Consider the following 53,074-nt stretch of genomic DNA (forward strand, 5'->3'; position numbering starts at 1 on the left):
GTTGACGGTGGTCTCGTTCGCCGCCAGCAGGACCACCCGCAGGTGCTCCAGCACCTCCTCGTCGGTGAGCCCGGCCCCGTGCCGCAGCAGCCGGGTGCACAGGTCGGCGCCGGGGTCGTCGTGCTTGCGCTCGACGGTGCGGCGTAGCGCGGCCACCACGTGCTCGTTGCTGGCGATGGCCGTCTCGGTGCCCTTCATGAGGTCGCGCGCGGCCTGGACCAGGCGCGGCCCGTACTCCTCGGGCATGCCGACCAGCTGGGTCATCACCAGCATCGGCAGGTGCTCGGCGAACCGGCTCACCAGGTCGGCCCGGCCGGTGGCGCCGAACTCCTCGACCAGTTCGGCGGTGTAGCGGGTGACGAAGCGGCGCACCCCGCGCCGGTCGGTGCCGTTCAGGCCGTCGGTGACGGCGCCGCGCAGCCGGCGGTGCTCGGCGCCGTCGGCGAAGACGCAGAGCGGCTGCCAGGCGATGACCGGCATCAGCGGGGAGTCCGTCGCCACCCGGCCCTCCCGGAACGCCGTCCAGCGGCGGGAGTCCCGGGAGAAGCGCGAGGGCGTGCGCATCACGGTGAGGTTCGCGGAGTGGCCGAGGACCAGCCAGGCCGGGAGGTCGCCGTGCAGCAGGACGGGCGCGACCTCGCCGTAGTCGGTGCGCAGTTGCTCGTACAGGCCCGCCGGGTCCGCCTCGGCCGCGGGCCCGTAGAGCCGCCGGAGCTCCGCGACGGGCAGCTCGTCGAGGGCGGGCTCGTCGGGACCGGGGTCGTCGAGCGCGTCGAGGATGGCCTGGTCCCGGTGGCCGGGGTCGCCGGCCCGGTGGGCGGGGCAGCCGGCGGGCGGGGCGAGGGCGGCGTCGTCACGGAACGGGGAGGTCACGGTGTCTCCGGAGATGGTCGGCGGGCGTGGGGGGGTGATGCGTGGTGGGGGGCGGGTCTCACGGTGCCGGGGCCGGGCCCGCGAGGTCGTGGAGGTAGTGCATGAGCGCGAGCAGCACGTCCCGCCCGGACTCGCGGACCCGCGCGTCGCACGCCACGATCGGGACCTCGGGCGGCAGGTCGAGGGCCAGCCGCAGCTCCTCGTCCGGGCAGTCGGGGGAGTCGGGGAAGCGGTTCGCGGCGACGACGAACGGCACGCCCCGGTCCTCCAGCCGGCCGATCACGTCGAAGCTGATCTCCAGTCGACGGGTGTCGACCAGGACGACCGCGCCCAGCGCCCCCTCGAACAGGCCGTTCCACAGGAACCAGAACCGTTCCTGGCCCGGTGTGCCGAACAGGTAGAGCACCAGCTCGTCGCTGATGCTGATCCGGCCGAAGTCCATCGCGACGGTCGTCTCGGACTTCCGCTCGATCCCGGCCAGGTCGTCGACCTCCGCCCCGGCCTGGGTCATCGTCTCCTCGGTGGTCAGCGGGCGGATCTCGCTCACCGAGCCGACCAGGGTCGTCTTGCCGACGCCGAAGCCGCCGACGATCACCACCTTGACGGCCGCGGCGGCCGAGTCCGGCAGCAGATCCTCGTCCGCCGGCCCGAGCACCGTGTCAGAGCCGTTGAAGTCCATGCATCACCGCCTCCAGGAGGGCACGGTCGGGGAGAAGCGCGGCCGGGACGGAGGCGCGCGCCTCGACCCGTTCCTCGGCCAGGAGCTCCGCCACCAGCAGGGCGACCGCGCTGACGGGGAGCCGCAGGTAGGCGGAGATCTCGGCCACCGAGAGCGGCGACCCGCACAGGTGCAGGATCGCCGCGTGCTCCGGCGGCATCGAGGGGGCGGGCTCCGCACGGGACACGACCAGTGTGACCAGGTCCAGCGCGGCCCGGTCGTCCGGCTGGGTGTGGCCGCGCGTGATCACGTAGAAGCGTTCCGGGGGCTCCTCGCCCCAGTCCCGGCCGGTGGTGCTCATACGACAGGTTCGCTCCTTCGCGGCGGCGTGGTGAGGTGCTCGCCGATCCGGGCGACCAGGTCGCGCATCCGCTGGCCCATCAGCCCGGCGTCGACGCCCTCGTCGGCGAGCACCGCGAGGTAGGCGCGGGCGCCGGCCGCCATCAGGTAGAAGAACCCGCCGCCCATCTCGATCACCACCAGCCGCATCCGGCCGTCCCCGAACGGGAACTCGTGGCCGACGGCGGCGGCGAGGCTCTGCAGCCCGGCGCAGGCGGCGGCGAGCCGGTCGGCGGTGTCGGGTTCGGTGCCGTGCTGGGCGATCCGCAGTCCGTCGGCGGAGAGCACGACGACGTTGCGGACGAGCGGGACCTCGTCCGCCAGCTGCTTGAGCAGCCAGTCCAGGTTGGTCCGTGGCTGAGTCACCGCTCGTCCCTCCGTGTCCCCGTCGCGTCCTCGGTGCCGTGGTCGGTCGGCCCGGTGCCGTTGATGCCCTCGGTGAAGGCGGCCAGCCAGAGGCCGGGCTGCACCGGCTCCGCCGGGTTCCCGCGCGCACCGGCACCCGCACCCGCACCGGTCCCGGGCGCCGGCCTGCCACCGGCCTGCGTGCCGCCGATGGGCGTGCCGTTGGGGGGCGTGCCTCCACCGGGAGTGCCGAACCGGACGGCCGGAGCGGCGTGCCGGCGGCGCCGGGGCAGGCCGTTGGGGGTGCGCTCGGTCACCAGCGGGACCTCGTCCCCACCCGTCGGGGACCCGCCGCGCCGCGGTCCGCCGAGCGTCATCCCGCGGGCGCTGCCGAGCGGTCCGGGCGGCGGTCCCGTGCGCGGGCGGCGCGGCGGTGGCGAGGTGTGCGACCGGCGGTCGTCCACCGGCTCCGGCCCGGCCGAGCCGGTGACGCCGATGCCGTGGGCGCGCCCGGTCGCGGGGGTCGTGGTGATCAGCTCCTGCGGGAAGACCAGCACCGCCCGCACCCCGCCGTAGGCCGAGGGCCGCAGCGAGACCTGGAAGCCGTACGCCCGGCAGAGCCGGCCGACGACCGCGAGGCCGAGCCGCGGCGTCTCGCCGAGGTTGTTGAGCTCGATGCCGGCCTGGGCCTCCGCCAGCATCCGCTCGGCCCGGGCCCGGCCCTCCTCGCTGAGGCTCAGGCCGCCGTCCTCGATCTCGATCGCGATGCCGCTCTGCACCTCGACCGCGGTCAGGTGCACCAGGGTGTGCGGCGGGGAGTAGCGGGTGGCGTTGTCCAGGAGTTCGGCCACCGCGTGGATGAGCGGCTCGACGGCCGGTCCGACGACGGCGACGTCCGAGACCGGGTGCAGCTCGATCCGCTCGAAGTCCAGGATCCGGGACATGCCGCCGCGCAGCACGCTGTACAGCGGCACCGCCTTGTTCCACTGGCGGCCCGGCCGGGCGCCGCCGAGCACCGCGACGCTGTCGGCGAGGCGGCCGATGAGGGCGTTGCCGTGGTCGAGCAGCAGCAGGTCGGCGAAGACCGCGGGCTGGCTGCCGTGCGCGTGCTCCATGCTGCGCAGCTCGGCGGCCTGCCGGTGGACGATCGCCTGGACCCGGCGGGCGATGTTGACGAAGGACCGCTGCGCGGACTCGCGCGCCGTCTCCGAGGTGTCGACCGTCTCCAGCACGGCGCGCAGCAGGGTCTGCTGCGCCGCCCGGAACTCGGCGCCGACCGAGACGTCCTGCAGGGTGTACGCGGCGGCGACGCTCTCCAGGCCCTCGCCCCTGGAGAGCCTGGCGATCGCGGCGGGCAGGACGGACCTGGCCAGCCGGATGTACTCGGTCTCCTGCCGGGTCAGCCGGCGGACCAACTCGCCCTCGCGCCGGGCCGCCTGGGCGCGCAGCTCCTCGGCGGCCCGGCCCCGGCGGGCGGCCTCGGCGGCGACCAGGACCACCGCCAGGGTGCCCACCACCGCGCACAGGGCGACCCCGGTCCGGGCGGCGGGGGAGGCCGCGGCCACCGTCACGGCGGCGACGGCGGCCGTCGCGAGGGTGGGCAGGAGCCAGACGAGCACGGGGGCGGAGCGCCGGCGTCCGGGCGACGAACCAGCACCAAGCATTCGGCAACCTCAAAATGGTCGAAGAGTGGGGGGACGGGACGGGCCGGGCGGTCGGCCCGTGATGGTGCGGGGTGGGTCTGGGCGTGTGCGGTCGGGGCGGGGCGGACGGCACCGGAACCCGCCGTGGCCGGGCGCTGCGCGCCCCTGCGGGAGCGGTCCGGCGCCGGACTCCCGGTACTCGCGACCGGGCCGGTGTCGGCCTCAGGTTTACCGTGCGCCGCCCGCCGTGCACGGGCACCCACGCCCAGTTCGCCAATGCGAGCGGACTCCCGGTGAACTTGCCGCGAGCACGCGCCGTTTCGTGCTAAGGCACGCCGTCGTGCGCCCCGGCGCGACGCCAGGACCGGCGCTCCGGCACAGCTCCCGTCAGCCGAAATGACGATCCGCCGGACGGGTCACGGGTGGGCGGCCGGGGAACCATGGCCCAACACGCCCGACTCCGGGGGGACGGATGCCGAACGGATCCCGGCCGGCGACCGGTCCGGCCGCCCTGCTGGTCGACCTGGTCGCCACCGCGGTGGGCCTCGCCGTGGCCGCCGCCGTGGTGGCGGGCTTCGACCTGGGCGGTCCGCCCGCGAACCGGTGCGCCGCCGTCCTCGGCGCGGCGGTGCTCCTGGTGGCCGTGCACGCGGCCGGCGGCGCGCTCGTCCGCCGCCTCCGGGCGGACCGCTCGCACGTGCCCTGCCTCCGGGCGCTGCTGCTCGTCCCGCTGCTGCCGCTGCTGCTCGCGGCGGAGCCGGCGGCGCTCTGGCTGGCCGTCCGGCTGGCCGGCTGGCTCGGCCTGTCCACCGGGCGGGCGGGAGCGGGCGCGACGGTGGTCGCCGCCGTGGTCGTCATGCTGGTCGGGGTGACGGTGCACCACCTCTGGTCCGTCCTCGCCGACCGCGACGGGGACGGCTCGGCGCTGCGCGGCGTCGCGCGGCATCTGCTCGCGGTGGCCGGTCTCGCGGTCGTGGTGGCCGTGCTCGACGGCGCGGCCCTGGCGAACGGCCCGGGCTGGCGGCAGCTGCTCACCCTGGTCGCGCTGGGGGCCGTGCTCGGCCCCAAGTTCAGCCGGCTGTCGCTGCCGGGGCGCGGGGTGCGGCTGCGCTCGGCGGCCGGTCTGGCGGTCGCCACCGCGGGCAACCTGCTGAAGCTGTGGCTGGTGACCTGGCTCAGCACCTGGATGGAACTGCCGCTGAGCATCGCGGGGTTCGGCGCCTTCGCCGCCGCGGCGCTGATCGTCGGGGTGGCGATGCTGCCCACCTCGGTGGCCGGGCGGCGGGCGGCCGACCCCGGAAGGGTGTTCCTGCCGGGCGCGCCGGCCGAGCTGCACGGGCGGCTGCCGCCGGGGGCGTGAACCCCCGGCGCCGGGGTCAGCCGGGGCGGACGGTGCGCGGGCCCGCCACGGCGGCGCCCAGGGCGGAGACCCGGGCGCGCAGTCCGCGATCGGCCGTGACGACCAGGCACTCCCGCCCGGGCCGGGCCGCCAGTGCCGCCGCGACCAGGTCGACGATCAGATCGTCGCCGCTGCCGCTCGCGGCCTCCACCCGGACCTCCGGCGTCGCCGTCACACCCCGGGCGGCACCCTCGACGACGAGGACGACCTCCAGCGGTCCGCTCCGCGCCCATCCGGGCAGGTCGGGCCGGTCCCCGCCCGCCGCTCCGTCCAGCCCGCGGCCGGCGAGGGGCGCGAGCGCGTCGCGCAGCCGCTGCGCCGCGCCCCGCCGGTCGCGCCACCAGCCGTCGGGCACCGAGCCCACGACGTTGGCCCCGTCCACCACCAGCAGCGGCACGGCCCGCGCGGACTCGTCCGCCCCGCCGTGGCCCGTCCCGCTCTCGCCCGTCCCGCTCCGGTCCATGGCGCGCAAGTCTGTCACGAAGGCCCCGCCGCCCCGCCCGCGCTACCCGACCGGCCCGGTGTCGCCGGCGAGCAGCTGCCCGCGGTCCCGCCAGGCCTGTTCCCACTGGCGGGCCAGCGCCGGATAGACGATCAGATGGCGGAACGGTGCGATGAGCAGCAGGTAGCACCGCCCGAGCAGGCCGTTGGGCTTGACCAGGACGGCCATCCGCAGCTCGTGCCCGCCGTCGCCGGTCGGCGCCCAGCCGAGGTGCATGAGGGTGTGGACGGTCCGGTTGGCCAGCTCGCGGACCTCCTCGTCCGCCAGGCGGTAGACCGGGGTGAGCGGAAGGCCGCCCGGAGCCTCGTCGCCGACGGTGTCGGCCAGCTCGCGCGGCAGCCGTTCGCGCAGCGAGCGCACCCGGGTGCCCAGGCCCGCCCCGGGCCGGTCCCAGCCGAGCGGGGCGCCGAGCCTCCGGCGCACCGCGAACAGGAACCGGTTGGCCGGTGACTGCCGGGCGAAGCCGCCGCCCGCCCGCATGGCGGCGAGCATCATCCCGAAGTCGTCGGGCCCGGCGCCGGGGGTGCGGAAGGCCCAGACGTCCTCGGCGCGGACGCGTCCCGGACGGCTTGCTCGTCACGGACGTCCGCCTGGATGGGAAGCAGGCGCTCACCGTGCGCTGGCGGTAGTGCGCCGCCGACCGCGGCTTCCCACCACACCCGCCCGCTCCCGCTGTCAGAAGTCCGGCAGGCACTCCTCGGAGAAGGCGCCGCCGAACACCTGCTGCGCGTGCGTGAGCATCCGCCGGGCGTACACCGCGTCGCGGGCCAGGCAGGAGTAGCCGTCGAGTTCGACGGTGATGACGCCGGAGGTGTCCGCGAGGTAGACGTCCAGGCCCGGGTACATCAGCTCGACGGACGGGAGGTCGTCGATGTCCGGGGCGAACACCGGGTACTCGCCGTGTCCGTCGCCCGCCCCGGTGGCCAGCACCCGGCGCGAGTCCGTGCCGCCCGGGAGCAGGAAGCACTCGTCGAAGCGGTCCGACACGGTGTTGAAGCAGGACCCCCAGCCGTCGCCGAACTCCGCCCGTGCCAGCTCCCCCAGCGTTCGGGGCGTGAAGCGGCCGTCCCCGTCGAGCCAGCCGAACCGGCGCAGCAGCCCGGCGTCGAACGCCAGCCAGCGCCGCAGGCTCGGCGGCAGCGGACGCCCGCTCGGGAACACCGCCCCGGCCGGCAGGCGCTCCTCCGGCAGCGGCTCGGGCTCGCCGGTCAGCCACGGCCCGGCCCACGGGCCGTAGTCCAGGATCGGCCGGTGCGGGTCGGCCGCGACGGCGGCGATGGCGCGCTCGGTGAGCGCGACGCCGTGCGCGTCGCTCGGGGGGATCGGGTTCGCGGGGTTCATCGGGCTCGGTGTCCTGTCCGGGAATCGCTCGACTGCTGCTCGGTCCCGCCGAATCTACGGCCCGTCACCGACACTTGCCGCACCGCCCGTGCGCCGGGTGCCGGGGCGGGCCGCCCCGGCACCGACCGCGGCTCAGGCCCCGGTGGGGGTGGGCGTGGGGACTCCGGGGCCGGTCGGGGGCGTGGTCGGCCGGGGCATGCACGGCTTGGTCGAGGTCGGGGCGGGCACCCCCGGGGTGGGGGTGGGGAACTCGCACCCGCTGGGGTACATCGGCCCGATCATCGAGACGCGGTTCACCTGGTAGGGGCCCTGTCCGTACCAGCCGTGGAAGGTGATGCGCACCGAGGTGGACTTGCCGATGGTGAGGGTCGTGGCGAGGGACTTCCAGCTCGGCCCGTCCTCCCAGAGCGTCACCTCGCCGGTGCCCGTTCCGGTGCCGGAGATGGTGACGAAGGTGTAGGCGCCCGACATGGAGGCGGAGAACGTGTAGGAGGTGTCGGGCACGACCGTGACCGTCTGCGTGCAGCCGGCGTAGTCCTGCCCGCTGGGACGGCCCTCGATGACCCGGTCGGTCTGGACGAACTCGCCCTGGCAGGACCAGCCCAGGGCGAGCGGGTAGCGGAAGTCGCCGTTCGTGATCCATTCCAGGGGCGCGGGCTGGGCGGTGGCGGAGCCGTGGGCCGCGAGGGCGGCCGTTCCGGCCAGGGCGAGGGCGCTGAGGGCGGCGCCGAGCGAGCTGCCGCGGTGGGCGTGGCGGGGACGGGGGCGGGACGAGCGCATGGCGATCTCTCCGATGTGGGGGTGTCCGGACGGTGCGGGGGCGGGGCCGGCCGTCAGGGGATGTACGTGCGCTGGCAGCTGGGGGACGGCGTGGGGGACTGGGGACCGCTCGCCGTCGGCGACGGGGCGCTCGTCTCGCCGCACGGGCTCGGCTCGTACCCGGGCCCGATGAAGGACACCGACCGCACGTCGAAGGCGGCCTGCTCGTACCAGCCGTGGAAGTACACGGTGAGCTCGGTGGTGTCCGGCCCGGTGGTGACGTTCACCGACAGGTTGTTCCAGTCGCTCTCGCTCGACCAGGTGGAGGCGTTCTCCCCCTTGGCGCCGCTGACGCCGGCGAAGGCGAACGGGCCGCGCACCGTGGCGGAGAGCGTGTAGGCGGAGTTCGGCAGGACCCGCACCCGCTGGGAGCATCCCGCCGTGTTGTCGGCGGTGGGGAAGCCCGTCATGTAGTGGACGTGCGGGATGCCGCTGGTGCCGACGTGCCCGTCGCAGGCCCAGATCCACGGGTAGGAGTCGAAGTTCCCGTTGACGATCAGGTTGACGCGGGGAAGCGGTTCCGCCGTCGCCGACGCGGCCAGGCCGGCGGTGGAGACGGCGGCCGCGCTGAGCGCGGCGACCGTGAGGCCGACGGGCAGACCGCCGGGTCGGCGTCCGCGGGCAGGTCGGGAACGGGCGGCCCGGGAGCGGGTGGATCGGAAGGGGGCGGAGCGGGAGGGGGTGAGCGCACGCATGCCGTCTCCGGGTGGGGGAGTGCCGATGGGACAGCGGTGCGAGGGAGTGGGCCACACCATGGTGGATACGGCCCGCCGCCGTCAAGGGGCCGACCGCCAGGACGGTTCCGTCGGGTCCGCCAAGTCAAGCCCCCTGACGATGAGCTGATGGATCATCACCCCCGCCGATCGGTGCTCCGGCCGGTCCTCACGGGCCATGGCCGATGACCTCCGGAGGACGACGCGCAGGGGGCGGGGCGGATGCGAGGGTGATAACGGCGGCCCTGTGTCGGGCCGGAAGGGGCGGACACCATGACCATCGTTCAGGTTCGGACACCACACCGGCGCGGCCGGCTGGGGATGCGGCTGGCGGCCGTCGCCCTGGCCGGTGCCACCGTCGTCACGCTCGCCCCGACGGCGGCGGTGGCGGCGGGAGCGGCGGGCCGGTCCGCGGAGGAGCGACGCTCCCGGGTCGACGGGCGCCAGGAGCTGCGGGACCTCGTGGAGCACGGAGGCATGACCGCCGCGCTCGCGGAGATCCGCCTCCCCGGCCGCTCCCCGTGGCGGGGCGCCGCGGGCACCGCCGACCTGGCCACCGGGCAGCCGGCCAGGTCGGACGGCCGGTTCCGGATCGGCAGCGTGACCAAGACCTTCGTGTCGGCGGTCGTCCTGCAACTCGTCGGGGAGGGCCGGATCCGGCTGGACGACCCGGTCGAGCGGTACCTGCCGGGGGTCGTCCCGAACGGTGCGGCGATCACCGTGCGGCAGCTGCTGAACCACACCAGCGGCCTGTTCAACTTCACCGAGGACGAGCGGTTCCTGGTCCGGAGCGAGGCCGACCTCCAGGAGTACGCGTACGGGCGGTGGCGCTACCGGGACTACCGGCCGCAGCAGCTGGCCGCGGTCTCCGCCGAGCACCCGCCGTACTTCGCGCCCGGGCAGGGCTGGAAGTACTCGAACACCAACTACGTCCTCGCCGGGATGATCATCGGGAAGGTCACCGGGCACACCTGGCAGCGCGAGGTCGACCGCCGGATCGTCCGGCCGCTGCACCTGGAGGACACGGTGTTCCCGGGCTCCGAGACCGGCCTCGGCGGCCCGCACGCCCACGCGTACCTCGACATGCCGGCCGGGCCGGCCGACATCACCCGCTTCAACCCGAGCGTCGTGGACGCGGCCGGCAACGGCATCTCCACCACCACCGACCTCAACCGCTTCCACGCGGCGCTGTTCGGCGGAAAGCTGCTGCGGCCGGCCGAGATGGCCGCGCTGACGACCACCGTGTCGACCGGCGCCGAGGGCGGGCAGTACGGGCTCGGCGTGGTCCGGATCGACCTGGGCGAGGGCTGCGAGACGGCCTGGGGCCACGACGGCGGGCTCCCCGGCTGGAGCACCCTGTTGCTCGGCAGCCGCGACGGGCGGCGCCAGTTCGCCCTGTCGCAGAACCCCTTCGTCGGCAAGGACGACTCGGCGAGCGGCCCGGCGATCGGCTCACTCGTGGCCAAGACCCTGTGCGACCCGCCGACGGGCACCGGTGCGCTCGCCGCCCCGGCCCCGAAGGCGCTCCCCCTCCCCGGCCCGGACCTCCGGGTCGAGAGCGGTGCGGCCGCCCGCTGACGGCGCGAACGCCGCCCGCCGCCCCCGGCGCAGGGCCCGGAGGAGGGCCGGCCGGAGGCGGCCGGTGGCGGGGCGGCCGGCGAGGACGGCCTCGAAACGGCGGTGGTCGCGGGCCGCGCGCAGCGCCGCGGCGTCGTGGGTGCCGGGCACGGGCGGGGCCGGCTCGCCGCGGCGGGCGGCGCGGTAGCCGTCGAGGAGGTGCTGCTGCAGAGCGTTCATGCGCCCACCCTGCACACGGCCCGGCCCGCAGGTCCCGTCGATTGACAGCCCTGGTCAACTGGCGCGACAGCGCCCCCGGCGGGTCCGGCACCATGGGGGAGTGAGCGTGACCATCGACATCACCGGACTGCCGCACGAGCGGATCACCTTCTGCCCCTCGCCGCTGGCGGAGCTCGGCAACGCCCTGCACGCGCTGGCCGAGCCCGCGCACCACGCCCGGCTGCACGCGTGGACCACGGCGACCTCCGCCGCGCTCGGGCCGGAGCTGGCCGACCGACTGCTGGAGGCCGACTTCATGTGGCGCTCGACGCGCTCCGACTTCCTCATGCCGGCCCGGCCCCGGGAGACCCTCGCCGAGGAACTGGACGACCTCGACCGCCTGGACGACGAGACCTTCGTCGGCGCGGCCCTGGAGATCTCGTGCAGCACCAGCCACTACGCCAAGGGCCTGCCCTCACCGCTGGTCGACGTCCGGTCGCGGCGCCGCGCGCTCGACCTGGCGGCTGCCCGCGGCCCGCGCCAGGCGGCGTTCGTCGAGCGGATGCTCGCCGAGCCCACCGCCACCCGCGCGTGGATCCGACGCCTCCTGGAGGACTGCGACCGGGCGTTCTTCGCCGACACCTGGCGCCGCGTCCGCGTCCAGCTCGCCGCCGACGCCCAGCAGAAGACCGAGCTGCTGCGCCGCAAGGGCCTGGCGGCGGCGCTCACGGCCGCCTCCCGGGCGCTGAGCCTGGAGGAGGACGAGCAGGGCAGTCGCATCGTCGCCGACAAACTGGTGCACGGCCGCACCGAGGCCCGCGGCACCGCCGTCACCCTGCTGCCGAGCGTCTTCGGCTGGCCGCACCTCTTCGCCATCTACGCGTCCGGCTGGCAGCCCGTCATCCAGTACCCGGTCGCCACCCACGAGGTCGGCGGCACCGAGCCCGTGGAAGCGGTCACGCTGCGCCTGGAAGCGCTGACCCACCCGATGCGGATGAGGCTCTGCCGCAACCTCGCCCGCGGCGTGTACTCGACGAGCGAGCTGGCCGACGCGTACGGCATCACCGCCCCGGAGGTCTCCCGCCACCTCGCCGTCCTGCGGAAGGCCGGCCTGCTCACCACCCAGCGCCGCGGCCGCTACGTCCTCCACCAGCTCGACCTCCCGGTCGTGGCCCGGCTCGGCAGCGACTTCCTGGAGTCCGTGCTGCGCTGAGGAGGTCCGCGGTCAGGACGGGCGGGTGGCGTGGCGGTCGGCGGGTGAGCGCGGTTCGGCCAGCAGGACGGCCGCGGTGGTCAGGCCCTCGGGCGCGACCCGTGCCATGGCCGGCAGCGCGGTGTCCCAGGCGCCCGAGCTGAGCACCTCGGTCAGCAGGGCGTGTGCGGTGCGCTCGTCCGGGCAGGCACCCGCGATGTCGGCGAGCAGCCTGTCCCGCCGGCGGTGGTCGGTGACGGTCCTGGCGTGCTCGGCGGCCTCGGAGAGGTGGGTGCGGCACAGCTCGTGCCGGCCGGTGTCGGCCAGGGTGCCGGCGAGGCGGACCAGGGCCGTGACCCGGGCGTCGGGATCCCGGATGTCCCGGGCGGCCTGGACGGCCTGCCGCAGGTCCCCCTTGTCGAGCAGGGCGCGGCTCGCGCGGGCCAGGGCGATGGACCTCAGGTCCAGGTCCGGAATGCCCGCGGCGAGGGTGGCGGCCCGGACCGGCCTGTCCGCCTCGACGAGGGCGGTGACGACGGTGAAGAGGACGTCGGCCTGCTCACTGACGTGGCGGAGCGTGCGGGCCGCCGCCCTCGCCCGCGTCGCCCACTCCCTCGCCGACCGGGCCTCCCCGGCGAGGGCGAGGATGTGTGCCGCGTGCGCCAGGGCGGCGGCGTGGTTCCCGGGATCGGTCTCGTCCTCCGCGGCTTCGGCGTAGTCGACGGCGAGCTCCACCGCGTGCCGGGTGTCGCCCGCTCGCACGAGGGCCTCGCAGACCTCGGCGATCAGTCGGGGGTCCGTCCAGGGCCCGGTGAGGGTCAGCCCGACGTCGATGGCGGCGTGCGCCAGATGGCAGGATCCGTCGTGCTGCTCCTGCGGGCCGACCAGCGACCGGACGACTCGGCCGAGGGCGAGGGCCTGGCCCAACGGGTCGATGTCGTCGAAGACGACGAAGGCGGCCTGGGTGGCCAGGCGGTGGGCGAGGGGGTGGTCCAGCCTGCCCAGCACCGCGGCCGCGCGTGCCAGGGCGTCCGCCCTGGCCTCCGATCGGGGCAGCGCCGCCGCGAGGTCGAGTGCCTCGTCCGTCCTCCCCGCCTCGGCGAGAGCCTCGACGACGCCGACCAGGGCCTCGGGCGGGCGCCCGAACTCCGGGTCGACCGAGCCGAGCACCTCCCCGGCGAGTGCGACGGCGTGCTCCGGGTCCCCCGATCGCGCGAGCGCCCGGGCGACGTTGGCGAGGGCGTCGAGCCGCGCGTCGAAGAAGGTGAAGGAGGCCGCGCCGGCGGCGGGTCCCTCCGTCGTCCTGGCGGCCTCGGCCGTCAGGACGACCGCGGTGGCCAGGTCCCCGGCCTGTGCGTGGGCGTCGGCCGCGAGGGCCAGGGCGGTGGACCGCGAGGCGGGATCATCGAGGGCTCGGGCCAGTGGGGCGGCGTGCGGCAGCAGGCCCGCCTCGCACAGGCTCGTGACGAGGCGGTAGAGGGTGAGGTCCGAGGGCCGGGTGTCGGTGAGGCTCCGGGCCAGGCCGCGGGCCTCCGCCGCCACCTCGGCGGCGCGGCGCGGCTCCCCGGCGCGGGCGAACAGCCGGCCGACCTCGGCCAGCGATGCGACGGTGTCCGCGGTGGGGGCGAGGGAGCGGACGATCCCGGCGGCCTCCCCGGCCAGAGCGGCGGTGAGGCGGGGCTCCCCGGAGCCGGCCAGCGCATGGCCCGCGGTCAGCAGTACCCGGGCCTTCGTCGCGGACGCGGCCATGGCCCGGGCGACCCGGGTCGCCGCCCAGGCGCGGCCCGACCGGGTCAGGACGTCGCAGACGAGCGCCAGGACGTCCGTCTGCTGTCCCGGTCGCTCGTCCAGGACGACGGCGGCGGCCTCCAGCGCGAGCAGCGAGGCCTGCCGCCGCTGTTCCCGTCCGGCGCGCCCGCGCGGGGTCCGGGAAGCCTCGGCGAGCTCCAGCCACGCCTCCGCCACCAGCAGGAGGTGCTCGGGCCGCCGGACGGCGTCGGTGACGCCGAGGGCGAGGTCGGCGGCCGTCCGGCACAGCCCCTCCGCCCGCTCCGGCTCCCCGGCGAGCGCCAGGACCCCGGCGACCAGCGCCAGGTGATCGGCGCACGGCCCCGGGTCCCGCGGGACGCGGGCGAGCGCGGCGTCGGCCAGCTCGACGGCCCGCTCCGGCCGCCCGGCCCGCGCCAGGAGGGATGCGGCACGGGCCAGATGGCCGGGCTTGAAGGAGGGGTGCAGCGTACGGGTGATGCGCGCCGCCGTCTCCGCCAGCACCTCCGCCCGGGCCGCCAGTTCCGTGCGGAACGGGTCGGCGCCGCACGCGTCCCGTGCCCGTACCAGGAGCGTGACCGTCTCGGCCAGCGCGTCGAACTGGGGCAGCGGGGAGTCGTGCAGGACGGCGAAGTCCCGGGACTGCAGGTCGGGCCGGGTGATGGTCTCCGCGATGCCGACGGCGCGGCGCAGCAGGCCGACCACGTCCCCCTCGCCCACCCGGGCCAGGAGTCCGGCCGTACGGACCAGGAGGCCCACCTGGTCCTTCGCGCTGGACACGGTGATCGTCGCCGCTCGGGCGGCGGCGTCGAGCGCCACCTCGCGGGCCGCGGGGTCGTGCTCCTCCAGCAGGGCTTCCGCGACCGCCAGCAGCCGGCGGATCCGCTGCTCCGGATCGGGATGCGCCTTCGCGAGGGCGACGGCCCGGTCGGCCTGCCCCAGCGAGGCCCAGAGGGCGACCAGTCGCTCGGGGACGTCGACCGATCGGCGGTGGATCAGGTCACGGTGGTACGCCAGCCGCACCGCCAGCGCGAGGTCGTGGCGTTCGGCGTCGAGCAGCAGCCGGAAGGTGTCGTCGATCTCCGCGAGCGCCGCCGTGTCCGAGCCCGTCGCGTGCCAGAGCCGCTCGTGGCGCGCCCGGTCGGCGGCCAGCTCGCCCAGGCGGTCGGTGTCGCCGAGCGCGCGCAGCAGGTGCGGGTATCCGGTCAGGGCGTACTCGGGCGTCCCGGCGGGCCAGCCCTTCGTCCGCCAGTCCGCGACGAACTCGTGCACCCGCCGGCGGCACTCCGCACGTTCCCCGGTGGACAGCCGGGCGAGTGCGCCCTCCTGGAGCCGGCTGTGGGCGAAGTGGTACGGGGCCTGCGCCGGTGAGGGGTTCGCGGGGTACCGGGGCGGGCGCCTGCGGAAGGAGCGGCCGGCCGAGCCCCCGAGCACCCGCTGCACGTCGCGCTCCTCGGCCCCCGTCAGGGCGGCGAGATCGCGGGCGCTGAGGCCGCCGCCCGCGGTGGCGAGCAGCCTGGCGATGTCCTGTCCCAGCTGCTCGCCGTCGCCGTCCTTCCGGCCGTCCATCAGGGCCGACAGACCGCGCTCCATCTCCTGCCGCACGACCTGGGCCGCCGGTGAGGGCTCCAGGCGGTGACTGATCGCGGTGTCGCGCAGCGGGTGCGTGTCGGGCACGTCGCTGGGCACCGGGGGATCGGGGCGCGCGGTCACCAGGATCCGCAGGCCGGTGTAGGGGCGGGCCGGCAGGAGCCCGGAGATGCTGTGGCCGCTCGTCCCGCTGGTGACCCCGGCGTCCTCGTCCAGGCCGTCCACGACCAGGACGAGCCGGCGCCCCTGGTGCACGGCGCGCTCCGCCGCGCGTTCCAGGGCCTTGAGGAAGCGCGCCCGGGAGTCGCATTCGAGTTCGGCGTCGCCTAGGTACTCGCGCAGCTGGTCGCCCATGCTCCGCAGGAAGCCGCCGCGCTCTGAGCGCTCCGGGTCGGTCGTGGTCACGAAGAACGACAGCACGTCCGCGCCCGGCGGGGGGTCGAGGACGAACTGCGCCATGAGGGCGGTCTTGCCGGTCCAGGCCGGTGCCTGCCAGCGCCAGTACCCCGGTTCGGCCCCCTCGGGAGCCGTGCCGAACGTCCGCATCCGGGCCAGTTCCCGCTCCCGGCCGCGGAAGCCCTCCGCCGCGAACTCCCGCACGACGAGGAGGTGGCCGGACTCCGGGACGGCGGGGCCGCCGACGACGGGTTCCAGGACCGGTGCGCGGCCGGTGTGCCGCTCCAGGAGATCCGCGAACCCGGCGCGCGCGGTGAACGTGCTGGCCGGCAGCGCGTACAGCCGGCGGTTCTCGTGCTCGTGGTCGTCGCAGAACACCACGCCCACCAGCAGCCCCCGGCAGAACACCGCGGCGCCCGACACCCCGCCCCACTCGCGCGGCGCCCCGGACCGGCGGCGGACCGCGACGTCCTGGTCCAGCACCTCGCTCCACCCCGGACCGGTGCCGAGCAGCGGAAGGACCCCCCTCAGCTGGTCGACACCGCGCTCTCCCTCCGCCGGCGGAGGGGCGTGCGCGGGGAACCCGAGGCCCTCGTAGTCCAGCGGCCGCCCGCCGCGGGGCTCGCCCCAGCGCACGATCCCCGGCACGTCGACCGGCTCCGCCAGCCGCAGCAGGGCGACGTCATCGCCCTCGCCCGGCGTCCAGAGCACGGTCGCGGCGCGCTGCTCGACGGGCCCGCGCGGGTGGCCGACGCGTACGACGATCCTCGTGAACGGACCGCCGCCCGCCCGGTCGACGACCACGTGCCGGCAGGTCAGCACCAGGGAGGGGGCGACGAGGTAGCCCGACCCCAGCGAGGACGGGCGCCGTGTCGCGGCGTGGCCGGCCCGGACGTCGGCCAGCCTGCGCGTGTGCGGGGACCAGGCGTCCGTCACCACCCGACGGAGCCGGCGTCTCCGTCGGCACTGACGGTGGCGTTCCGGTCGGGGCCGAGCGCTCGGTCCCTGACCTTCAGCTTCAGTACCAGCTTGTGGGTCCGCGCCGTGGCCGACGTCCCGCCGACGCCGACGGTGGCGACGCCGAACGACAGCTTCCCCTCCGGCCGTACGTCGGAGCGCAGCTCCAGCAGGAGTTCCAGCTGCGCCTCCTCCACTTCGAAGGCGAACTGCTCCTGGGCGCCCGCGTCCTGTGCCTGGTACAGCTCCTGCCGCAGCTCCTCGATCGCCGCGGCGAGCCCGATCTCCGACATCCGTCCCCCTGACGTTCCGGCGGGCCCGACCCTCCGTCGCACGCCCCGCCCGATCAGTAGTGTGCCCGTCGGCGGGTGCCGGACTCAACCGGTTCGGTGCCGCTCCTCCGGCGGCGGCTCAGGTCCGTGCGGTGGGCGGGGCGGGGAGGTCGAGGTGGCCGTGGAGGGTGGCGGTCCGGTAGGCGGTGCGGAAGGCGTCGCGGCGCTGGAGTTCGGGGACGAGGGAGCGGGTGATCGCCAGGAGGTCCTGGGGGAGGCGGGCGGGGCGGAGGCGGAATCCGTCCAGGCGCAGGCCGGCCGCTTCGGTGGCGCGCCAGGCGAGCAGGAGGTCGGCGAGTTCGGCGGGGGTGCCGGCGAAGATCTCGGCGTCGGAGGCGAGCGGGGCTCCGGCCAGCTCGTCGAGGCGGTCCTTGTGGCGGGCGGCCTCGCCGGGGCGGTCGTCCAGGAGGACCAGGAGGTCGGCGAAGACCTTGAGGGGGCGTTCGGCGGGGCGGGCGACGGCGGTGGCGGCGGCCGCGACCTCGGTGAGGACGGCCGCCACGCCGTCGGGGGAGTGCGGGGTGACGAAGACGACGTCGCCGCCCTTGGCCGCGAGTTCGTAGGGGATGCGGGCGTGGGCGAGGACGGTGACCGGGAGGGCGGGCTGCCGGCCGTCCCAGCGCCGGCCGACGGCGGCCAGCACCTCGGCGGCGTCCTCGAAGAGCGGGGCGAGGCGGCCGGAGATCCGCTCGGGGGAGGCGAGGTCGCCCTCGCCGAGCGCCGCCGGGGCGCGGCGCCCGAAGTGGGCGGCGTCGTCGGAGCGGGCGGAGATCTGCGGGCGCCAGCCGGCCCGGCCGTGGGCGGCGTGGTCGAGGGTGGCGAGGGCCGCGGACAGGTGGAGCGGTTCGGTGTGGGTGACGTTGGTGGTGGGGACCAGCCCGATCCGGGAGGTCAGCGGTGCGACCCGGCTGGCGATCAGGACGGCGTCCAGCCGGCCGCGCACCTGGTCGGTGCGGTCGTCGGGTCCGCGCAGGCTCACGGACTGGAGGGCGAGGGCGTCCTCGAAGGTGACCAGGTCGAGCAGGCCGTGCTCGGCCTCCGTCACCAGTCCGGCCCAGTACCCGGCGGTGAACAGCTCGCCGGGGCGGGCGCCCTCGGTGCGCCAGGCGGCCGGGTGCCAGCCGGCGCCGTCCAGGGCGACGGCCAGGTGCAGCGGCGGCAGCCCGCGGGCGGGGCTGGGCGTGGCGGGGCGGGTCATGCGGAGGCCTCCCGGCTCGGTCGGCGGGCCTGGGCGAGCCCGAGGTGGTCGCGGAGGGTGGTGCCGGTGTACGCGGCGCGGTGCACGCCGTCGGCCCGGAGCAGCGGGACGACCCGGTCGACGAACGCGTCCAGCGGGTCCTCGGCCGGGTGCGGGGTGAGCAGGAAGCCGTCCGAGCCGCCGCCGCGTACGTACGCGGTCAGCGCGTCGGCGATCCGGCGCGGTGTGCCGACGAGCTGGGGTACGGGGAGGCCCGTGGCGCCCGGGGTGTCCTCCAGCGCGTACGCGACGGTGGCGAGGACCCGGAGGTCCCCGGGGGAGCGGCCGTGGTCGGCGAGCCGGTCGGCGAGGTCCTGGCGCAGTGCCCGGGCCTCGGCGAGTCCGGTGTAGGGGACGAGCACCACGTCGGCGTCGGCGGCCGCCGGAGCGAGGTCCTGCGGGGAGGCGACGGTCCGCACCACGACCGGGTGGCCCTGCGGAGCGCGCGGTGTGGTGAACCGGCCGTCGAGGTCGAAGTGGTCCCCGCGGTGGGCGAACGCGCCCGCGCCGGGCCGGACGAACACCCCGCCGGCCGGGTCGGCCGGGACGTCGTCCTCCGCCCAGCTGTCCCACAGGGTCCGGGCGGCGCGCAGGAATTCGGCGGCGTGGAGGTGCCGGTCGGCGTCCGGCGGGAGGCCGCCGTGGCGGAGCGCGCCGTCGGCGGCGGCCTCCCGCGCGGCGTCCGGGCCGACCGCCACGCTCCAGGCAGCGCGGCCGGCGCTCAGGTGGTCGAGCGAGGCCAGCCGCCGGGCCAGCTCGTAGGGCTGGTGGGCGGCCGGGCCGAGGCCGGCGGCCAGCCCCAGCCGGGTGGTGGCGGCGGACAGGGCGCCGAGGGCGGTGAGCGCCTCGGGCCCGGGCGGCGGGCCCTCGGGGAGGAGGAGGAAGTCGAACCCGCCCCGCTCGGCGGTCCGGGCGAGCCGGGTGAGCCGTTCCAGCGGGGTGCCGGTGCCGGGTCCGTCGGCCCCGGGCGGGTGGACGGCGAGGTGGAATTGCTGCACGGACACGACGACGATCGCCTCCTGTCGGCCGCCCGTCCGCCGCGCGTTGGCCCACGCGGCCGGGCCCGTTCATCCTGCGCGGCGGCGCCCGGCCCGGGCAACGGTCGCAACCAAGTGTTCACACGAAGCAATCGGAGTGCCATGAAGGGCGGTCATGCGATGGGATTCGGTCATCAGAAGGCGTGAATCAGCGTCAGGCTTCAAAAGGCAGGGTGGAATTAGGAATTCCGCCTCAATCGATGCCAGCATGTGAGGTGTGAAGCGTGAAATGTCACATGGCTTCACGCTGCCGTCCCTACCCATGAACGGGAATCACCCGATGAACCGGCTCCTCGCCATCCTCGCCACCAGTGCCGCCCTGACCGTCGCGGGTACGACCGGTGCCACCGCCGCCACCGGTACCGCCGCCAGCGGCACCGCGGCCCCGGGCGCCGCCTCCGCCGCCGCGCTCCAGTCCCCGGCCGGCCCGGGCCTCTGCGTCACCGGCTACCGGGGCGTGGTGGTCAACGAGATCTGCGCCACCGTCAGCGGCGACCAGGTCACCTTCTACGGGCAGTCCTCGCCCGGCAGCCTCGGCTGGACCGCCCGGACGGTGCCCTACCGGATGACCGCCTCGGTGGTCGGCGGCGCCGTCCTCGGCACCATCACGCCCACCGTCCTCATCGACCGGTCCGCCACCGCCGTGGGCCGGATCACCGCCACCGCGCCGTGCGGCTCGAACGTCACGGCGTCGCTGGAGACCACCGCGTGGGGCTGGCCGCCCGCCACCGCCACCATCACCGTGCCGGTCGGCTGCTGATCCAGCCGGCCCCCGGCACGGCGGAGGCCCTGCCCGCTGCCCGGGCGGGGCCTCCGTCCTTCCGTGATCCGCCGGTCCCCGGCCGCTGCCGCCCGCACGCGGCCGGGCCGGGGACCGGCGCTGCTCAGTGCGCCCAGTGCACGGGACCGGAGCGGCTCAGCCGGGCCAGCCGGACCAGGGCGAGCGGATGGTTCCCGGCCTTGCGGGGGGACGGGGAGATTCGGACCGTGGCTCCGGCCGGGGCCGGTCCGTCCGTCGCCGGGACGGCGATCGCGCTCGGCGCGTGGTGACGTGCTCTCATCTCCGGGGATCCCTCCTGGTCGGTGAGCGGCTGCCCCGCTCGCTCGCCAATGACCACCAGGGAACCGGTCCGACCGGGCCGGAACAATGCGGGTGACTACCCATCGCTGCCCGGGAACCCTGCGGGCCCGCGTCCGGATCGCCCGGGCGCCCCGCGGGAGCGGCCCGCCGGACCGGCCGGATCAGCCGGGTCCGCCGTCCGCCGCCTCCTCGGCGTCGGCCCGGGCCAGCGCCTGCGCCGTCCCGGCCCGGCTGGTGCCCAGCTTGTGCAGCACGTTCGCCACATGATGCTCCACCGTGCGCGGCGAGAGGAAGAGCGCCTGGGCGATGTCCTGGTTGGCGGTGCCCTGCGCGAGCAGCTCCGCCACCTGCCGCTCGCGCGGCGACAGCTGCTTGCCGTAGCCCCGGCGCCCGGGCGAGCCGATCCCGCCGAGGTCGAGGTCCCGGCGCAGCTTCCGGCACCGGGCGGTGTCGGTGGTCGCCCCCAGGCCGAGGTAGACCCGCTCGGCGGCCGCCATCCGCTCCGCCGCCCGGGTCCGGTCGACGGCGGCCAGCGCGGCGGCGATCCGCTCGTCGGCGCGCGCCGCCTCGTACGGGCGCCCGATGTCCTGCCAGCCGGCCCGGGCCCGGGCGAACGCCTCCACCGCGCAGGGCTCGCCGTCCGCCGCCAGCAGCAGGCCCCGGGCCTGGTCCAGTGCGGCCGACACGGCGGGCGCGTCCCGGTCGGCGATCGCCCCGGCGGCCTCCTCGGTGACGGCGCCGGCCTCGGCCCGCCCGCCCGTCGCCAGCAGCGTCTCCACCGCGACCGGCAGCAGCTCGGCGGTGCGCGCCCAGGCCTCGGCCTGCCGCGTGGTGGCCAGCGCGGGGCCGACCGTCGCGGCGGCCCCGGCGGTGTCGCCCTCCAGCAGCTGCAGGCCCCCGAGCCCGGCGGCGGCCCGCAGCGCGACGGTCACCTGCGACTCGCGCTGCCCGAACCGGGCGGCGATCTCGAACTCCTCCCGGGCCAGGGCCAGCCGGCCCCGACCCGCCGCGAGCCGCCCGAACAGCAGCGAGCGTTCGGCCCCGGCCATCGCCAGGTCGTCGAACTCCGCGCCCAGCGCGGCGAACCGCTGCTCCACCCCGTCCCAGCGCCCGGCCAGCATGTCCAGCCGGATCAGCGCCAGCCGGCTGTAGCACTCCAGGTACGGAATGCCCGTCAGCTTGGCCAGCCTCCGACTCTCCGTCAGCAGGTGCGCGGCCCGGGTGTCGTAGCCCAGCTCGATGGCGATCTCGCCGGTGTTGTACAGCGCCCGGGTGGTCTGCCGCATCACCTCGGGACTCTCGGAGGCGCGCGGCAGCTCGTCCAGCCGCCCCCAGACCTCCGGATCGCCGGCCCGGGCCTGGAAGGTCAGCGAGGTGGCCCGCACCGCGGCGGCCACGTCCTCGTCCGGATGGTCCGCCAGCAGCCGGTCCGCCCGGGCGAGCCACTCCCAGGCGTGGCGGCCCGCGCCGTCGCGCTCGTCCATGGCGATCGCCACCATGGCCCGGGCCGCCCGGACGGGACGCTCCTCCAGCTCGTCCAGGGACTCCCGGATCCGGCCGAACCCGGCCCGGTTGCCGCTGTGCACCGCCGTCAGGAGGCCCAGCGCGAGCCGGATCTCGCCGCGGTCGGCGACCGGCAGCCGGGGATCGGCGACCATGCCGCTGAGCACCTGCACGCTGGCCGCGGGGTCGACGTCGTCGGCCGCCAGGCGGGCCAGCGCCAGGGCGGCCCGGCCGCGCCGCGGCGGGTCGAGGTCGGGCTCGTCCAGCAGGCTGCGCAGCATCCGGCGGGCGCCGCCCGGGTCGCCGAGCGCGACGGCCTGGTCGGCGGCGGCCTGGGCGAGGTCCTGCCAGGCCGCGCGCTCGCCCATCGCCAGGGTGTGCTCGGCGATCCGGGCGAGCGGTCGGGGCTCGCGGGTCTCCAGCGCGGCGACGGCCCGCCGGTGCAGCACCCGGCGACGGGGCCCGGCGATCCGCCGGTGGGCGACCTGCCGGACGGCGGGGTACCGGAAGGCGTACCGGTCGGGCGAGGTCTCCTCCAGGACGGCCGCGTGCAGCGCCTCGGCCAGGCCGTCCGCGCCCGCCCCGACGTCCAGCCCGGCGACGGCGGTGAGCAGGTCCTCGTCGGCGGGCACCCCGAGCACGGCCGCCGCGGCGACGACCGCCGTGCCGTCCGGGCCCAGCCGGACGAGCCGCCCGGTCGCGGCGTCGGCCACGGCGCGCGGGACCTCGGCCTCCGCCAGCCCGGTCGCGAGGTCGGCCGCCCGGCGGGGCCGCGGGCGCTCCGCGAGGGCGCGCAGGTCCTCCTCGACGGCCAGCGGCAGGCCCCGGGTGCGCTCGAACAGGACCCGGGCGACCTCGGGGGTGGCCACCGCACCGAGCACGCTGCGGGCCAGCTCCGCCGTCTCCGCCGCGTCCAGCGGGCCCAGCCGCACCAGGCCGACGCCGGCACCGGGCCCGGCGGGCGCGCTCCGGTAGGCGGCCGCGGGCGACGGGGCGCCGGGCGGAAGGTCCTCGGGCCGGTAGGTGAGAACCAGGGCGAGCCGGGGCGGCAGGTCGCGGGCCAGCCGGAGCAGCAGGTCGAGGGTCGCGTCGTCGGCCCACTGCACGTCCTCGACCACCAGCACCGGGTCGTCGAGCGCCGCCAGCAGCGCCCGCACCCCCTGGGCCGCCAGCCGCCGGGCGGACAGCAGCTCCCCGCCGTCCGGAGGCGCGGCGGGCAGCCGGTCGGCGAGGTCCGGCAGCAGCCCGCGCAGCGCCCCCGTGCTGGGCGGCAGCGCGTCGGGCGGGGGCAGCAGCGCGGCGGCGTCCCGCAGGGCGTCCGCCACCGGCCCGAACGGCTCCGGCTCGCGCAGCGGGTGGCAGCGGCCGAGGAGCACGGTGCGCCCGGGGGCTCCGGGGGCCGTCCCGCCCGGCGTCCGCACCGCCTCGGCGACCAGTCGCGACTTGCCGACGCCGGCCTCGCCCTCGACGAGCAGCACGGCGGGCGGCCGGTCCAGCGCCTCGGCCAGCCGGGCGAGTTCCCGGCCCCGGCCCACGAAGCCGTGGCCGTCGGGGCCCTGATCCACGGCGTCGCGCCCCGCGGGCGCGTCCGGGGCCGGCGTCCGGTGCGGCGGACGGTTCATCGGGGCCACGTGAGGCCGGGGGCGGAGGACGTGTGAGCGGGCATGTCCCCATGATGCCCGCGCCCGTCCCGCCCGCGTCCGGCGGGGGCGAGGCGGGCGCGGGCCGAGGAGGGGGGCCGGGGCCGGGCATCGGGGGTCGGGGCCGGGGCCAGGGGCGGGGCCTATCCGGCCAGGTACGCCACCTGACCGCCGTCGGGGTGCGCCGCCGGGCCGACGAGCTGCCGGGGGACGGGAACCTCCCGCAGCGGGCCGGTCGGCCGGACGACCCGGCCCGGCGCCTCGACGACCTGGCAGCCCGCCCAGGCGAGGCGCCGGACGACGCCGGCCGCCGCACCGTCGTCGAGCGAGAACACGAACGGCCCGGGCACCAGCACCACGTCCAGCCAGCCGCGCTCGGCGGCCGTGAGCAGGCTCGCCAGCGCCGGCAGCGGGCCGCGGGTGCTCAGGCCGTGGTCGGCGTACACGTCCGGGTACGGCAGCGCGAGGCGGTGCGCGAGGTGTTCCATGGCGGAGCGCACGTAGTCGGCCTCCTGCGGGTCGTACGGACGGCACCGCAGGTACATCGCGGACCGCCGGGCCGCCCGGTGCACCGGTTCGTGGGGGTCGTCGTGCATGCCGTTCACCTGGCCTTGCTGACTGTGACGGGTGGGGGAATGTGCGATTGCGGGCCGGTGTCCAGCGGACCGCCGGAACGGTACGGGGATCAATGGGGGCCACTACCCATTGCTGCGCCGCACGGTGGGCGGTGGGCGCCGGACACCTGAGATCGTGCGGATCGCCGGGGCCGGGGCCAAGGGTGGGACGGGGGCGCCCCGTGGTGCGGGAGGTGGCCGCCGGGCTCCTGTGCGCGGGTTTGCCGGCGTGACTTGCGGGTCCGGGCCCGCCACCTGCGCTTTTCCCGTTCCACCGGCCGTCCGCTGACGGCCCCGGCCGCCCGCGGCGCCACCTGTCCGCCGTAGCGCGGCCCGGCCGGGCGTCGTGCACGAAGCACCGCGCGCCCCCGCCGCGCTTCGCACACGCCGGTCCGGCCGCCCGGCCGTGCCCGGCCGCTCCCGGCCGCGCGACGGGGCGGCCGGGTACGGACGGGGGCAGGGCCGCGGCGAACCGGGATCAGGAGGCGGGGACGGTGTCCGTGAAGGACGTCCCGGCGGCGCGGTAGGCGGCGACCGCCGCGCCGACCTGGGCGGGGGTCAGCACCCGGTCCTTGACGTGCAGCACGTAGTCCACCTGCTCCTCGTAGGTGCGCGCCTCGGTGCCGGTCAGGCCGGCGAGGTCGGTGAGCCACTGGTTGAAGGCGATCACCATCGGCCGCTCGGGGAGGTAGCGGGTCTCGTGGCGGGCGAACTCGACCCCGTCGACGTAGTACACGATGCCGGTGTCGTCGATGGTCAGGACGAGGTCGTGCCAGCCGGCGAAGGAGTTCCGCGAGACGGTGTACCGGTTGTCGTTGCCCTCGGGGCCGTAGGTCTCCCACGAGGTGGTGTAGAAGATGTTCGCGGTCTCGCCCCAGCCGCCGTTGGGCAGGTACTCGAAGTCGTACTCGGCGTAGTCGTCGGCGTTCGGGGCCTTGAGGTCGTTGATCGCGAAGAAGCTCTGGACCAGGTGGTCGCCGTCGGGGCCGGTCGTCGGCGCGTCGGCGAAGCGGACCCGGGCGGCGTAGGTGCCGTTGCGGAACTTCATCGCCTGGGTGTGGAACTCGCTCTGCCGGGTGGACTCGGCGGTCCCGGCGGTCGAGGTCCGCAGGGTCATCACCGAGTTCCCGCCGGCCTCCTTGGCGAAGGCGACGTTCTCGGCGGCCCAGGTGGCCCCGGCCACGCCCGGGCCGCCGCCGCCGGAGCGCGCGCTCCAGCCGTGGGCGGCGAGCGCCGGGTCGTCGTGGCCGGTGTAGTCGAGGTCGTCGAAGAGCACCGGGCCGGCCGGGACGGGCGGCCTGGTGGGGGCGGTGCCCCAGACCTGGACGCCGGCGACGGTGGCGGTGACCTTGGCCCAGTCCGCGTACCCGCTCTGCGCGGCGCCGAAGGAGTAGTCGTCGCCCTGGTTCATGACCTGCCAGTCGGTGCGGTGGACGCGCAGCTGGAGGTCGCCGCTGTCCGCCCCGGGGGCCAGCGTGCCGGCGCCCCCTGTGAAGCCGATCTCCAGGTAGCGGTCGGCGGCCGCGCCCGACTCGTTGATGGTGCCGATGGTGCCGGTGACGTTGGCGCAGCCGCGGACGGCCCAGTCGCAGGCGAACCGGTAGGCGGCGAAGGGGGAGTCGGACCTGAAGTAGTAGCGCAGCTTGACCTGGTCCAGGGAGATCGGCGTGGAGCCGGTGTTGACGACCTTGAGCCACGGCGAGGCCTGCGCGGTGCCGCTGCCGCCGTTGCGGTACTGCACGGCGAGCGGCTCTCCGGCGGCGGCCGCCGGCAGGGCGCCGAGGACGCCGGAGCCGAGCCCGGCGGCGGCGACGGCGGCGGCGAGCACCGCGCGGACGCGGGGGCGCCGGCGGCTGGTGGGGACGGTCATGGGGTGGGGGTCCTCTCCTGGCGTGGGGGTCGGCGCGCGGCACCGGCGGAGGGGAGCCCGGTCTCACCTCGGGTTCGGCGGTGGGGGAGTGAGGTGACGGGCCGCGCGATCAGAAAGTGGCATAGACCAATTTGGCGGTCAACCCCGTGCCGGTGCGATCGGCCGGAACGTGGACGTCCGCCGCCCGGAGTGGCTGATTGTGCCTTGTCGGCGGCCCGCGGGCGGCCCATCGCGCCCATGCCCTAGGGTGTTTGACGATTCGACGGCCGGGGAACGGGAGTTCGACAGTCCGCCCGCCGTAACCCGCCCGTCCACGCCGCCCGCAGGAGGTCCCGTGCCCGAACTCCCCCCGCGGCGTCGTGTCGTCCTCCACCTGCCCGTCGACCTGGCGGACTGGCTCCAGGGGTTCGCCGAGATCTCCCACCGGTCCGTCGACGACGTGGTCCGGCCGCTCGTCGAGGCGGAGAAGGCCCGCGTCGACGCGAACCGGCACCGGAGGGAACCCGGGCCCGGGTAGCCACCGGACCGCCCCCCCACGCCGTCCTCTCCCCGTCCCCCGCGCCCACCACCCGGGGACCGCTCAGAAGGGCTCGCACTGTGAGCTTCCCGCCGCACCGGCAGCCGCCCTCCCCGGCCGACGCCGGACCGCCCGCGGGCCGGGTCGATCCCGCCCTGGCCGACCGCCTCACCGAGGCGGTGCTGCTCGCCGGCCTTCCGGTCGCCTTCGGCGACCAGGGGCCCGGCGTCCGCATCCGGCCCGCGCGGCCCGCCGACCACCGCGACCGGTGCGAAGGCATGGCCGCCCTCGACTGGCTGCCGTCCCCGCGCCTCACCGGCGCCGCCGCCACGGCGGAGCCGGGCCAGGCGGCCGAGTCGGCGCGGAAGGTGGTGGAGACGGCGATGGAGAACGCGCTCGCCGAGTTCCTGCCGGTCCTCGGTCTGGAGACCGGCCGGGACCGCACCGACGGCGAGCTGCGGGTCACCGGCGAGGCCGCGGGCGGCGGCGGCCTGCGCGTCCCACCCGGTGTCCTGGTCGCCCGGCCGGCCGGGCCGACCCCGGCCGAACTCGGGCTCCCCGAGGACCTGGTGCGCCACATCCGCCGCAGCGCCGCCCTCGCGGGCCTGCCGCTCGCCACCCACCTCGGTGCCACCGGCATCACCCTCGCCCAGTGCGCCCCGACCGGCGGCGCGGACGACCGGGGCAGGGCGGCGGACCTGGGCTGGAACCCCTCCCGCCGACTCGCCGACCTGGCCGACAGCGACCTGCCTGAGGCGTCCCGGGCCGCCGCCGCCCGTACGGCGGTCGACGGCGCGCTGCGTCATGCGGTCGGCATCGCGTTGCGGGCCTGCGGTACCGAATTGCGCTGGTTGCACGCGCACCAGTTGCTGCGTGCCTACGGCGGGTCCGCTCCGGCCGTCCGTCGCTGACCGGGGGGACCTGGGCTGGAACCTTGTTGTCGGCTTGCCGACTTGGCCGACAGCGAGCTGCCCGAGGCGTCCCGGGCCGCCGCCGCTCGCACGGCGGTCGACGGCGCGCTGCGCCATTCGGCACCGAACGGCGCTGGCTGCACGCCCACCAGCTGCTGCGTGCGTACGGCGGGTCCCTCCCGGCCGTTCGCCGCTGACCGGGGGCGGGTGCCGTGGCACGGGGCCGGCCGGCCCGGTGCCCGCCCGAACAGGGGCGTTCGGCTCGGCGGCGTCAGTGGCAGCCGGAGTGCAGGCCGCCGCCGGAGGAGTTCCCCGTCGGGGTCTGCCCGGAGCGCGGGTCGCTTTCGGGGTTGTCCTCAGACTCCCGTCGTGGCACCCGCAGGGCGGTTCGGGTGGCGCGCTGCGCCACACGGTCGGCACCGCCCTGTGCGCCTGCGGTACCGAGCTGAGCTGGTTGCACGCCCACCAACTGCTCCGTACCTACGGCGGGTCCGTCCCGGCCGTCCGCCGCTGACCGGGGGCGGGTGCCGTGGCACGGGGCCGGCCGGCCCTGTGCCCGCCCGAACGGGAGCGTCCGTCCCGGCCGGCGTCTGCGGCAGGAGGAGTGCAGGCCGTGGGAACGGTGGCCGCCGTCGGAGGGGGCCCAAGTCGGAGCGGGGCTGCCCTCGGGCTCCCGTCGTCCGCCCGCAGGGCGGAGGGGGGCGCCACCCGGCAGGCGGGAGATCGGCGACGGCCCCGAGGCGGTGGCGTTCCCGTGGCCGCTGCGGCGCCGGGTGTCCGGCGGACGGGCGATGCCGCCCGCCGGCACGGCTCCGCCCGCCGTCACGGTCCGCCCGCCGTCACCGCTCCGCCGGGCGGAGCGGGACCGCCGGGCGGAGCAGGGCCGCGAGGAGCAGCGCGGCGGCGACCAGGAGTCCGCCGAGCCAGAACGGCCCCCGCTCCCCGGCCGCGGTGCCCAGGACGGCCGCGCCGGCGAGCGGGCCGGCGGCGGCGCCGAGGTTGAGTGCGGCGGTCGCGCAGGCGCCGGCCAGTGTCGGGGCTCCGGCGGCCTCGTACAGGACCCGGGTGATCAGGGTGGCGCCCACCGCGAACGACAGCGCGCCCTGGGCGAACACCAGGGGCAGCAGCGCGGCGGGCCGGTCGGCCAGCAGGGCCAGGCCGAACCACCCGATGAGCAGCAGTGCGCCGCCGACGGCCAGCACCCGGCCGGGGTAGCGGTCGGACAGCCGCCCGGCGGCGGTGATGCCGGCGAAGGAACCGGCGCCGAACAGCGCCAGGACGGCCGGGACCCATGACGGGTCCAGCCCGGCGGTGCCGGTCACCACGGGGGCGAGGTAGCCGAAGCCGGCGAAGGTCGCCGCGTTGACCAGTGCGGCGAGCAGCATCACGGCCGCCAGCCGGGGGTTTGCCAGCCGCCCGAACTCCGCGCGGACGGCGGGCCGTTCGGCGGCGTCCCCGGGCGCGGGGCCCGCCGGGACCCCGGTGAGGACGCCGAGGGCGGCGGGCAGGCAGAGCGCGGCGACGGCCCAGAAGACGGCCCGCCAGCCGAGCGCCGAGCCCAGCGCCGCCCCGGCGGGGACGCCGGCGACGGTGGCCACCGTGGTGCCCGAGAGCAGGACGGCGAGCGCGCGGCCCTTCCGGTCGGCGGGCACCAGCGCGGCGGCGGTCGACAGCGCGACGGCGAGGAACCCGGCGGCGGCGAGCGCCGCGACCACCCGGGTCGCGAGGAGGACGGGGAGGTCCGGGGCAACGGCCCCGGCGGCGTGCGCCGCGGTGAACAGGGCGAGGGCGCCGAGCAGGCCCCGGCGGCCGGGCAGGGTGCGGGCGAGCACCGCCGTCAGCGGGGCGCCGACGACCATCCCGGCCGCGAAGGCCGAGCTGAGCGAGCCGGCGGCGCCGATCGTGACGCCGAGGTCCGAGGCGATGTCCGGCAGGAGTCCGGCGAGCATGAACTCGGACGTGCCCATGGCGAAGACCGCCACGGCGAGCAGGTACAGCGGAAGAGGCACGGAGAGGCTCCGGGGTGAGGAGAGGCACGGGAGGGCGACTCGTCACCGCGGTCAGCACCCGGGGGCGCACGCGTCCGGCCGCGCCGGTGGCGGCGCGGCAAGGGCTGCGGACTCAGCGGTCCATCGGGGGTTCAGGGGGCTGACGGCGCGTGACCGAAAGCCCCCACCTCGTCCGACTCGGGGCTCGACATGCCCGGCACGCTACCGGACCGGCGGCCGCCCCCGCACGGGCATTTCGTGGCGGGGCCCGCCCGATGGACCCCGCCACCGGTGCTGGACAGTTCGTCCGGCCTGGACGTACAGTCCAGTTCATGGGGATTCCAGAAGAGGACACCGATCCGCGGGTGCGCATGTGGGCGCCCGTGGGCCAGGCCGTCGCCCTGCTGCTCGGCCCGTACGCCGAGGTGGTCCTGCACGACCCGGGCACCGACCGGATCCTGGCGATCTGGAACCCGATGGGCTCCCGCGCCCCGGGGGACCCGTCGCTGCTCGGCGAGCTGGACGAGCTCGACCCGTCGGCCCGGGACGTGTTCGGCCCGTACGAGAAGCTGCTCGCGGACGGCCGGCGGCTGTCGTCGGTCAGCGCCGTCCTGCGCGGCCCGGACGGCGAGCCGGCCGCGGTGCTGTGCGTCAACCTCGACCGCACGCCGCTGGAGCAGGCCGCGGCCGTCCTGCAGGCGTTCGGGGCCCCGACCGTCGCCCGGCCGGAGCCGCTGTTCGAGCAGGACTGGACCGAGAGCGTCCAGCACATCGTCGGCGGGTACGTGCGCGAGTGCGGCCGCCCGGTGGAGCGGCTGACCCGCGCCGACCGGCTGGCCGTGCTCGCCCGGCTGGACGAGGCCAAGGTCTTCGCCGTGCGCCGGGCCGCGCCGGTCGTCGCCGGCGCCCTGCGGGTCTCCCGCTCCACCCTCTACGGCCTGCTGGCCGAACTCCGAGCACCGAAGGACCACGCGCCATGACCCGCCTGCCCGACTTCCGGCTGGAAACCCACTTCTCCCGGTGGGAGTTCACCGCGCGGCACCACCTGACCGCCTCCGACGCCCAGACCATGACGCTCGCCGAGCTGCTGGCCCTGGCCGACGACGGGGACCGGGCCGCGTTCGAGAACCTCCCCCTGGGCTACACCGAGACCTTCGGCGATCCGGCCCTGCGCGAGGTGATCGCCGGGACGTACGAGCGGGCCGACGCCGCCGACGTCATCTGCTTCGCGGGCGCCGAGGAGGCCCTCTACCTGGCGATGAACGTCCTGCTGGACGCGGGCGACCACGCGGTCGTGGTGACCCCCAACTACCAGGCGGCCGAGACCGTGCCGCTGGCGCTGTGCGAGGTGACCGGCGTCGCCCTCGACCCCGACCGGGACTGGGCCCTGGACCTCGACGCGGTGCGGGCCGCGATCCGCCCGAACACCCGGGTGGTGTCCGTGAACTTCCCCAACAACCCGACCGGCAAGGTCATCGGCGCCGCCGACTTCGCCGAGCTGGCGCGGCTGTGCGACGAGCGCGGCATCCGCCTGTTCAGCGACGAGGTCTACCGCGGACTGGAGCGCGACCCGGCCCGCACCCTGCCGCAGGCCGCCGACCTGTCCGAGCGCGCCCTGTCGCTGAACGTGACCTCCAAGGCGCTGGGCCTGCCGGGCCTGCGGATCGGCTGGATCACCTGCCGGGACCGGGAGCTGCTCTCCCGGCTGGAGCGGGCCAAGCACTACACCACCATCTGCAACTCCGCGCCCAGTGAGGTCCTGGCCCGGATCGCGCTCAAGGCCCGGACCGCGATCCTGGAGCGCAACCGGGCGATCGTCGCGGCCAACCTGCCGCTGTTCGACGCGTTCTTCGCCGAGTTCGCCGAGGACTTCGCGTGGCGGGCGCCGGACGGCGGCTGCGTCGCCTACCCCCGCTACCTCGGCCCCGAGGGCGTGGAGGCGTTCTGCACCCGCCTGGTGGAGGAGGCGGGGGTCCTGCTGCTGCCCGCCGGAATCTTCCGCTCCGAGCTCACCCCCACCCCCGCCGACCGCTTCCGCATCGGCGTCGGCCGCCGCGACCCGGAGGAGGGGCTGGCCGCGTTCGCCCGGTGGCTACGGGAGCGTCGCTGACCCGTCCGACCCGCCGGCGGCACGGCCGGGCGCAACGCTCGGGCGGTGGTTGAGGGTTGACCGAACGTCAAACTGGTCCAGACCATTGACGGTGGGCGCCGCGCTCCCTACGGTATGGGGCAATCCACCTGGCGCAGGCATGCCAAGATCCACCGGTTGGCGCACCCCCACACGCGCCGCCCGCGCCGGGCGCACTCTCCATCCCCCCACGGAGGAGCATCATGCGCAAACGCCACATCGTCGGCGCGGCCCTGGCCGCGCTCGCCGTCCCGCTCGCGATGGCCGTCCCGGCCAACTCGCACGGGTTCATCAACCTCCCGCCGAGCCGCTCCGCCCTGTGCGGCGCGGGCGTCGTCAGGAACTGCGGCGACATCCAGTGGGAGCCGCAGAGCGTCGAGGGGCCGAAGGGCTTCCCCACCCGCGGTCCGGCCGACGGCACCATCTGCGCGGGCGCCGACGCCCGCTGGGCGCCGCTGGACAACCCGCGCAACGGGGCCTGGCCGACCACCAAGGTGACCGGCGGTGCCCAGCAGACCTTCACCTGGGAGATCGAGGCCCGGCACTCGACCACGAACTTCCGCTACTTCCTGACCAAGCAGGGCTACGACCCGACCCAGAAGATCACCCGGGCCAGCCTGGACCTCACGCCGTTCCTGACGGTTCCGTACAACGGCCGCCAGCCCGCCGCCGTCACCACCCACACCGCGACCCTCCCCACGGGCCGCACCGGGCACCACGTGGTGGTCGCGGTCTGGGACGTCGCGGACACGGCGAACGCGTTCTACTCCTGCACCGACGTGCTCTTCTGAGCCGCGCTCACCCCGTACGACCGCCGGCCGGCCCCCGTTGCGGGGGCCGGCCGGCGGCACGGCGGTCCGGGGCCCCGCGATCCGCCGGGCCCCGCGCTCAGCCCTCGGTCCAGCCGTGGCCCTTCGCGCACTGCAGCACGGCGTTGCGCACCTTGAGGACCTGCTCGCCGGTGAGCGACGGCACGTGCTCCAGCAGCAGCTCGGTCACCTCCACCAGGAGCTCCGCGGAGGTGAGGACGTCGCACTCCACCTCGTCGCTCTCGGCCGCCGCCCGCGCGGCGGACACCGCCGGGCCGGCCGGCCGGACCAGCGCCCCCTTGGGCAGGCGCACCGAGGAGGCCTTCAGCCCCCGGTCGCCCTCCTCCATCTCGAACTCGACCACCAGGCCCGAGTGCACCAGCGACTCGGGCATCAGCATGTCGTTGACGTGCAGGAAGACGTCCTCCCCGCCGTGGTCCGGAGCGATGAACCCGTACCCGCGCACACTGTCGTACCGCACCACTCGACCGGTGACCACAACACACCCCCAAGGACAACAACCCGGGCCCCCTGCCCGACACCTGACGTAGAGGATAGAGGACCGGCCGCCCGGTGTGCGCCCCCGGCCGCCGCGGCGGCCCCGCTCAGGGGGCGATGGACTCGATCGCGGCCCTCAACCGCTCCAGCACTCCGGCGAGTTCGGCGCGCGGCGGAGTGGCCAGGGCGAGTCGCAGCGCGGCCGGGCGGTACGGGCCGGTAGCGAAGGCGTCGGCCGTCGAGACCAGGATGCCCCGCTCGGCGAGGACGGCGGCGGCGCGGTCCGGGCGCTGGTGCGGCTCCAGGGACAGCCACAGCAGGTACGAGGCGGGGTGCGCCCGGACGTCCAGACCGGCGAGGGCGGTGCGCGCGATGCGCTGGCGCTCGGCGGCGTCCGCCCGGCGCTCGCGCTCCAGACGAGCCACCGTGCCGTCGGCGAGCCAGCCGGTGGCGACGGCGGTGACCAGGCCGGGTGCTCCCCAGGCGGCGGCGCGCAGGCCGCGCGTCACCGGCCGCAGCAGGGCGTCGGGCACGACGGCGAAGCCGAACCGGAGCCCGGCGGCGACGCTCTTGGACAGTCCGGCGACGTAGCAGACGCGCTCGGGGGCCAGGGTCCGCAGCGGGGGCGGCGGAGCGGCCTCCAGGAAGGCGTAGGTGCCGTCCTCCACCAGCAGGAGGTCGTGGGCGCGGGCGAGGGCGGCCAGCCGCTCGCGCCGGGCGGCGTCCAGGACCCAGCCGAGCGGGTTGTGCACGGTCGGCATGGTGTAGACGGCGCGCACCCGGCGGGCCCGGCACAGCCGCTCCAGCGCGTCGAGGTCCGGGCCGTCCGGGGTGACCGGCACGGGGGCGAGCTCCAGGCCGCGGTCGGCGGCCGGCAGTTTGATCCCCGGGTAGCTGAGCGCGTCGACCGCGAGGACGTCGCCGGGCCGGGTGACCGCGCGCAGCACGCAGTCCAGCGCCTGCTGCGCCCCGGCGGTCAGCAGCACGTTGCGCGGGGCGGTGTCGATGCCGCGCTCCAGCAGGTGGGTGGCCACCGCCGCCCGGTCGTGGTGGTGGCCGCCGGGCGGGTGCTGGCGCAGCAGCGCGGTGACGTCGCCGGAGGCCGCGAGGGCGCGCAGGGCCTGGCGCAGGTCGTCGTCCTGGCCGGGGGAGAGCGGTTGGTTGAACGAGAGGTCGGCGACCCTCGGCACCGGGAGGTCGCGGGAGGGTTCGAGGCCGTCGTAGCCGGAGCGGACCCTGACGAAGGTGCCCCGGCCCTGCTCGCCGACCACCAGCCCGGCGGCGGAGAGCTCGGCGTACACCCGGGTGGCGGTGGCCGGCGCGATGCCGCGCTCGCGGGCGAGCGCGCGGTGGGTGGGCAGCCGGGTGCCGGCCGGCAGGGCGCCGGAGCGGATCGCGTCGGCGTACTCGTCGACGACGGCCTTGTAGGCGGGCGGTCGCATGTCGGCACCTCTCGGTCGAGCGGAGCGGGCAGGGCCGGTGGCGGGCCGGTGAAGTGTATCCAGGACAATTCCTGGATTGCCCTGCCTGCCCGCTCCTAGCCTCGGCGGCGAACCCGGCCAGCGGAAACGGAGTACGGGCATGACCGTGCACAGCGCACGCGACGGCGACGTCGCGATCCTGACCATCGACCGCGCGAGCAAGCTCAACGCGCTCGACTACCCGACCATCGACGCGCTGCTCGCGCAGCTCGACGCCGCCGAGCGCGACGACGGCGTCCGGGCGGTGATCCTCACCGGTGCCGGAGACCGCGCCTTCAGCGCCGGCGCGGACATTCCCTCGCTGGCCGGCAGCATCGCCCGCTCCGCGGACGGGCCCGAGACGGCGCTGCGCGAGATCGTCCGGCGCGGGCACGCGCTCACCCGGCGCGTCGAGGAGTTCCCCAAGCCGGTCATCGCCGCCGTCAACGGCCTCGCGTACGGGGGCGGGTGCGAACTCACCGAGGCCGCGCCGCTGGCCCTGGCCGCCGAGCACGCGACCTTCGCCAAGCCGGAGATCACCCTCGGCTTCCCGCCGCCCTTCGGCGGCTCCCAGCGGCTGCCGCGGCACGTCGGGCGCAAGCGCGCACTGGAGCTGATCCTCACCGGCGACCCGGTCACGGCCGCCCGCGCGGCCGAACTGGGACTGGTCAACGCGGTCGTGCCGGCCGGTGAACTCCTCGACGCGGCCCGCGACCTGGCGGCCCGGATCACCCGGCACGCGCCCACCGCGGTGGCCGCCTGCCTGCGGGCGGTGACCCGGGGCGTCAACCTGCCGATCGAGGAGGGCCTGGCCGTCGAGGCCGCCTGGTTCGCCGCCACCGTGCCCACCGAGGGCGTGCGCGAGGGCCTGCGCCGCTTCCTGGACCGCTCCGCCGCCGAGCGCTGACCCGCCGAGCGCTGACCCGGCGGGCACCCGCCGGGGCGGTGCCGCGGCCGCTACCAGGGCACGACCTGCCCGAGGTGGTCCACGAAGCGCAGGCCGCGCGCCCCCCGGTGGTGCTCGATCGTCGCCACCACCCCTGGGACGCTCTCCTCGACGCTCAGCTCCGCCCCGGGGCCGCCGAGATCGGTGCGCACCCAGCCCGGGTCCATGAGCAGCAGCGTCCGGCCGTCCCCGGCGTGGCGGGCGGCGTGGCAGCGCATCAGCTGGTTGAGCGCGGACTTGCTGGCCCGGTACAGGTCCTGCCCGCCCCTGGTGTTGTTCGCGACGCTGCCCTGGTCGGAGGACATCACACCGATGGTGCCGGCCGGTGCGACCAGCGGACGGAGGGTCTCGACGACGCGCATCGGGCTCAGCGCGTTGGTCACCATGACCTCGGTGAACATGTCCGTCGGCACCTCGCCGATCGGGAGGTCGCCGCGGGCGATGGCGGCGTTGACGAAGAGCAGGTCGAGGGTGCGCCCGGCCAGGCGGTCGCGGAGCGCCGCGATCTGGTCCGGATCGGTCATCTCCAGCGACTCGACGGTCAGCCGGCCCTCGGGCGAGGCGTCCCGCAGCTCGTGCAGGCCGGTGGGCCGGACGCCGCGGACGGTGCCGATGACGTCCCAGCCGAGCCGGAGGTACTCGGCGGCGATACCGAGACCGAGGGTGCGGGAGGCGCCGACGACGAGGGCGGTCGGACGGGAGGCGGTCATGGATGGTCCTGTTCGGGGAGGTTCGGGAAGGGCGAGGGCGCGGATCACGCGTCCGCACCGGGCGGACGCTCGCCCGGCCAGTCTCCGAGCACCCCGGTCCGGGGGTCCAATACCCTTGCGGGCGCATTGATACCGTCCGGGTATGGATCTGGACCTGCGCAAGCTCCGCTACTTCGTCGCGGTCGCCGAGCACCGCCACTTCGGCCGCGCGGCCGAGGCGCTGTTCATCGCCCAGCCGGTTCTCAGCCGCCAGATCCGCGCGTTCGAGCGCGAGTTGGGCCTCCCGCTGCTCAACCGGACCACCCGGAGCGTCGAACTCACCGCCGCCGGTCGGCAGTTGTACGAGGAGGCCGGCCGGATCGGCGGTGCGGTGGACGGCGCGCTGCACCGCGTGCGGGAGGCGGGGCGCGGCGAGCGGCGACTGGTCGTCGGATTCTCGGCCGGGCTGCACGTGGCGGAGGCGATCCGGGCGTTCACGGCGAGCCACCCGGGGATCGCCGTGGACGTCCTCCCGCTGCCCTGGACGGAGCGGGACGCGCCGCTGCGCGAGGGCCGGGCGCACGTGGCGTTCCTGCGCCACCCCTTCGACGACACCGGACTGCGCACCGTGCCGATCGGGCGGGAGAGCAAGGCCGCCTGCCTGCCGGTGACCCATCCGCTCGCGGGCCGCGACGCCCTCACCCTGGCCGACCTCGACGGCGAGCCGCTGCTCGACGCCCGGAGCCGGCGGACCTCCTCGCTGGACGAGAAGTTCGAGCTGGTCGCCTCCGGGCAGGGCGTCGCCCTCGTCCCGCTGAGCATCACCCGCTCGTACGCCCGCCCGGACCTGGTCTACCTGCCGGTCACCGACTTCCCGCCGGTCGCGACCTGCCTGGCGGCGCCGGAGGGGCACGGCCCGGGCCCGGTGGCGGACTTCCTCGCGACGGCCACCGCGGTGCTGCGCCCGGACGGCGGCGGGAGGGCCCCGGAGCCGGATCCGCCCCGCCCCGCGCCACCGGTCCCGGAGCGGGCGAACGCGCGGCCCGGTCGCTGAGGCGCCGCCCGTTCGTACCGGGCGGCGGCGGCCCGCGCCCGCGGGCGGGGTGGGACACCACGATCGCGCCGCCGCCAAGCGCCGGGCCGCCCAGGACGACCGCGAACGGCGGGAACAGGCCAGGTCGCGTTCCCGGGCCCGGCGCCGCGGCCGGTGTCCCGTCCGGCCCGCCGACCCGCCGGTTCCGCCGTCCCGCCCGCTCCACGGCTCCACCGGGACGGGCGGGGACCCGGCGCGCGCCGCCCGTCGGGCGCCGCTCCGGGGGAAACGCGAGCCCCCGGCCCCGCTCCGCCGAGTTCGAGAACGTCCGATTATCGATCCCACGGGGAAGAGCGGCTGACCGTCCGTCAGTTGAGGGCGGCAAGTGGATCGCTCCCGTGCGATCCGATGACGACCGACCCGCGAACGACCAGGAGACAGCTGTGCGCATTCTCTTCACCGGCCCGGCCGCACCAAGCCACTTCTTCCCGATGGTGCCGACCGCCCAGGCCCTGCGGGCCGCCGGGCACGAGGTCCTGTTCGCCAGTCCGCGGCCGTTCGACGAGCTCCGCCAGGCCGGGTTCCCGATCGTCGAGATCGGCGACGGGCGGCCCTTGAAGGAGGCCTTCGAGGAGGCCTTCGGCACCCGGGCGCACTACGCCCAGCCGGATCTGACGCAGGACGAGATCATGGAGCTCGGCGCCGCGGCCTTCGCCCTCGGCTCACGCTCCACCGTGGAGGACCTGCTGGCCGTGGCCGCCGGCTGGGACGCCCGGCTGATCATCCACGACTCCTGCCTGGCCTCCGCCCAGCTGGTCGCCGCCAAGCTCGGCATTCCGGCGGCGCTGCAGAACTTCGGCTTCAGCTCCGGCCTGGAGATGGCCGCCCGGCTGGCCGCCCGGTTCACCGACCTCTACGAGAAGCACGGCGTGGCCGGGCCCGCCGAGACCACCCCGCTGAACATCGTGCCCGCCTCGCTCGGCGGCGACCCGACCGGCCTGCGGATGCGCTACCTCCCGTACAACGGCGGCGGCGTGGTCCCCGCCGCGCTGCTGCACCGGGGTGCGCGGCCGCGGGTCGCGGTGACCCTCGGCACGGTGATCGCCGGGACGGACGGGCTGGAGGCGATCGCCCCGCTGACCGAGGCCGCCGCCGGGGTCGACGCCGAGTTCCTGCTCGCCGTCGGGGACGCCGACCTCGCCGACCTGGGCAGCCTGCCGGCCAACGTCCACGCGCTGCCGTGGGTGCCGCTCGCCGAGCTGCTGCGGGTGTGCGACGCGGTCGTCCACCACGGCGGCTCCGGCAGCACCCTCACCGGGATGCAGGCCGGCCTGCCCCAGCTTCTGCTGCCCCAGGGCGCCGACAACTTCACGGTCACCGACGCCATGGTCGCCACCGGGGCCGCGCTGCGCTCCACCAGTGCGGACGTCGACACCGAGCTGCTCACCCGGCTGGTCACCGACCCCGTGCTGCGCGAGGCCGCCACCCGGCTGCGGGCGGAGAACGACGCCCTGCCGTCGCCGGCGGAACTGGTTCCCGACATCGAGGCCCTCGTCACCGCCCGTTCCTGATCCGGCGTTCGTCCCCCGGCTGCCCCGGACCGCCCGTGCGGCGGCCCGGGGCCGTCCTCAGGGAGCCCGTCGGTGCCGCGCCGGGTCCGGCCCGCCGACCGGTGCCGGGAGGGTGAGCAGGACCGCGAAGCCGCCCTCGGCACGGGGGCCCGCGCTCACCGTGCCCCGGTACACCCGGGCGCGCTCGCGCATGCCGATCAGGCCCTGCCCGGTGCCGGGGGCGGCGGGCGCCCGGCCCCGCCCGTCGTCGGTGATCCGCACCACGACGGTCCCCGGCTCGTAGCGGACCGTCACGGCGGCGGTGGCCGGGCCGGCGTGTTTCAGCACGTTGGTGAGGGCCTCCTGGACGACCCGGTACGCGCACAGGTCCAGGCCCGGCGGCAGCGGGAACGGCTCGCCCTCGACCGCCAGGGCGACCGGGGTGCCGGCCGCCCGGACCCGGGCCAGCAGCTCCTCCAGCCGGGCCAGCCCGGGGGAGCGGGAGCGGCGGCCGTCCTGCGGGTCCGTCTCCGCGGCGCCCTCCCCGCCGCCTCCCTGCCCGCCGCCGTGCTCCGTCCCGCCCTCGGGGCCGATCCGCAGCAGCACCAGCAGCCGCCGCAGCTCCTCCAGGGCCTCCCGGCTGGTGCCGGCGATGGTGTCCAGCGCCTGGCGGGCCGCCGCCGGGTCCTCCTCGAACACGTACGACGCCACGCCCGCCTGGAGCGACACCACGGACAGGTGGTGCGCGACGACGTCGTGCAGCTCCCGGGCGATCCGCACCCGCTCCTCGGTCACCGCCTGCCGGGCCCGCGCCTCCTGCTCGGCGTGCAGCCGGCGGGTCAGCTCGGCCAGCCGGCCGCTGCGCCGGGCCGCGTTCCCGGCGGCGGTCCCGCAGGAGAGGACGACCACCGGGAACGCCACCGCCTGGACCAGCACGGACCGCAGCGACCCGTGGCCCGCGTACAGCAGCCCGCCGAGCACCCAGGTGGCGCCGACGGCCGCCGCACCGGGCCCGGCGGTCCTGATCGGGCGGTGCGCCGCGACCGTGTACAGCGCGATCAGCGGGGCCACGGCGGTGACGACGGGCCAGTAGCCGCAGGCGATGAAGACGATCCACAGCGCGTCGACGACGGCCAGCGCCACCACCGGCGCGAACCGCCGGGTGCCGAGCGCCGCGCTCACCACCACGACGAGCCCGGCACCCGGCCCGTCCAGGGCGGACCAGCCCTCCGGCGGAGGCTCCTGGCCGATCAGCAGGCTCGCGGCCGCGAACGCCCCGGCGAGCAGCGCGTCGGCCACCAGTGGCCGGCGCAGGCCGCCCGGCGCCTGGCCGACGGGTCCCAGTTCCGGTTCCACCGGCGCAGCCTACGGTCCGAACAACCGTTGCTCCACGGGCCGGGGGCGGTATCCGGACCCGTCACGGCGGGGGAGCGGCCCGGGCCGTCCCGGCCGCCACCGGTCGAACCCCAGCACGAAATTCGCTCCCCCGTGTCGGTGCCGGAGCCTAGGGTGCTCCCAACACGACCGGGGAGAAGAATCGTGAGCCAAGCCTTTCGCGTCGACCTGCGCGGAATGGTCGATCTGCTGAGCCACCACCTCTACACCAGCCCGCAGGTGTACATCCGCGAACTGCTGCAGAACGCGGTCGACGCCATCACCGCCGTGCGCCAGGACGGCGGCCCGGCCGGGTACACGCCCAGGATCGCCATCTCCTCCGGCGAGGCGACCGGCGACGGTTCGCTGACGATCAGCGACAACGGCATCGGGCTGAGCGAGGCCCAGGTGCACGAACTGCTCGCCACCATAGGCCGCAGCTCCAAGCGCGACGACCTGGGCTTCGCCCGGCACGAGTTCATGGGCCAGTTCGGCATCGGACTGCTCTCCTGCTTCATGGTCTCCGACGCCATCGAGGTCGCCACCCGCCGCGAGGGCGGGCCCACCGTCCGCTGGCACGGCCGGTCCGACGGCAGCTACACGCTGACCCCGGCCCCCGCCGACCGGCAGCGCCCCGAGGCCGGTACCACCGTCACCCTGCGTCCGCGCCCCGGCTTCGAGCACCTGCTGACCCGCCGCGCCGTCACCGACCTGGTCGCCCACTACGGCGCGTGGCTCCCGCACCCGGTCACCGTCGACGGCGAGCCGGTCACCGGCGGCCCGGCCCCCTGGGAACGCCCCGAGGGCGAGGGCGCCGCCGAGCGCCGGGCCCGCCTGGAGGCGTACTGCGAGGAGGTGTTCGGCTTCGCCCCGTTCGACGTCGTCGACATCGCCGCGGCCGAGGCCGGACTGCGCGGCGTCGCCTTCGTCCTGCCGACGCCGGCCAACCCGGCCGTCCCGGCGGCGCACCGCGTCCACCTCAAGCGGATGCTGCTCTCCGAGGGCGCCGAACGGCTGCTGCCCGAATGGGCCTTCTTCGTGCGCTGCGTCGTCGACACCACCGAGCTGCGGCCCACCGCGAGCCGCGAGGCGCTCTACGAGGACTCGCTGCTGGAGGAGACCCGGGAGGCGCTGGGCGACCGGCTGCGCGGCTGGCTGGTACGCCTCAGCGTCCAGGAGCCGGCCCGGCTGCGCTCCTTCCTGCGGGTACACCACCTGGGCGTGAAGGCGCTGGCGCTGCACGACGACGAGATGCTCAGGCTGGTCGCCGAGTTCTGGCCGATGGAGACCAACGCCGGCCCGCTGACCCTCGCCGAGTTCACCGCCCGCTACGGGCTGCTCCGCTACACCCCGCTGCTGGACGAGTTCCGCCAGCTGGCCCCGGTCGCCGCCGCCCAGGGGCTCGCCGTCGTCAACGCCGGCTACGTCTACGACGCCGAACTGATCGACCGGTTCGCCACCGTCGACCGCTCGCTGCAGACCGAGCAGCTGCGCGCGGCCGACCTCACCACCCACCTGGCCCGGCTGGACGCGGCGGACGAGCGGGCGCTCGCGCCCTTCCTCGCGGCCGCCGACCCGGTGCTCGCCCGCCTCGGCTGCGACCTGCTGGTCCGCTCCTTCGAACCGTCCGGCCTGCCCGCCCTCTACCTGCTCGACGAGGACACCGCCTTCCAGCTGGACGTGCGCGGCGCCCGCGAGCAGGCGGACGACACCTGGGCGGCGATCCTCGGCAGCCTCCGGAGCGAGACCGAGCCCCGGCCCCGCCTGGTCCTCAACCACCGCAACCCGCTGGCCCGTCAGGTGCTCGCCCTGGCCGACCCCCAGCTGCGGGCGATGTGCCTGGAGGGCCTCTACGTCCAGGCGCTGCTGCTCGGCCACCACCCGCTGCGCCCGGCCGACACCGCGGCGCTCAACCAGTCCTTCCTCGGCCTGATCGGCCGGGCCGTCGCCGGAGGCGCAGCGTGAGCCGGACCGAACAGGAACTGCGCGCGCTCTTCCGCAGCACCCGCCTCATGCCCGACGGGGCGGCGAGGTTCGCCGCCCTGGACGAGGTGGTCCGCCACGCCGACGCGCTCGGGCTGGTCGAGTTCGCCTTCGAGGTGCGGATGGAGGCCACCGAGGTGTTCCAGCAGAGCTGGGCGCCGGCCAAGGCCTTCCTCACCTTCTCCTGGTGCCTGGCGGCCTACGACCGCGAGCCGGGGCGCTTCGCGGGCGACCACGAGCACACCCTGCTCTGGCAGCTCAAGTGGATGGTCTCCAGCGTCCACCAGTTCCCGGAGATCCCGCTGGCCCGGTCCGAGGACCTGCTCGACGACATGGACCGCCGCTACCGGCGCGGCGGCCACAGCCCGCACGCCGTCCTCCAGCACCGCGGACTTCTGGCCGAGGCCGTCGGCGACCTCGCCCGGGCGCAGGAGTACTACGAGCAGATGGCGCTCACCCGCCGCGACAGCCTGTCGGACTGCTCCGGCTGCGTGCCCAGCAGCCAGGTGCGGACCCTCGTCGCGCTCGGCCGGGACGAGGAGGCAATCCGGCTCGGCGAGCCGGCCCGCCGCTCGGGCTGCAGCGAGCAGCCGCAGTGGATCAACTCCGAGCTGCTGCTGCCCTATCTGCGGACCGGCCGCGGAGAGCAGGCGGCCGAGGCGCACCGCGTCGCGTACCGGCGGATCCGCCGCAACCCGGCCCACCTCGGCGAGCTCGCCTCCAACCTGCTGTTCTGCGCCCGGAGCGGCAACCCGGGGCACGGGCTCGACCTGATCGAACGCCACCTCGGCTGGCTGGACCGGGCCCGGACCCCGCTGGCCGGGATGGAGTTCGCCGCGGCGGCCGTCGCGGTGCTGTCGGCGGTGCGGGCGGGCGGCGACGGGGAGCTGCCGCTGCGCTTCCCGACCGTCGAGGGCCGACGCCGCCCGGACGCCACGGTCGCCGAGCTCGCCGCCGAGCTGCGCGAGTACGCCCTCGGCCTCGCGGCGCGGTTCGACGAGCGCAACGGCAACGGCTACCAGAGCGCCCGGATGCGGGAGTGGACGGCCGCCGGACCGATCGGGGAGCCGGTCCCGCTCCAGGGCTCCGGCGGGGACCTGCGCGCGCGCAGCGGCGAGCGCGTCCACCGCCTGACCGAGCGGGTCGCGGCCCTCGGCGCGTCCGGCGACCCGGCCGCCGCCGCCCGCGCCCGGGTCGAGCTGGCGGAGTCCCTGCTGGCCGCCGACCGCCTGGCCGAGGCGGCGCAGGCCGCCGAGGAGGCCGTCCGCGAACTGGACCGGCAGAGCGCGCCCGGGGAGACGGCCGGGGATGTGGCCGGCTGCCTCTGGCTGCTCGCCCGCATCGACCAGGAGAACGGCGAGCGCGACGCCGCGGCCGAGCGGCTGCGCCGACTCCTGGACGACACGGTCGGCACCGCCCTCCCCGCCTCGCTGCCGCCCCGCCCCGACCTGGAGGTCCAGCTGGCGGAACTGCTCGGCCACGGCGCGGACCCGGCCGCCCGTTTCCTCGCCGCGGCCCGCGGCTTCGCCGCCGCCGACCGCACCACCGAGCGGCTCCACGCACTCACCCAGGCGATGTGGCGCCACCCCTACGGCGAGACGGCGGCCGAGACCGGCCTCCTGCGCGACATCCTGACCGAGAGCCGCGGCGCGCTCGACACCCTCCTCGACGGAACGCCACCGGACGACACCCCGCGCACCGCCGAGCTCGTCGCCGTCCTGCGCGGCTACGTCGACCAGATCCGCGCGACGGGCCGCCACCGAGAGGCCGCCGACCGGTTGCGCACCGCCCGCACCCTGCTGGAACACCGCCTCACCGCCGACCCGGCCGCGGCCGAGGACCTCGCCGAGGAACTCTGCGAGGTCCTGACCGACCTCGGCGAGGAGCACCTGCGCCTCAACGACCCGCCCGCCGCCGAGGAAGCCGCCCGAGCCGCCCTGGCCGCCGTCGACGACGAGGCCCACACCTGGGACGCGGCCCTCCTCCTGGTCCGCCTCCTGCGCAGCCGCGGCGCCACCGCCGAGGGCACCGCCCTGATGGCCGCCCACGGCATCACCGAGGACGACGCCCTGGACGCCGACGAGTACTGACGACGGTCCGCCCCGGCCCGCCCCGCCCCGCCCCGCCCCGGCCCGCCGACCGGCCGGCCGAGGCGACGGCACGGCTCCGCTCAGCGGCAGGGGAGGAGGGCGAAGGTGTAGCCGCGGGACTTGAGGGTGCGCAGGATGGCCGGCAGGGCGGCGACGGTCTGGCCGCGGTCGCCGCCGCCGTCGTGGAGGAGGACGACGGAGCCCGGCTTCACGGCGTTGAGGACGCGGCGCTCGATGGCGGCGCGGCCGGGGCGGGCCCAGTCCTGGGGGTCGACGCTCCACAGCTGGATGCTCTTGCCGAGGCCAGCCGCGGCCGAGCGGACGGTGCCGTTCACCCCGCCGTAGGGCGGGCGCAGGCACGTCGGGGTGGTGCCGGTCTCTGCCCGGATCCGCTCGTCGGTGGCCGTCACCTGGTACTGGAACGCGGACTTGGAGACGTTCCGCAGATCCGGGTGCGACCAGCTGTGGTTCTGCACGCTGTGCCCCTGGGCGGCCACCTGCCGGGTGACCGCCGGGTTGGCGGCGACGTTCCGGCCGATCTCGAAGAAGGTGGCGCGCACGCCGTACTGGGACAGTAACGCGAGCACCTGCGGGGTGTAGCGAGGGCTCGGGCCGTCGTCGAAGGTGAGGTAGACGACCTTGGCCGCGGCGGCCTGGGCCGGGACGGCCGGCAGGGCGACGACGGCGGTCGCCGCGGCGACCAGGGTTCCGACGGCGAGCCGGGCGGCGCGGCGCCCCCGGGGCCGGTCCGCTGCGCAGGGTGAAGACACAGGTCCTCCAACGGCCGCGGCACGGGAACGAACCCGGTGCCCGCCCCCTGCCCGGCACTGCGCCCCAATCTAGCGCCCGGTTCCCGGACCGTCCCGGGTCCCCGGCGGACCGGGGTCGTACTTCGGCCAGGCGGCGCGGCCCGGCCCGGCCGCCGAACGGGAGGGCCTCCGCACGGGCGGGCCGCCCGGTGCGCCCCCCGGGCGAGGTACCGTCGAAGTCTCCGCGACCAAGGAACGGTTCCCGATGCCCCAGCAGCCCGCGCTCGCCCCGGACGGCGCCCGCCCCGTCGGCGCCGTCCCGCACCCGGCGGAGGCCCCCGGCTCCGCCGCACCCGGCCACCCCCTGGACAACCCGGTGCGCTCCGCCCTGCTCGGTCCGCACGCGGGCCTCGCCGCACGGAACGGCGCCGCGCTGCGCTACCCGGCCGACGTGTCGCCGTTCGTCGCCCTGCCGGACCGGCCCGACGCCCGGGCCTGGCGGGACCTGGCGGCGCTCGTCGAGCCCGGCACCGTCGTCGGCGCCGTCGGCTCCCCGGACGAGGTACCCGCCGACTGGGAGCTGGTCCACGAGCTGCCCGGCGTCCAGCTGGTGGGGGACGCGGTGCGGACCGGGCCCGACGAGGAGGCCGTCCGGCTGGGACCGGCCGACGTGCCGGAGATGCTGGCCCTGGTGGAGCGGACCCGGCCGGGCCCGCTCCTGCCCCGGACCGTCGAACTCGGCCGCTACCTGGGCATCCGGCGCGAGGGCGCGCTGGTCGCGATGGCCGGCGAGCGCCTGCGGCCGCCGGGCTGGACGGAGCTGAGCGCCGTCTGCACCGCGGAGTCGCACCGGGGGCAGGGCCTCGCCTCCCGGCTGGTGCGGGCGGTCGCGGCGGGCGTGCGCGAGCGCGGCGACACGCCCTTCCTGCACACCGCAGCGGTGAACACCGGCGCGATCCGGCTCTACGAGGAGCTGGGCTTCCGGCAGCGCCGACGGGTCACCTTCCTCACCCTGCGGGCCCCCGGCGGCGGCCCCGGGAAGTGACGGCCGCCCGGCCGCGCCCTCGGCCGCGGGCCCGGCCGCCGGTTCAGCGGGCGAACGCCGAGAGCACGTCGGCGAACTCCACCTGCGGCTCCTCGACGAGCAGTTCGGGGAAGCGGGCGAGCAGTCCGGTCACATAGGGGGCGGCGAAGTGGGCGTCGCGGGCCGCGTGGTCGGCGTACCGCTCCACCACCAGGAAGCGGTCGCCGTCCTGGCGGGCGACCGTGTACCCGAGGGCGCCCGGTTCGCGCAGCGTGGACCCGGCCACCTCGCGCAGGGCCGCGTCGAGCGCGGCCGCCTGCTCCGGCCGCGCCCGCAGGATCGCCAGCACCATGGTCATGGGAGTTCCTTCCGTGTCGGTAGGGGGCCAGCCTCGCCGCCGGGGGCGAGCGGCGGATAGTAGAAATGCGACAGGCCCCGCCCGAGCAGGGCGGTCGGCCGCTCGCCGGTGAACCGTCGGAACTCCCGGATGAAGTGGGCCTGGTCGTAGTAGCCGGCCGCCAACGCCGCGGGCAGGTAGTCGGGTCGGTCCTCCCGCAGCAGGTGCCGGGCGAGCCGCTGGAACCGTGCCAGTCGCTGGAACTCCTTGGGCCCGGCCCCCACCGCGGCCGGGAACGCCCGCTGCAGCCGGCGCGCGCCGACCCCGGCCGTCTCGGCGAGCCGGTCCATCCGCAGACCCGCCGGCCGGCGGTAGACGCGTCCGACGGCGGCGTCCAGCCAGGGCTCCGGTCGGTGGTGCTCGGCGAGCAGCCGGGTGAGGAACCCGTCCAGTTCCGCGACCCGCTCCCTGGGACCGGCGGCCGTGCGGACCCGCTCGACGAGCCGCCGGGCGTCCGCGCCCCAGAGGGCCTCGGCGTCCACGACCCGGTCGGCGACCTCGTCGACGCCGAACGGCACCAGGTGGCGCAGCGCGCCCGCCCGCAGCCGTACCGCCAGGAAGCCGGTCGTCCCCGGTCGCCGGTCCAACTGCCAGGCGGAGCGGCGCAGGCAGACCAGGTGCGCGGCCGGCAGCGGCGCCGCCGGCCCGCCGCCGTCGGCCGGGCGCAGCTCCACCCCGCCCGCCCAGTGGACCCACAGCTCGGCACCGGTCCCCGGCAGCAGCCGGGGCAGCGCGTCCGTACCGCCCTCGGACCACCAGTAGCGCTCGACGAATGCCCGCAGCGCGGGCGCGGGCGGTGTGTGGCCGACCCGTTGGCGGTCCGGCGGGGGTGGATTCATGACGGCGATGCTAGAAGACGGCACCCGGCATTCCGCATGTGGTCACGCGGCGCCGGGAAGCCTATGCGGCGCAGCAACAGGGCGCTAAGCTGCGGACTTCTGAGCCAGTACCTGACAGGCCGTGCCACGGCCGGTGCCCCGGGCCGCCCCTCACCCGGATCCCATCGGTCGCGTCACGCCCCGTCGCCGTTCGGTGCTGGGAACTCTGCTGGATCGCATTGAAGGAGGGGCAGATGGAGTCGTTTCGCGTACGGGTGGTCCGGTCGTCCAGACGTCGTGCCGACCGGTTCGCCCGCGCCTACCGGCGCGTGGCGCCCGGGGTGCTGCGGGTCAGCGTGGGAGTGCTGTACCTCTGGTTCGGCCTGCCGAAGTTCTTCGCCGGAGCCAGCCCCGCCGAGGACCTCGCCACCCGCTGCATGAGCCTGATGACCTTCGACGCGGTGCCGCCCGGCGTCTCCCGGTTCCTGCTGGCGCTGATGGAGGTCTCCATCGGGTTCGGCCTGGTCACCGGGGTGCTGCTCCGGCTGACCCTCGCCGTGTTCTTCGTCCACATGACCGGTGTCTTCGCGACGCTGGTGCTGCTGCCGAACGACGTGTGGGCGCACGGCGTCCCCCCGGTGCCGACGCTGGAGGGGCAGTACATCCTCAAGAACCTCGTGCTGATCGCGGCCTGTCTGACCGTCGCCACCCGGGAGCGGCGCCTGCCGGGGGCCGGGACGGGCGCCGAGGTCTTGACCGAGGCCGCCGCCCCGGCCGGGCCGGAGCCCGGAACCGGACCCCGGCCGGCCGTCGCGGCCCGGGCCCGGCGGACCGACCCGCGCGGCCGGTTCGCCAGGCCGAGGGCCGTGCGGCGCTGAGGCCGCGCGGCCGCCCCGGGTGGCCCGGTGATCCTCCGTCAGCCCCGCCGGACCGCCGTCAGCCGGGCGGGCGCGGCGCCGAGCCACCACGCCGGGTCGGCGCTGCCGTCGGTGGTGCGCCCGTCGCGGTGGACGTAGTGCCGCACGTCCCGCCCGGGCTCGGCGAGTTCACCCGCGAGGGCGCGCTCCAGCCACTCGGCGCCGAACCGGAAGACCTCGGCCGCCACGCCGCCGAGAGGGTGGAACTCGTCCTCGTAGACCCGCAGTTCCTTCGGTGCCCGGATCCGCTCGAAACTCTCCAGGGCCTGGGTGAGGTCGGTGAGTTCGTCGAACTCGCCGATGCCGTACAGCACGGGGCAGGTGATGTCCGCGACCAGGTCGCCCAGCGGCATCCGGTCGGCGAGGTCGCGGTCGAAGGCGGCCTCGTCGGTGTACCCGGCCATGTACATGTAGTTGTTCTTGAAGGTGGGCTGGGCGCGCTCGAAGATGGTCGTGAAGTCGCCGGTGACGGCCTCGAAGGCGGCCAGCGCGGCCAGCCGGCCGTCGGTGGCGGCGGCCCGTGAGCCCCAGTAGCCGCTCATCGAGATGCCGAACATGCCGATCAGGTCCGCGTCGACCTCCGGGAGCGCGGCCAGGTGGTCGATGTAACGGCCGATCGCCCGCTCGTAGTTGGTGAGGTCGACGGTCAGGCCGCCGGACCGGCTCTCGCCCTGGCCGGGGCCCTCGATGGAGAGCGCGACCATCCCGCGCGAGGTGTAGTAGCGCTCGGCGGCCCAGATGTAGTCCTCCTTGATCATGTCCATCCCCGGGCCGAGGATCACGGCGGGGGCCCCGTCGACGCGCCCGGCCGGCAGGTGCAGCAGGGCGAAGATCCGCGAGCCCTCGAAGTCCAGCTCCACCCTCCGCACCCGGCCGCCGCGCAGCTCGCCGAGGCGCGCCACGCAGTGGTTGGCGCGCTCGCGCAGTGCCGTCTTGCGCGGGTCGGTGGCGTCGAAGATCGAGTACTGGGCGCGGCCCCACATCACGGCCGCCCGCCCGTAGAGGTCGGCGGCGGTCCGTCCGAAGCCGCCGCGCTCGTGGTGCGCGGCGCGCTCCTCGGCCTGCGCGGCCACGGTCGCCCAGGCCTTGGGCAGCATCGCCCCGCCGCGCACCAGCGCGAAGACCTTGGCGAAGTCGGTGTGGTCGTGGCCGAGTTGCTCCATGGTGCCGACGGCCTCGGGGTGCAGCGCGTCGAAGCCGCCCTGGGCGAGGGCGATGTCCAGGGCCCAGCTCTGGCCGGTCGATCGGACGGTCATGGCGGTGTCCTCCCGTGAGGGTTTCCGGTGGTCGCGGGTACTGCGCGCCGGTTCGCCGGGCGGCGCAGTCGCTAAGTACTTAGTCATTAAGTACTTAGGTTAAACTGCTGTCAAGCCCGACCCTCGGGAACCGCCCGCCGACCAGGAGCGCCGATGACCCCGTCCGAGCCCGACCGCGCCCAGGCCCTCGACCGCCTGGCCCGCGCCGCCTACCGCCTGAGCGCCGCCGACGCCCGCCTGCGCGGCCGGGCCACCCGCACCCCCGGCGCGCTCTCGCTCACCCACGCCCGCGCGCTGCGCACCCTCGCCGACCAGGGGCCGCTGACCATCGGCCAGTTGGCCGCCGGCACCGAGACCACCGGCGCCGCCACCACCCAGCTGGTCAACGGCCTGGCCGCGGCCGGCTACGTCACCCGCACCCGCCCGCCCGGGGACAAGCGCTCGGTGCTCGTCACCCTCACCGACACCGGCCGCGAACGCCACGAGCGCCGCCAACAGGCCCTCGCCGAAGCCCTGGACGCCGACCTCGCCGACTACGACCCGGCCGCCCTCGACAGCGCCGCCGAGGTCCTCCAGCGCCTGTCCGCCGTGTACGACCGCCTCTGACCGGGGCCCCGCCGACCGACCCGGGCGGGATCCCCCGTTCCCGGGCCGTGCGTCGACGAACCCGCGTACGATCGGCCCTCATGGTTGATCTCTATCCTCCGACCGGCCCCTACGACCGCGGGTTCCTCGACACCGGAGACGGCAACCGCCTCTACTACGAACAGCTCGGCAACCCGGACGGCAAGCCCGCCGTACAGCTCCACGGCGGTCCCGGGGCCGGCGCCCCCGACCGTCCGATCCGGGGGTGGGACCCGGACGCCTACCGGGTGGTCCGCTTCGACCAGCGCAACTGCGGGCGCAGCACCCCGCACGCCAGTGACCCGGCGGCGGACATGCGGCTGAACACCACCCGGCACCTCATCGAGGACATCGAGCGGCTGCGCGAACACCTCGGCATCGAGCGGTGGTTGGTCAACGGCGCCTCCTGGGGCTCGGCGCTCTCCGTCGCCTACGCGCAGCAGCACCCGGAGCGGGTCACCGAGGTGGTGATCGCCGCCGTGTTCACCGCCCGCCGCTCCGAGATCGACTGGCTCTACCGGGGCGCCGGGCAGTTCCACCCGGAGGCCTGGGACCGGTTCCGCGACGCCGTCCCCGAGGGCGAGCGCGACGGCGACCTGCTCGCCGCCTACGCCCGGCTGATGGAGCACCCGGACCGCGCCGTCCGCGAGCGTGCCGCGGCCGACTGGCTGGCCTGGGAGGACGCCGTCGTCTCCGGCGAGCCGAACGGCATGCCCGGCATGTACAGCCGCCAGGAGACCGACGCCCGGGTGGCCTTCGTGCGGATCTGCGCCCATGTCTTCGGCAACGGCGCGTGGTGGGAGGAGGGGCGGCTCATTCGCGACGCCCACAAGCTGGCCGGCATCCCGGGCGTGCTGGTGCACGGCCGGCACGACCTGGGCTGCCCGGTGCAGACCGCCTGGGAACTGGCCAAGGCCTGGCCGGGTGCCCGCCTGCACATCATCGAGGACTCCGGCCACGCCGGCAGCGAGCTCATGGGCCGCACCATCCGCGAGGCCTTGGAGGAGTTCAAGACCCGCTGAGCGCCCAACTGCTGTGAAACGCACGCGGCGGGTGCGGCTGCCGGGCCCTGCGGTTCCGGGCCCGGCTCACCGCACCGTCCGCGGCCGGAGGCGGTCGCCTCGCTCGCCGTGTGCCGGAGCGCGGCGGGACGGATCCGTACGGTCGGCCCGCCACGGATCGTCCCCGGCGTCTCCCTGCCGGAGCTGCCGGGGCTGCCGGGGCTGCCGGAGCTGCGGGATCAGCGACCGCCCCGGAAGACCGTCACCTGACCCCGCGCGGGGAGGATCAGCGCGGCCCCGGGCCGTCCGGCAGCCGTACGACGGCGGTGCCGGCCTGGGACTCGCCGAACCCCCAGCCCGTGACCAGGGAGCAGCCGGCCGCCTCCAGGACGTCGCTCCAGGGCCAGTGGTCGGCGCCGGAGTAGAACCCGCCCTCGCTGCGCGCGTCGGCCTCGGAGAGGCAGAGCATGCGGAGGTGGTCGCGGAGCGCGGGATGCGCGACCGCGCCCAGCCGCTCCTCCCAGGGCTCGCCGGCGGGGCGGGCGCGGCTCATGTCCCGGACCGAAACCAGGTGATCGGGGCCGCGCTCGGTGAAGGTGGCGGCCCGCATCGCATCGGTGAGCGTGCCGTCGGTGGCGACGCGCAGCAGCACGGTCAGCCAGGTGTTCAGCTTCGTGGCGTGCGGGTCGGTCAGGTCGACCCCGTGGCGCCCCAGGATTTCACCCAACTCCGAACCGCGCAGCAGCAGTTCACCGTACTCGTCGACGGTGGAGACGGTCCGGAGGTCGGCGACGAAGGCGTCGTCGAACGGCCGGGGGCCCTTGTGCCCGTCCTCGCCCCACACGCCGGTGGCCGCCAGGAGGTCGGCGTCGAAGCGGAACAGCGACCCGCCCAGGTCGAACCGCCACGTGCAGGGGGAGAAGGGGTACTCGCCCTCCAGGCCCGGGAGTTGCCGCGGCGCCCGGTCGGACAGGGCGTCAGGGGCGGTCCAGGGATTGGGGAACAGGAACTCGTCGAGGGAGTCCGAGGCGTAGTAGACCCCGTACCGGGCTGCGGGGTCGAGGGCCGGCAGGTCGCCGAGCAGGATCTCGAAGGCGCCGGCCAGTGCGGCGTCCCAGTCGCTGGAGTCGGCCGCCGGGGCCGTCTCGGGCGTCGTCATGAGCACTCCTTCATGTCACGTCGCGTGGGCACCCGCACGGTACCGATCGCGACCGACACTCCCGCCGCCGGGGCGCCGGCCACCGCCCCTCCCGGCGGGGCGGTGGCCGGCGGTCCGTGCGCTACGCGCGGTGGTACGGCGACGGGGTCGCGACCTCGCCGCCGAGGGCGGTGGCGGCCTGGCGGGCCCAGTACGGGTTGCGCAGCAGCTCGCGGCCGAGCAGGACGGCGTCGGCCCGGCCGTCGGTGACGATCTGCTGGGCCTGGGCGGGGTCGGTGATCAGGCCGACGGCCGCGACCGGCAGGTCGGTCTCCGTGCGGACCGCCTCGGCGAACGGCACCTGGAAGCCGGGGGCGGCGTCGATCCGAGCGTCGGGCACCAGGCCGCCGGTGGAGACGTCGAGCAGGTCGACGCCGTGCACGAGCAGCTCCTTGGCGAGCCGGACGGTCTCCTCCGAGGTCCAGCCCTCGCGCCCGTCCTCGGGGTTCTCGGTGAGCCAGTCGGTCGCGGAGACCCGGAAGAACACCGGCAGGTCCTCGGGCCACACGGCGCGGATGGCGTCCACGACCTCCAGGGCGAAGCGGGTCCGCCCCTCGAAGGAGCCGCCGTACTCGTCGGTGCGGCGGTTGGTGTGCGGGGAGAGGAACTCGTGGACCAGGTAGCCGTGGGCGCCGTGGACCTCGACGACCTGGAAACCGGCGTCGAGCGCGCGCCGCGCGGCGTCGGCGAACTGGCCGACGATCTCCTTGATCTGCTCGACGCTGAGCTCCTCCGGCGCGACCCGGACGTCGTCGAAGGGGACGGCACTGGGGGCGAGGGGCGTCCAGCCGTGCTCCTCGTCCGGCCCGAGGGCGCGGCCGCGGTCGACCCAGGTCCGCTCGGTGGACGCCTTGCGCCCGGCGTGGCCGAGCTGGATCGCGGGCACGGTGCCCTGCGCCTTCAGGAACGCGGTGATCCGGCGGAACGCCTCGGTCTGGGTGTCGTTCCACAGTCCGAGGTCGTAGGGCGAGATCCGGCCCTCGGGGCTGACGGCGGTGGCCTCGACGATGATCAGCCCGGTACCGCCGGCGGCGCGTGCGGCGAGGTGGGTGAAGTGCCAGTCGTGGGGAACGCCCGCCGCCTCGCCGGCCGGTGCGGCGCTGTACTGGCACATCGGCGGCATCCAGATCCGGTTCGGGATGGTGAGCGACCGCAGGGTGAGGGGGCTGAAGAGGCTGGTGCTCATGTCGGACTCCTGATCGGGACGGAGAGGCGGCGAGGAGACGTGCCCACGAGTGATTGCAGGTGCAATCTCTGCGAGAACAATAGTTGCATGCGCGGCCTAAATGCAAGCCGCGTTGAACGGCGCGGGCCCCGGGGGGGCCGTGCGGCCCCCCCGGGCCCCGGGCCCGGCCGGCCGGTCCCCCGGTGGCAAGCCGGGGGCGTAAGCGGGCCGCACCCCCCGGCCGCCGCCCCCGCCAACACCCGGG

General features: G+C 76.2%; 46 protein-coding genes and 1 pseudogene (1 of these 47 running past the window's edge). 18 read left to right on the forward strand and 29 right to left on the reverse strand.

What is annotated here, in order from left to right; all coding sequences use genetic code 11:
* The 5 genes in view from ACFVFS_RS08945 to ACFVFS_RS08965 are tightly spaced (at most 58 nt apart) and all read right to left on the reverse strand, a layout consistent with a single transcriptional unit that may run on beyond the window.
* A protein-coding gene (locus tag ACFVFS_RS08945) for a cytochrome P450 (RefSeq protein ID WP_380621718.1) crosses the window boundary here: on the reverse strand, nt 1-873 show its 5' portion. The gene continues 633 nt to the left of window position 1, outside the view; 873 of the gene's 1,506 nt are visible here — the first part of the coding sequence; it begins with the start codon at nt 871-873; its stop codon lies off the left edge, out of view.
* A gap of 58 nt (nt 874-931) precedes the next feature.
* Nucleotides 932-1,552, reverse strand: coding sequence for an ATP/GTP-binding protein (locus tag ACFVFS_RS08950; RefSeq protein ID WP_380621720.1), 621 nt, complete (start codon nt 1,550-1,552; stop codon nt 932-934).
* Nucleotides 1,533-1,892, reverse strand: coding sequence for a DUF742 domain-containing protein (locus ACFVFS_RS08955; protein ID WP_380621722.1), 360 nt, complete (start codon nt 1,890-1,892; stop codon nt 1,533-1,535). Before ACFVFS_RS08955 ends, ACFVFS_RS08950 begins: the two co-directional genes overlap by 20 nt.
* Nucleotides 1,889-2,296, reverse strand: coding sequence for a roadblock/LC7 domain-containing protein (locus ACFVFS_RS08960; RefSeq protein WP_380621724.1), 408 nt, complete (start codon nt 2,294-2,296; stop codon nt 1,889-1,891). Before ACFVFS_RS08960 ends, ACFVFS_RS08955 begins: the two co-directional genes overlap by 4 nt.
* Nucleotides 2,293-3,939 carry an ATP-binding protein gene (locus ACFVFS_RS08965; protein ID WP_380621725.1) on the reverse strand — a complete coding sequence of 549 codons (1,647 nt, stop codon included), beginning with the start codon at nt 3,937-3,939 and terminating at the stop codon, nt 2,293-2,295. The genes ACFVFS_RS08960 and ACFVFS_RS08965 overlap by 4 nt, the downstream gene beginning before the upstream one ends.
* 451 nt (nt 3,940-4,390) lie before the next feature.
* Between ACFVFS_RS08965 and ACFVFS_RS08970 the strand changes: the two genes are divergently transcribed.
* On the forward strand, nt 4,391-5,278 hold the full coding sequence (locus ACFVFS_RS08970; RefSeq protein WP_380621727.1) for a hypothetical protein: 888 nt from the start codon (nt 4,391-4,393) through the stop codon (nt 5,276-5,278).
* 16 nt (nt 5,279-5,294) lie between these two features.
* Here the strand turns inward: ACFVFS_RS08970 and ACFVFS_RS08975 are convergent, their stop codons facing one another.
* The 5 genes and pseudogenes from ACFVFS_RS08975 to ACFVFS_RS08995 all read right to left on the reverse strand — a co-directional run bounded on the left by ACFVFS_RS08975 (nt 5,295) and on the right by ACFVFS_RS08995 (nt 8,674).
* Nucleotides 5,295-5,780, reverse strand: coding sequence for an NTP pyrophosphohydrolase (locus ACFVFS_RS08975; RefSeq protein WP_380621729.1), 486 nt, complete (start codon nt 5,778-5,780; stop codon nt 5,295-5,297).
* A gap of 42 nt (nt 5,781-5,822) precedes the next feature.
* Nucleotides 5,823-6,317: pseudogene (locus ACFVFS_RS08980) on the reverse strand (DUF2867 domain-containing protein); the annotation flags it as partial.
* Nucleotides 6,318-6,494: 177 nt separating this feature from the next.
* Nucleotides 6,495-7,160, reverse strand: coding sequence for a hypothetical protein (locus tag ACFVFS_RS08985; protein ID WP_380621730.1), 666 nt, complete (start codon nt 7,158-7,160; stop codon nt 6,495-6,497).
* A gap of 132 nt (nt 7,161-7,292) precedes the next feature.
* Nucleotides 7,293-7,940 carry a hypothetical protein gene (locus ACFVFS_RS08990; RefSeq protein WP_380621731.1) on the reverse strand — a complete coding sequence of 216 codons (648 nt, stop codon included), beginning with the start codon at nt 7,938-7,940 and terminating at the stop codon, nt 7,293-7,295.
* Nucleotides 7,941-7,993: 53 nt separating this feature from the next.
* The gene (locus ACFVFS_RS08995; protein WP_380621732.1) at nt 7,994-8,674 is read right to left on the reverse strand and encodes a hypothetical protein; all 681 of its coding nucleotides are present in this window, start codon (nt 8,672-8,674) and stop codon (nt 7,994-7,996) included.
* Nucleotides 8,675-8,965: 291 nt separating this feature from the next.
* Between ACFVFS_RS08995 and ACFVFS_RS09000 the strand changes: the two genes are divergently transcribed.
* Entirely contained in the window at nt 8,966-10,270 is a 1,305-nt protein-coding gene (locus tag ACFVFS_RS09000) for a serine hydrolase domain-containing protein (RefSeq protein ID WP_380621733.1), read from the forward strand.
* A gap of 325 nt (nt 10,271-10,595) precedes the next feature.
* The gene (locus tag ACFVFS_RS09005; RefSeq protein WP_380621800.1) at nt 10,596-11,681 is read left to right on the forward strand and encodes a DUF5937 family protein; all 1,086 of its coding nucleotides are present in this window, start codon (nt 10,596-10,598) and stop codon (nt 11,679-11,681) included.
* A 12-nt stretch (nt 11,682-11,693) separates the two neighbouring features.
* On the opposite strand, the gene ACFVFS_RS09010 is transcribed toward ACFVFS_RS09005, so the two are convergent.
* The 4 genes from ACFVFS_RS09010 to ACFVFS_RS09025 all read right to left on the reverse strand — a co-directional run bounded on the left by ACFVFS_RS09010 (nt 11,694) and on the right by ACFVFS_RS09025 (nt 18,943).
* The gene (locus ACFVFS_RS09010; protein WP_380621734.1) at nt 11,694-16,349 is read right to left on the reverse strand and encodes a hypothetical protein; all 4,656 of its coding nucleotides are present in this window, start codon (nt 16,347-16,349) and stop codon (nt 11,694-11,696) included.
* Nucleotides 16,346-16,663 carry a trypco2 family protein gene (locus ACFVFS_RS09015; RefSeq protein WP_380621735.1) on the reverse strand — a complete coding sequence of 106 codons (318 nt, stop codon included), beginning with the start codon at nt 16,661-16,663 and terminating at the stop codon, nt 16,346-16,348. Before ACFVFS_RS09015 ends, ACFVFS_RS09010 begins: the two co-directional genes overlap by 4 nt.
* 118 nt (nt 16,664-16,781) lie before the next feature.
* Nucleotides 16,782-17,900, reverse strand: a complete 1,119-nt coding sequence (locus ACFVFS_RS09020) for an LLM class flavin-dependent oxidoreductase (RefSeq protein ID WP_380621736.1) — start codon at nt 17,898-17,900, stop codon at nt 16,782-16,784.
* On the reverse strand, nt 17,897-18,943 hold the full coding sequence (locus ACFVFS_RS09025) for an LLM class flavin-dependent oxidoreductase (RefSeq protein ID WP_380621737.1): 1,047 nt from the start codon (nt 18,941-18,943) through the stop codon (nt 17,897-17,899). Before ACFVFS_RS09025 ends, ACFVFS_RS09020 begins: the two co-directional genes overlap by 4 nt.
* 295 nt (nt 18,944-19,238) lie before the next feature.
* On the opposite strand from ACFVFS_RS09025, the gene ACFVFS_RS09030 reads away from it, so the two are divergent.
* Complete coding sequence (locus tag ACFVFS_RS09030; RefSeq protein WP_380621738.1) at nt 19,239-19,736, forward strand: hypothetical protein; 498 nt, start codon at nt 19,239-19,241, stop codon at nt 19,734-19,736.
* A 124-nt stretch (nt 19,737-19,860) separates the two neighbouring features.
* Here the strand turns inward: ACFVFS_RS09030 and ACFVFS_RS09035 are convergent, their stop codons facing one another.
* The 4 genes from ACFVFS_RS09035 to ACFVFS_RS09050 all read right to left on the reverse strand — a co-directional run bounded on the left by ACFVFS_RS09035 (nt 19,861) and on the right by ACFVFS_RS09050 (nt 25,684).
* Nucleotides 19,861-20,037, reverse strand: coding sequence for a hypothetical protein (locus ACFVFS_RS09035; protein ID WP_380621740.1), 177 nt, complete (start codon nt 20,035-20,037; stop codon nt 19,861-19,863).
* Between the two features lie 181 nt (nt 20,038-20,218).
* Entirely contained in the window at nt 20,219-23,182 is a 2,964-nt protein-coding gene (locus tag ACFVFS_RS09040) for an AAA family ATPase (protein ID WP_380621742.1), read from the reverse strand.
* Nucleotides 23,183-23,343: 161 nt separating this feature from the next.
* Nucleotides 23,344-23,796: a hypothetical protein gene (locus ACFVFS_RS09045; protein ID WP_380621744.1), complete on the reverse strand. Its 453-nt coding sequence runs from the start codon at nt 23,794-23,796 to the stop codon at nt 23,344-23,346.
* A 496-nt stretch (nt 23,797-24,292) separates the two neighbouring features.
* Nucleotides 24,293-25,684 carry a cellulose binding domain-containing protein gene (locus ACFVFS_RS09050; RefSeq protein ID WP_380621746.1) on the reverse strand — a complete coding sequence of 464 codons (1,392 nt, stop codon included), beginning with the start codon at nt 25,682-25,684 and terminating at the stop codon, nt 24,293-24,295.
* A gap of 334 nt (nt 25,685-26,018) precedes the next feature.
* On the opposite strand from ACFVFS_RS09050, the gene ACFVFS_RS09055 reads away from it, so the two are divergent.
* Together ACFVFS_RS09055 and ACFVFS_RS09060 are read left to right on the forward strand one after the other, a co-directional pair.
* Nucleotides 26,019-26,201 carry a hypothetical protein gene (locus ACFVFS_RS09055; RefSeq protein WP_380621748.1) on the forward strand — a complete coding sequence of 61 codons (183 nt, stop codon included), beginning with the start codon at nt 26,019-26,021 and terminating at the stop codon, nt 26,199-26,201.
* An 80-nt stretch (nt 26,202-26,281) separates the two neighbouring features.
* Nucleotides 26,282-27,112 (forward strand): hypothetical protein, encoded by an 831-nt coding sequence (locus tag ACFVFS_RS09060; RefSeq protein ID WP_380621750.1) that lies wholly within the window; start codon nt 26,282-26,284, stop codon nt 27,110-27,112.
* A gap of 839 nt (nt 27,113-27,951) precedes the next feature.
* Here the strand turns inward: ACFVFS_RS09060 and ACFVFS_RS09065 are convergent.
* Entirely contained in the window at nt 27,952-29,121 is a 1,170-nt protein-coding gene (locus ACFVFS_RS09065; RefSeq protein ID WP_380621752.1) for a Cmx/CmrA family chloramphenicol efflux MFS transporter, read from the reverse strand.
* 311 nt (nt 29,122-29,432) lie between these two features.
* On the opposite strand from ACFVFS_RS09065, the gene ACFVFS_RS09070 reads away from it, so the two are divergent.
* The 3 genes from ACFVFS_RS09070 to ACFVFS_RS09080 all read left to right on the forward strand — a co-directional run bounded on the left by ACFVFS_RS09070 (nt 29,433) and on the right by ACFVFS_RS09080 (nt 32,019).
* The gene (locus tag ACFVFS_RS09070; protein WP_380621754.1) at nt 29,433-30,080 is read left to right on the forward strand and encodes a transcriptional regulator; all 648 of its coding nucleotides are present in this window, start codon (nt 29,433-29,435) and stop codon (nt 30,078-30,080) included.
* Nucleotides 30,077-31,210, forward strand: a complete 1,134-nt coding sequence (locus ACFVFS_RS09075) for an aminotransferase class I/II-fold pyridoxal phosphate-dependent enzyme (RefSeq protein WP_380621756.1) — start codon at nt 30,077-30,079, stop codon at nt 31,208-31,210. Before ACFVFS_RS09070 ends, ACFVFS_RS09075 begins: the two co-directional genes overlap by 4 nt.
* Before the next feature lie 221 nt (nt 31,211-31,431).
* Nucleotides 31,432-32,019: a lytic polysaccharide monooxygenase gene (locus tag ACFVFS_RS09080; RefSeq protein WP_380621758.1), complete on the forward strand. Its 588-nt coding sequence runs from the start codon at nt 31,432-31,434 to the stop codon at nt 32,017-32,019.
* Between the two features lie 97 nt (nt 32,020-32,116).
* On the opposite strand, the gene ACFVFS_RS09085 is transcribed toward ACFVFS_RS09080, so the two are convergent.
* Both ACFVFS_RS09085 and ACFVFS_RS09090 read right to left on the reverse strand, forming a co-directional pair.
* On the reverse strand, nt 32,117-32,536 hold the full coding sequence (locus ACFVFS_RS09085) for a cold-shock protein (RefSeq protein WP_380621760.1): 420 nt from the start codon (nt 32,534-32,536) through the stop codon (nt 32,117-32,119).
* Between the two features lie 106 nt (nt 32,537-32,642).
* The gene (locus ACFVFS_RS09090; RefSeq protein WP_380621762.1) at nt 32,643-33,977 is read right to left on the reverse strand and encodes a PLP-dependent aminotransferase family protein; all 1,335 of its coding nucleotides are present in this window, start codon (nt 33,975-33,977) and stop codon (nt 32,643-32,645) included.
* 139 nt (nt 33,978-34,116) lie between these two features.
* Between ACFVFS_RS09090 and ACFVFS_RS09095 the strand changes: the two genes are divergently transcribed.
* A complete protein-coding gene (locus ACFVFS_RS09095; protein ID WP_380621764.1) occupies nt 34,117-34,902 on the forward strand; it encodes an enoyl-CoA hydratase-related protein in 786 nt (261 codons plus the stop codon).
* 50 nt (nt 34,903-34,952) lie between these two features.
* On the opposite strand, the gene ACFVFS_RS09100 is transcribed toward ACFVFS_RS09095, so the two are convergent.
* On the reverse strand, nt 34,953-35,651 hold the full coding sequence (locus tag ACFVFS_RS09100; protein WP_380621766.1) for an SDR family NAD(P)-dependent oxidoreductase: 699 nt from the start codon (nt 35,649-35,651) through the stop codon (nt 34,953-34,955).
* Nucleotides 35,652-35,793: 142 nt separating this feature from the next.
* Between ACFVFS_RS09100 and ACFVFS_RS09105 the strand changes: the two genes are divergently transcribed.
* Together ACFVFS_RS09105 and ACFVFS_RS09110 are read left to right on the forward strand one after the other, a co-directional pair.
* On the forward strand, nt 35,794-36,684 hold the full coding sequence (locus tag ACFVFS_RS09105; RefSeq protein WP_380621768.1) for a LysR family transcriptional regulator: 891 nt from the start codon (nt 35,794-35,796) through the stop codon (nt 36,682-36,684).
* A 422-nt stretch (nt 36,685-37,106) separates the two neighbouring features.
* Nucleotides 37,107-38,234, forward strand: a complete 1,128-nt coding sequence (locus tag ACFVFS_RS09110) for a nucleotide disphospho-sugar-binding domain-containing protein (RefSeq protein WP_380621770.1) — start codon at nt 37,107-37,109, stop codon at nt 38,232-38,234.
* A 57-nt stretch (nt 38,235-38,291) separates the two neighbouring features.
* Here the strand turns inward: ACFVFS_RS09110 and ACFVFS_RS09115 are convergent, their stop codons facing one another.
* Nucleotides 38,292-39,569 (reverse strand): sensor histidine kinase, encoded by a 1,278-nt coding sequence (locus ACFVFS_RS09115; RefSeq protein ID WP_380621772.1) that lies wholly within the window; start codon nt 39,567-39,569, stop codon nt 38,292-38,294.
* A gap of 183 nt (nt 39,570-39,752) precedes the next feature.
* Between ACFVFS_RS09115 and ACFVFS_RS09120 the strand changes: the two genes are divergently transcribed.
* Together ACFVFS_RS09120 and ACFVFS_RS09125 are read left to right on the forward strand one after the other, a co-directional pair.
* Complete coding sequence (locus tag ACFVFS_RS09120) at nt 39,753-41,552, forward strand: HSP90 family protein (protein ID WP_380621774.1); 1,800 nt, start codon at nt 39,753-39,755, stop codon at nt 41,550-41,552.
* Nucleotides 41,549-43,660 (forward strand): hypothetical protein, encoded by a 2,112-nt coding sequence (locus tag ACFVFS_RS09125; RefSeq protein ID WP_380621776.1) that lies wholly within the window; start codon nt 41,549-41,551, stop codon nt 43,658-43,660. The genes ACFVFS_RS09120 and ACFVFS_RS09125 overlap by 4 nt, the downstream gene beginning before the upstream one ends.
* An 80-nt stretch (nt 43,661-43,740) precedes the next feature.
* On the opposite strand, the gene ACFVFS_RS09130 is transcribed toward ACFVFS_RS09125, so the two are convergent.
* The gene (locus tag ACFVFS_RS09130; RefSeq protein WP_380621778.1) at nt 43,741-44,430 is read right to left on the reverse strand and encodes a polysaccharide deacetylase family protein; all 690 of its coding nucleotides are present in this window, start codon (nt 44,428-44,430) and stop codon (nt 43,741-43,743) included.
* A 244-nt stretch (nt 44,431-44,674) separates the two neighbouring features.
* Between ACFVFS_RS09130 and ACFVFS_RS09135 the strand changes: the two genes are divergently transcribed.
* Nucleotides 44,675-45,454 carry a GNAT family N-acetyltransferase gene (locus ACFVFS_RS09135; RefSeq protein WP_380621780.1) on the forward strand — a complete coding sequence of 260 codons (780 nt, stop codon included), beginning with the start codon at nt 44,675-44,677 and terminating at the stop codon, nt 45,452-45,454.
* A 43-nt stretch (nt 45,455-45,497) separates the two neighbouring features.
* On the opposite strand, the gene ACFVFS_RS09140 is transcribed toward ACFVFS_RS09135, so the two are convergent.
* Nucleotides 45,498-45,791, reverse strand: a complete 294-nt coding sequence (locus tag ACFVFS_RS09140; RefSeq protein WP_380621782.1) for a putative quinol monooxygenase — start codon at nt 45,789-45,791, stop codon at nt 45,498-45,500.
* A complete protein-coding gene (locus ACFVFS_RS09145) occupies nt 45,788-46,669 on the reverse strand; it encodes a helix-turn-helix domain-containing protein (protein WP_380621784.1) in 882 nt (293 codons plus the stop codon). The genes ACFVFS_RS09140 and ACFVFS_RS09145 overlap by 4 nt, the downstream gene beginning before the upstream one ends.
* A 233-nt stretch (nt 46,670-46,902) precedes the next feature.
* On the opposite strand from ACFVFS_RS09145, the gene ACFVFS_RS09150 reads away from it, so the two are divergent.
* Nucleotides 46,903-47,526, forward strand: coding sequence for a DoxX family protein (locus ACFVFS_RS09150; RefSeq protein WP_380621786.1), 624 nt, complete (start codon nt 46,903-46,905; stop codon nt 47,524-47,526).
* Nucleotides 47,527-47,564: 38 nt separating this feature from the next.
* Here the strand turns inward: ACFVFS_RS09150 and ACFVFS_RS09155 are convergent, their stop codons facing one another.
* Nucleotides 47,565-48,821, reverse strand: a complete 1,257-nt coding sequence (locus ACFVFS_RS09155) for an alpha/beta hydrolase (protein WP_380621788.1) — start codon at nt 48,819-48,821, stop codon at nt 47,565-47,567.
* Nucleotides 48,822-48,974: 153 nt separating this feature from the next.
* Between ACFVFS_RS09155 and ACFVFS_RS09160 the strand changes: the two genes are divergently transcribed.
* The gene (locus tag ACFVFS_RS09160) at nt 48,975-49,427 is read left to right on the forward strand and encodes a MarR family transcriptional regulator (RefSeq protein WP_380621790.1); all 453 of its coding nucleotides are present in this window, start codon (nt 48,975-48,977) and stop codon (nt 49,425-49,427) included.
* An 80-nt stretch (nt 49,428-49,507) separates the two neighbouring features.
* Complete coding sequence (gene pip, locus ACFVFS_RS09165; protein ID WP_380621792.1) at nt 49,508-50,467, forward strand: prolyl aminopeptidase; 960 nt, start codon at nt 49,508-49,510, stop codon at nt 50,465-50,467.
* Nucleotides 50,468-50,732: 265 nt separating this feature from the next.
* On the opposite strand, the gene ACFVFS_RS09170 is transcribed toward pip, so the two are convergent.
* Complete coding sequence (locus ACFVFS_RS09170) at nt 50,733-51,605, reverse strand: hypothetical protein (protein WP_380621794.1); 873 nt, start codon at nt 51,603-51,605, stop codon at nt 50,733-50,735.
* 121 nt (nt 51,606-51,726) lie between these two features.
* A complete protein-coding gene (locus tag ACFVFS_RS09175) occupies nt 51,727-52,830 on the reverse strand; it encodes an NADH:flavin oxidoreductase/NADH oxidase (RefSeq protein ID WP_380621796.1) in 1,104 nt (367 codons plus the stop codon).
* Nucleotides 52,831-53,074 lie beyond the last annotated feature (244 nt).

Origin of the sequence: Kitasatospora sp. NPDC057692 (genome assembly GCF_042799475.1) — a bacterium.
Taxonomy (GTDB): Bacteria; Actinomycetota; Actinomycetes; order Streptomycetales; family Streptomycetaceae; genus Kitasatospora.

Excerpts from the sequence above, each read along its gene's own strand:
- ACFVFS_RS09045 (WP_380621744.1), bottom strand. The coding sequence starts at position 23,796 with ATGCACGACGACCCCCACGAACCGGTGCACCGGGCGGCCCGGCGGTCC.
- ACFVFS_RS08950 (WP_380621720.1), bottom strand. The coding sequence starts at position 1,552 with ATGGACTTCAACGGCTCTGACACGGTGCTCGGGCCGGCGGACGAGGAT.
- ACFVFS_RS09135 (WP_380621780.1), top strand. The coding sequence starts at position 44,675 with ATGCCCCAGCAGCCCGCGCTCGCCCCGGACGGCGCCCGCCCCGTCGGC.
- ACFVFS_RS09170 (WP_380621794.1), bottom strand. The coding sequence starts at position 51,605 with ATGACGACGCCCGAGACGGCCCCGGCGGCCGACTCCAGCGACTGGGAC.
- ACFVFS_RS08970 (WP_380621727.1), top strand. The coding sequence starts at position 4,391 with ATGCCGAACGGATCCCGGCCGGCGACCGGTCCGGCCGCCCTGCTGGTC.
- ACFVFS_RS09090 (WP_380621762.1), bottom strand. The coding sequence starts at position 33,977 with ATGCGACCGCCCGCCTACAAGGCCGTCGTCGACGAGTACGCCGACGCG.
- ACFVFS_RS08955 (WP_380621722.1), bottom strand. The coding sequence starts at position 1,892 with ATGAGCACCACCGGCCGGGACTGGGGCGAGGAGCCCCCGGAACGCTTC.
- ACFVFS_RS09105 (WP_380621768.1), top strand. The coding sequence starts at position 35,794 with ATGGATCTGGACCTGCGCAAGCTCCGCTACTTCGTCGCGGTCGCCGAG.
- ACFVFS_RS09035 (WP_380621740.1), bottom strand. The coding sequence starts at position 20,037 with ATGAGAGCACGTCACCACGCGCCGAGCGCGATCGCCGTCCCGGCGACG.
- ACFVFS_RS08990 (WP_380621731.1), bottom strand. The coding sequence starts at position 7,940 with ATGCGCTCGTCCCGCCCCCGTCCCCGCCACGCCCACCGCGGCAGCTCG.
- ACFVFS_RS09140 (WP_380621782.1), bottom strand. The coding sequence starts at position 45,791 with ATGACCATGGTGCTGGCGATCCTGCGGGCGCGGCCGGAGCAGGCGGCC.
- ACFVFS_RS09000 (WP_380621733.1), top strand. The coding sequence starts at position 8,966 with ATGACCATCGTTCAGGTTCGGACACCACACCGGCGCGGCCGGCTGGGG.
- ACFVFS_RS09040 (WP_380621742.1), bottom strand. The coding sequence starts at position 23,182 with ATGAACCGTCCGCCGCACCGGACGCCGGCCCCGGACGCGCCCGCGGGG.
- ACFVFS_RS09100 (WP_380621766.1), bottom strand. The coding sequence starts at position 35,651 with ATGACCGCCTCCCGTCCGACCGCCCTCGTCGTCGGCGCCTCCCGCACC.
- ACFVFS_RS08995 (WP_380621732.1), bottom strand. The coding sequence starts at position 8,674 with ATGCGTGCGCTCACCCCCTCCCGCTCCGCCCCCTTCCGATCCACCCGC.
- ACFVFS_RS08965 (WP_380621725.1), bottom strand. The coding sequence starts at position 3,939 with ATGCTTGGTGCTGGTTCGTCGCCCGGACGCCGGCGCTCCGCCCCCGTG.
- ACFVFS_RS09030 (WP_380621738.1), top strand. The coding sequence starts at position 19,239 with ATGAACGGGAATCACCCGATGAACCGGCTCCTCGCCATCCTCGCCACC.
- ACFVFS_RS09075 (WP_380621756.1), top strand. The coding sequence starts at position 30,077 with ATGACCCGCCTGCCCGACTTCCGGCTGGAAACCCACTTCTCCCGGTGG.
- ACFVFS_RS09150 (WP_380621786.1), top strand. The coding sequence starts at position 46,903 with ATGGAGTCGTTTCGCGTACGGGTGGTCCGGTCGTCCAGACGTCGTGCC.
- ACFVFS_RS09020 (WP_380621736.1), bottom strand. The coding sequence starts at position 17,900 with ATGACCCGCCCCGCCACGCCCAGCCCCGCCCGCGGGCTGCCGCCGCTG.
- ACFVFS_RS08985 (WP_380621730.1), bottom strand. The coding sequence starts at position 7,160 with ATGAACCCCGCGAACCCGATCCCCCCGAGCGACGCGCACGGCGTCGCG.
- ACFVFS_RS09070 (WP_380621754.1), top strand. The coding sequence starts at position 29,433 with ATGGGGATTCCAGAAGAGGACACCGATCCGCGGGTGCGCATGTGGGCG.
- ACFVFS_RS09175 (WP_380621796.1), bottom strand. The coding sequence starts at position 52,830 with ATGAGCACCAGCCTCTTCAGCCCCCTCACCCTGCGGTCGCTCACCATC.
- ACFVFS_RS08975 (WP_380621729.1), bottom strand. The coding sequence starts at position 5,780 with ATGGACCGGAGCGGGACGGGCGAGAGCGGGACGGGCCACGGCGGGGCG.
- ACFVFS_RS09050 (WP_380621746.1), bottom strand. The coding sequence starts at position 25,684 with ATGACCGTCCCCACCAGCCGCCGGCGCCCCCGCGTCCGCGCGGTGCTC.
- ACFVFS_RS09015 (WP_380621735.1), bottom strand. The coding sequence starts at position 16,663 with ATGTCGGAGATCGGGCTCGCCGCGGCGATCGAGGAGCTGCGGCAGGAG.
- ACFVFS_RS09080 (WP_380621758.1), top strand. The coding sequence starts at position 31,432 with ATGCGCAAACGCCACATCGTCGGCGCGGCCCTGGCCGCGCTCGCCGTC.
- pip (WP_380621792.1), top strand. The coding sequence starts at position 49,508 with ATGGTTGATCTCTATCCTCCGACCGGCCCCTACGACCGCGGGTTCCTC.
- ACFVFS_RS09160 (WP_380621790.1), top strand. The coding sequence starts at position 48,975 with ATGACCCCGTCCGAGCCCGACCGCGCCCAGGCCCTCGACCGCCTGGCC.
- ACFVFS_RS09145 (WP_380621784.1), bottom strand. The coding sequence starts at position 46,669 with ATGAATCCACCCCCGCCGGACCGCCAACGGGTCGGCCACACACCGCCC.
- ACFVFS_RS09095 (WP_380621764.1), top strand. The coding sequence starts at position 34,117 with ATGACCGTGCACAGCGCACGCGACGGCGACGTCGCGATCCTGACCATC.
- ACFVFS_RS09155 (WP_380621788.1), bottom strand. The coding sequence starts at position 48,821 with ATGACCGTCCGATCGACCGGCCAGAGCTGGGCCCTGGACATCGCCCTC.